The 57671-nt window shown below is 32.8% G+C and carries 49 protein-coding genes and 1 pseudogene (1 of these 50 running past the window's edge); 18 read left to right on the top strand and 32 right to left on the bottom strand.

The annotated features are described in order from the left end of the window. The 10 genes from brxC to FYJ83_RS09715 all read right to left on the bottom strand — a co-directional run. Positions 1-2030 carry the 5' portion of a BREX system P-loop protein BrxC gene (gene brxC, locus FYJ83_RS09760; protein WP_154440136.1) on the bottom strand. 1558 nt of this gene lie to the left of the window's left edge, so the window shows 2030 of its 3588 coding nt (coding positions 1-2030); the start codon lies at positions 2028-2030; its stop codon lies off the left edge, out of view. Between the two features lie 17 nt (positions 2031-2047). After that, the gene (locus FYJ83_RS09755) at positions 2048-2626 is read right to left on the bottom strand and encodes a DUF1788 domain-containing protein (RefSeq protein WP_154440135.1); all 579 of its coding nucleotides are present in this window, start codon (positions 2624-2626) and stop codon (positions 2048-2050) included. After that, positions 2627-3223: a DUF1819 family protein gene (locus FYJ83_RS09750; protein WP_154440134.1), complete on the bottom strand. Its 597-nt coding sequence runs from the start codon at positions 3221-3223 to the stop codon at positions 2627-2629. A 530-nt stretch (positions 3224-3753) separates the two neighbouring features. Beyond that, entirely contained in the window at positions 3754-5691 is a 1938-nt protein-coding gene (locus FYJ83_RS09745; RefSeq protein ID WP_154440133.1) for a vWA domain-containing protein, read from the bottom strand. 10 nt (positions 5692-5701) lie between these two features. Beyond that, complete coding sequence (locus FYJ83_RS09740) at positions 5702-6931, bottom strand: hypothetical protein (RefSeq protein WP_154440132.1); 1230 nt, start codon at positions 6929-6931, stop codon at positions 5702-5704. Continuing rightward, entirely contained in the window at positions 6928-9039 is a 2112-nt protein-coding gene (locus tag FYJ83_RS09735; RefSeq protein WP_326828333.1) for a hypothetical protein, read from the bottom strand. Before FYJ83_RS09735 ends, FYJ83_RS09740 begins: the two co-directional genes overlap by 4 nt. 93 nt (positions 9040-9132) lie before the next feature. Beyond that, positions 9133-10926, bottom strand: coding sequence for an oleate hydratase (locus tag FYJ83_RS09730; RefSeq protein ID WP_154440131.1), 1794 nt, complete (start codon positions 10924-10926; stop codon positions 9133-9135). A 303-nt stretch (positions 10927-11229) separates the two neighbouring features. After that, entirely contained in the window at positions 11230-11799 is a 570-nt protein-coding gene (locus FYJ83_RS09725; protein ID WP_154440130.1) for a TetR/AcrR family transcriptional regulator C-terminal domain-containing protein, read from the bottom strand. Between the two features lie 231 nt (positions 11800-12030). Then, on the bottom strand, positions 12031-13179 hold the full coding sequence (locus FYJ83_RS09720) for a toxic anion resistance protein (protein WP_154440129.1): 1149 nt from the start codon (positions 13177-13179) through the stop codon (positions 12031-12033). 18 nt (positions 13180-13197) lie between these two features. Then, positions 13198-14493: a 5-bromo-4-chloroindolyl phosphate hydrolysis family protein gene (locus FYJ83_RS09715; RefSeq protein ID WP_154440128.1), complete on the bottom strand. Its 1296-nt coding sequence runs from the start codon at positions 14491-14493 to the stop codon at positions 13198-13200. A gap of 359 nt (positions 14494-14852) precedes the next feature. Here FYJ83_RS09715 and FYJ83_RS09710 point away from each other — a divergent pair, with 359 nt between their 5' ends. From FYJ83_RS09710 to FYJ83_RS09695, 4 genes are all read left to right on the top strand, one after another. Continuing rightward, a complete protein-coding gene (locus tag FYJ83_RS09710; RefSeq protein ID WP_154440127.1) occupies positions 14853-15233 on the top strand; it encodes a DUF4183 domain-containing protein in 381 nt (126 codons plus the stop codon). Positions 15234-15415: 182 nt separating this feature from the next. Further along, complete coding sequence (locus FYJ83_RS09705) at positions 15416-18448, top strand: DUF4183 domain-containing protein (protein ID WP_229768555.1); 3033 nt, start codon at positions 15416-15418, stop codon at positions 18446-18448. A gap of 103 nt (positions 18449-18551) precedes the next feature. Continuing rightward, positions 18552-18926, top strand: coding sequence for a hypothetical protein (locus FYJ83_RS09700; RefSeq protein ID WP_154440125.1), 375 nt, complete (start codon positions 18552-18554; stop codon positions 18924-18926). A gap of 18 nt (positions 18927-18944) precedes the next feature. Beyond that, positions 18945-19835, top strand: a complete 891-nt coding sequence (locus FYJ83_RS09695; RefSeq protein ID WP_229768554.1) for a hypothetical protein — start codon at positions 18945-18947, stop codon at positions 19833-19835. A gap of 120 nt (positions 19836-19955) precedes the next feature. Here FYJ83_RS09695 and FYJ83_RS20560 read toward each other — a convergent pair. The 7 genes and pseudogenes from FYJ83_RS20560 to FYJ83_RS09660 all read right to left on the bottom strand — a co-directional run. Beyond that, positions 19956-20087, bottom strand: a pseudogene (locus FYJ83_RS20560) (metal-dependent transcriptional regulator); the annotation flags it as partial. Between the two features lie 249 nt (positions 20088-20336). Beyond that, entirely contained in the window at positions 20337-22058 is a 1722-nt protein-coding gene (locus FYJ83_RS09685) for an ABC transporter ATP-binding protein (RefSeq protein WP_154440124.1), read from the bottom strand. Next, positions 22036-23793, bottom strand: a complete 1758-nt coding sequence (locus FYJ83_RS09680) for an ABC transporter ATP-binding protein (RefSeq protein ID WP_326828332.1) — start codon at positions 23791-23793, stop codon at positions 22036-22038. Before FYJ83_RS09680 ends, FYJ83_RS09685 begins: the two co-directional genes overlap by 23 nt. Next, on the bottom strand, positions 23793-24614 hold the full coding sequence (locus FYJ83_RS09675) for an ABC transporter ATP-binding protein (protein ID WP_326828331.1): 822 nt from the start codon (positions 24612-24614) through the stop codon (positions 23793-23795). The genes FYJ83_RS09680 and FYJ83_RS09675 overlap by 1 nt, the downstream gene beginning before the upstream one ends. Continuing rightward, positions 24614-25624, bottom strand: a complete 1011-nt coding sequence (locus tag FYJ83_RS09670; protein ID WP_154440123.1) for a FecCD family ABC transporter permease — start codon at positions 25622-25624, stop codon at positions 24614-24616. Before FYJ83_RS09670 ends, FYJ83_RS09675 begins: the two co-directional genes overlap by 1 nt. Next, positions 25621-26586: a FecCD family ABC transporter permease gene (locus FYJ83_RS09665; RefSeq protein ID WP_154440122.1), complete on the bottom strand. Its 966-nt coding sequence runs from the start codon at positions 26584-26586 to the stop codon at positions 25621-25623. Before FYJ83_RS09665 ends, FYJ83_RS09670 begins: the two co-directional genes overlap by 4 nt. Before the next feature lie 81 nt (positions 26587-26667). Beyond that, the gene (locus FYJ83_RS09660) at positions 26668-27615 is read right to left on the bottom strand and encodes an ABC transporter substrate-binding protein (protein ID WP_229768553.1); all 948 of its coding nucleotides are present in this window, start codon (positions 27613-27615) and stop codon (positions 26668-26670) included. A gap of 345 nt (positions 27616-27960) precedes the next feature. Between FYJ83_RS09660 and FYJ83_RS09655 the strand changes: the two genes are divergently transcribed. Beyond that, entirely contained in the window at positions 27961-28857 is an 897-nt protein-coding gene (locus tag FYJ83_RS09655) for a helix-turn-helix domain-containing protein (RefSeq protein WP_154440120.1), read from the top strand. An 89-nt stretch (positions 28858-28946) separates the two neighbouring features. Here the strand turns inward: FYJ83_RS09655 and FYJ83_RS09650 are convergent, their stop codons facing one another. The 7 genes from FYJ83_RS09650 to FYJ83_RS09620 form a co-directional block, all read right to left on the bottom strand. Then, entirely contained in the window at positions 28947-29720 is a 774-nt protein-coding gene (locus FYJ83_RS09650) for an ABC transporter ATP-binding protein (RefSeq protein WP_229768552.1), read from the bottom strand. A gap of 3 nt (positions 29721-29723) precedes the next feature. Next, positions 29724-30746 carry a FecCD family ABC transporter permease gene (locus FYJ83_RS09645; RefSeq protein ID WP_154440119.1) on the bottom strand — a complete coding sequence of 341 codons (1023 nt, stop codon included), beginning with the start codon at positions 30744-30746 and terminating at the stop codon, positions 29724-29726. A 2-nt stretch (positions 30747-30748) separates the two neighbouring features. Further along, positions 30749-31852, bottom strand: a complete 1104-nt coding sequence (locus FYJ83_RS09640; RefSeq protein WP_229768551.1) for an ABC transporter substrate-binding protein — start codon at positions 31850-31852, stop codon at positions 30749-30751. 64 nt (positions 31853-31916) lie between these two features. Then, entirely contained in the window at positions 31917-32369 is a 453-nt protein-coding gene (locus FYJ83_RS09635) for a MarR family winged helix-turn-helix transcriptional regulator (protein WP_154440108.1), read from the bottom strand. 123 nt (positions 32370-32492) lie between these two features. Continuing rightward, positions 32493-32729: a methyltransferase family protein gene (locus FYJ83_RS09630; RefSeq protein WP_154440117.1), complete on the bottom strand. Its 237-nt coding sequence runs from the start codon at positions 32727-32729 to the stop codon at positions 32493-32495. Positions 32730-32870: 141 nt separating this feature from the next. After that, complete coding sequence (locus FYJ83_RS09625; protein WP_154440116.1) at positions 32871-33245, bottom strand: metal-dependent transcriptional regulator; 375 nt, start codon at positions 33243-33245, stop codon at positions 32871-32873. Between the two features lie 119 nt (positions 33246-33364). Next, complete coding sequence (locus tag FYJ83_RS09620) at positions 33365-34336, bottom strand: helix-turn-helix domain-containing protein (protein ID WP_154440115.1); 972 nt, start codon at positions 34334-34336, stop codon at positions 33365-33367. Positions 34337-34485: 149 nt separating this feature from the next. On the opposite strand from FYJ83_RS09620, the gene FYJ83_RS09615 reads away from it, so the two are divergent. Genes FYJ83_RS09615 through FYJ83_RS09595 form a run of 5 tightly spaced genes read left to right on the top strand, consistent with a single transcriptional unit; the run spans position 34486 to position 40742 of the window. After that, on the top strand, positions 34486-35091 hold the full coding sequence (locus FYJ83_RS09615; protein ID WP_154440114.1) for an MptD family putative ECF transporter S component: 606 nt from the start codon (positions 34486-34488) through the stop codon (positions 35089-35091). Positions 35092-35096: 5 nt separating this feature from the next. Further along, positions 35097-35810, top strand: a complete 714-nt coding sequence (locus tag FYJ83_RS09610) for an energy-coupling factor transporter transmembrane component T (RefSeq protein ID WP_195837973.1) — start codon at positions 35097-35099, stop codon at positions 35808-35810. A 1-nt stretch (position 35811) separates the two neighbouring features. After that, positions 35812-37284 (top strand): ABC transporter ATP-binding protein, encoded by a 1473-nt coding sequence (locus FYJ83_RS09605; RefSeq protein ID WP_154440112.1) that lies wholly within the window; start codon positions 35812-35814, stop codon positions 37282-37284. A gap of 4 nt (positions 37285-37288) precedes the next feature. Further along, positions 37289-39055, top strand: a complete 1767-nt coding sequence (locus FYJ83_RS09600; protein ID WP_154440111.1) for an ABC transporter ATP-binding protein — start codon at positions 37289-37291, stop codon at positions 39053-39055. Next, a complete protein-coding gene (locus FYJ83_RS09595; RefSeq protein WP_154440110.1) occupies positions 39045-40742 on the top strand; it encodes an ABC transporter ATP-binding protein in 1698 nt (565 codons plus the stop codon). The genes FYJ83_RS09600 and FYJ83_RS09595 overlap by 11 nt, the downstream gene beginning before the upstream one ends. A gap of 272 nt (positions 40743-41014) precedes the next feature. Here the strand turns inward: FYJ83_RS09595 and FYJ83_RS09590 are convergent, their stop codons facing one another. The 4 genes from FYJ83_RS09590 to FYJ83_RS09575 form a co-directional block, all read right to left on the bottom strand. After that, positions 41015-41302, bottom strand: coding sequence for a DUF4491 family protein (locus FYJ83_RS09590; protein ID WP_154440109.1), 288 nt, complete (start codon positions 41300-41302; stop codon positions 41015-41017). Positions 41303-41443: 141 nt separating this feature from the next. Further along, entirely contained in the window at positions 41444-41896 is a 453-nt protein-coding gene (locus FYJ83_RS09585; RefSeq protein WP_154440108.1) for a MarR family winged helix-turn-helix transcriptional regulator, read from the bottom strand. 5 nt (positions 41897-41901) lie between these two features. Beyond that, positions 41902-42888 carry a class I SAM-dependent methyltransferase gene (locus tag FYJ83_RS09580; protein WP_154440107.1) on the bottom strand — a complete coding sequence of 329 codons (987 nt, stop codon included), beginning with the start codon at positions 42886-42888 and terminating at the stop codon, positions 41902-41904. 187 nt (positions 42889-43075) lie between these two features. After that, complete coding sequence (locus FYJ83_RS09575) at positions 43076-43936, bottom strand: LysR family transcriptional regulator (protein WP_154440106.1); 861 nt, start codon at positions 43934-43936, stop codon at positions 43076-43078. A 158-nt stretch (positions 43937-44094) separates the two neighbouring features. Between FYJ83_RS09575 and FYJ83_RS09570 the strand changes: the two genes are divergently transcribed. Next, a complete protein-coding gene (locus tag FYJ83_RS09570) occupies positions 44095-45450 on the top strand; it encodes an MATE family efflux transporter (RefSeq protein ID WP_154440105.1) in 1356 nt (451 codons plus the stop codon). Between the two features lie 145 nt (positions 45451-45595). Here the strand turns inward: FYJ83_RS09570 and FYJ83_RS09565 are convergent, their stop codons facing one another. Then, complete coding sequence (locus tag FYJ83_RS09565; protein WP_154440104.1) at positions 45596-47530, bottom strand: AraC family transcriptional regulator; 1935 nt, start codon at positions 47528-47530, stop codon at positions 45596-45598. A 123-nt stretch (positions 47531-47653) separates the two neighbouring features. Next, on the bottom strand, positions 47654-48622 hold the full coding sequence (locus tag FYJ83_RS09560) for a helix-turn-helix domain-containing protein (RefSeq protein ID WP_154440103.1): 969 nt from the start codon (positions 48620-48622) through the stop codon (positions 47654-47656). 337 nt (positions 48623-48959) lie between these two features. Between FYJ83_RS09560 and FYJ83_RS09555 the strand changes: the two genes are divergently transcribed. From FYJ83_RS09555 to FYJ83_RS09535, 5 genes are read left to right on the top strand one after another with little or no spacing between them, the layout of a single operon-like run. Then, positions 48960-49910 (top strand): ABC transporter substrate-binding protein, encoded by a 951-nt coding sequence (locus tag FYJ83_RS09555; RefSeq protein WP_154440102.1) that lies wholly within the window; start codon positions 48960-48962, stop codon positions 49908-49910. A gap of 24 nt (positions 49911-49934) precedes the next feature. Then, positions 49935-50963: a FecCD family ABC transporter permease gene (locus tag FYJ83_RS09550; protein WP_154440101.1), complete on the top strand. Its 1029-nt coding sequence runs from the start codon at positions 49935-49937 to the stop codon at positions 50961-50963. Beyond that, complete coding sequence (locus tag FYJ83_RS09545) at positions 50960-51973, top strand: FecCD family ABC transporter permease (RefSeq protein ID WP_216584683.1); 1014 nt, start codon at positions 50960-50962, stop codon at positions 51971-51973. The genes FYJ83_RS09550 and FYJ83_RS09545 overlap by 4 nt, the downstream gene beginning before the upstream one ends. 15 nt (positions 51974-51988) lie before the next feature. Next, entirely contained in the window at positions 51989-52819 is an 831-nt protein-coding gene (locus FYJ83_RS09540) for an ABC transporter ATP-binding protein (RefSeq protein ID WP_154440100.1), read from the top strand. After that, positions 52816-54540 (top strand): ABC transporter ATP-binding protein, encoded by a 1725-nt coding sequence (locus FYJ83_RS09535; RefSeq protein WP_154440099.1) that lies wholly within the window; start codon positions 52816-52818, stop codon positions 54538-54540. The genes FYJ83_RS09540 and FYJ83_RS09535 overlap by 4 nt, the downstream gene beginning before the upstream one ends. A 175-nt stretch (positions 54541-54715) precedes the next feature. Here FYJ83_RS09535 and FYJ83_RS09530 read toward each other — a convergent pair whose 3' ends face one another. Further along, positions 54716-54859: a hypothetical protein gene (locus tag FYJ83_RS09530; RefSeq protein ID WP_154440098.1), complete on the bottom strand. Its 144-nt coding sequence runs from the start codon at positions 54857-54859 to the stop codon at positions 54716-54718. A gap of 187 nt (positions 54860-55046) precedes the next feature. Next, positions 55047-55628: a GNAT family N-acetyltransferase gene (locus tag FYJ83_RS09525; RefSeq protein ID WP_154440097.1), complete on the bottom strand. Its 582-nt coding sequence runs from the start codon at positions 55626-55628 to the stop codon at positions 55047-55049. Between the two features lie 584 nt (positions 55629-56212). Between FYJ83_RS09525 and FYJ83_RS20555 the strand changes: the two genes are divergently transcribed. Together FYJ83_RS20555 and FYJ83_RS09515 are read left to right on the top strand one after the other, a co-directional pair. Beyond that, positions 56213-56407, top strand: a complete 195-nt coding sequence (locus FYJ83_RS20555; RefSeq protein WP_216585893.1) for an IS3 family transposase — start codon at positions 56213-56215, stop codon at positions 56405-56407. A 442-nt stretch (positions 56408-56849) separates the two neighbouring features. Beyond that, positions 56850-57518: a class I SAM-dependent methyltransferase gene (locus FYJ83_RS09515; RefSeq protein ID WP_154440096.1), complete on the top strand. Its 669-nt coding sequence runs from the start codon at positions 56850-56852 to the stop codon at positions 57516-57518. Positions 57519-57671 lie beyond the last annotated feature (153 nt).

The following is a 57671-nucleotide window of genomic DNA, read 5'->3' as shown; positions in this document are numbered from 1 at the left end:
ATTTCCTCTATTTCTAAAGTAGAAGTAGATCCTCCCTTTCTTAATAGATAGGTTTGTATCTTTAATATATCTTCCATTTCTTCTAAAAATGTGGTATCCATAGGAAGTTTTACAATTAAATTATTTTCTCTAGCAGACATCATCTTTAACTCTTGTTCTGTTAATTCAACTCCTGTATCATAGTAAGGAGTAATTATTTTCAGACCCATTTCAAATTTTTGAGATGATAGTAATCTATCATCTATAATCTTATTAAAGTCAAAATGATATCTGACGTTATATCTATACTTTTTTTCATTGTAGATACCATCAAAAATTTCTTCACCAATTTTTAAAATTGTATCGCCCATATCAATTACAATATGCTGTATCTCTTTATTTACATCCTGTTCTTCATGAGTAAGGAATATATATTCATTACCATTCTTTTGAATTAAGGTTTCTTTTAGTAATCTCTTTAAGGATTCTTCAATTTTCTTTTTAAGTTCTATCTTATCCTCATCAATATTATTAACCATTAATGTGGCTATATTTTCTATATTTGAAGGAATCTCCTTTACATATTTAATTAAAAATAGCAGTTTTAATACTTCTATGTCTTCTTTAATTAAACGCTCATTATCTTCTGCTTTTAGGATAACACTTCGAATATTAGAATCTAGGAATGCTTCTACAGTTTCATAAAATGCTGAAAAAGGTACAAGAACTCCTATATCTTCTTTCATATATTTAACTGCTGACTCTTGAAAAGCACTAAGTAAAGATCTCTCCCCTTCAGATAAATGTTTTCCACTTGCTCCATGAAGTCTGATACCAGTAAATACTGATTGTAATAGATTGAACTGATATGGGACAAATGGATATACTTCTGCAAAATCCTCTTCATTTTTATAGGTTTTCATCTCTGCAGTATCCGTAGAAAATGTAATTAGGTTTTTTAGTATAGATTCTTTGTCCTGATATTTTAGTCTTAAGGTATCTTTTGCTACATCAGTCTTTCTAAGTATTCTTTTCTTTATAACTTCGTCTACATTAGCAGATGATAAATTAAGTCTAGTATTAAATCTTCCTTGGATTTTTGAAAAGTCATTGCCTTTTATTTTGGTTATAGAATCTATGTCTTGTTGAGAAGTCACAATAACCCATGCCTTTCCTCCACAATAAGTGCCTAAATCTTCAACAACGGTTTGTAGATTTAACATTAATCCAACATCATCACCAATATATTGTCCGATTTCATCTACTAAAAATACTACATGATGGTTATTCCCTTTTGACTCTATGTATTCATTCACTCTCTGAGCAAATTTTTCTATACTTAGGGAATAATTTTCTTCTGCTTTATTGAACCAATTTCTTGCTGATTCTTCACTCATTTTTGTGGTAGTTGATAATGCACCTATAATATTATCTTCCTCAAAGTAGAAGTCTTCCCTAGCATCAATCCATTTACTTCCTGATAGTTCTTCGAACTTATTTTGGAAAGCTTCGTAAGTCCCATCCTTTACCATTTGTCTTTCTAGATCTGCTAGCCAAGGTAAAGATGCACAAAATCCTTGCATTTCATTAAATACCTTCATAAAAACTTGTACAATCGCATCTTTATTTGATTTGGAAGTAGAGTCTGCCTTAGAATCTATATTGAATAGAATAACATCTGTTTGTTCTCCCATATCACCAACCTTTTTCATATCTGCTAATGCTATTGAATCATCTATCTTATCATCAAAATAAGATGTTGCTCTTTTTCCATCTATCTCTTTGTTTTCCAATAGATAAGATGCTATCTTAAGCAAGTGACTCTTACCCGAACCAAAAAAACCTGAAATCCATATACCCATTTTATCAGTGTAGTCATTTAGTCCCTTTTTGTAAGCCTCAAAAAATGTATCTAAATGCTTGCTTAGTTCCCTGGTAACTACATACTCTTCTAGTTCTTGTTTTATATTAGTATCATCTTCTTGTCCAATTTTAATTACTCCCTTGATATCTCTATCAATTTCCTTGTAAAACATTTTTCTAATTTCCATATTTAAGCTCATCCCCTTTAGCTTTCAATCAGTTTAAATGCTCTATAGTAATTATCATCCTTTATTTCATCAAATAATTTTAACTCAAGACCATCATATACTCCTGGGAAAAACATAATCAACGGTACATCCTCTACTACTGAATGTAAGGTATTTAATACTGTATGAGAACGAATGATTGGCCAGACTTTTCCTACTCCTGTTAAAAATATAATATTACCTTCCTTTATCTTACCTCTAATATATTCAACAACTAAATCATTCTTTTGGGTCAATCTAAGGGTTTTTTTTATAGCGTTAATACTGTATTCTGTCCCTTTTTCTTCTTCCATTTCAAAAGTTTTAATCAAGTAGTTTTTGCTTTCTAATATTTCGAGCATAATTTCATACAAATCAAATTCTTTGATATATAATCCCGTGCCTCCAGTATTAATTTTATTTTTTAAGAATTTAATATGTTCTCTTACAATAAATTCGTCGGATGGCTCATAATCAAAAATATGAAATCCTATTTCATTTCCTAAGCCTTTATTTTCCCTGAAACTCTTTTCTTGTAATCTTGGAAGAATTTTATCTAATCTCTTGTAAATATCCATTTATATCTCTCCTAACATTGCTTCTAAATAAGATAAATCCCCTATATTTTTTAGATGTTCCATAACTTCCTCTTCTATAATTTGGAGAAGGATTTCAATTTCTTTTTTGCTGTTTCTAATAAATCCTGCTTCTGTTAATATCCTTTTGTATACCTGACCTAATTTATAAAATGTATAATCTTTCCATGATGCAATCTTTTCACTCTGCTCTGCTTTTCTTCTAAAAAATATATTGAAATCCTTATCAGTTAGGTTCATATCATTTAGCAAAATCTTCTCCTTATAAACTTCTCTCATAAACTCAAAGAATAATCTATCTGTTTTAAGAATACTATATAAAGCCAACTGCTTACTGGTCTGCAAACTACCATTTACGATTTTATCCATTGTAAAATCGTCTAATACACTAATTCTATTTGTCACTGTTGAAGCAATTTCTCTTTTTCGGGCTTCTGTATTTACTGAAAATATATTTTCTTCTATTGCTTTGTTTTTTATATGATCTATAGTAAATCCCTTAATTACCAACTCTATAGCCTTTTTCAATTCTAAATATAAATACGGTCTAGACTTCAATATTGAAGTATATTGTAACATAATTTACCATCACTCCTTTTAAATGGTCCACTTTATTCTTTATTATATCAGTTATATGATTATTTGTCTTAATTTTTGAAAGTTCTTTCTTGATAAAGTTACCTACCCATAAAACAAAAAAATGCCCATGATAAGGTCTACCAGGCTTACCATGGGATATATCTACAATTATACTTCATATCTTTTATTGCCTATTTCATACTTATGTCTATTTAATAGCTTAGTATTAGCTTTTAACATAGGTTTCTCTACTAAAACATTTATATCAATTACCTCACTAACAGTATTTTAATGCTCCAAATTATATAATACATCATCAAAATAATCATTAATCAGATTTACTCCATCATTATTCATAAATCTACCAATGAAGAGTCTGTTGCACCTTTAAATAACTTTTCTGCCGATATGATTTTTTCATCACTATCATATGCTATAATTCCAAAAACTTCTTGATGGTTTGGTATTAATACTAATGTACCTCAGTTATACTCATTATGTTTGGCAATACCACTCTAACACTTACCCAACTAATTATTAAAAATAGACTTCATGTTTTTTCCTACAGCTTTTAGCAGTTCTCTTGGCAACTTTTCTACTTCTTCACCGATTATTACTCCATGTGGTTCTTTATATCCTTCATTCCATACAAAATTAAATATCTTTTCATTTACTTGATTATTTTTCCCTATTTGAAATCCATATACTTCCACATTCTTAGATAATAATTCCTCCACAGCTTCCTTTGCTAATCCTGGAAAACTAGATGCACCGTCTGTAACTTGAAAGACTATCTTTATTTGATTTCCCTTTTTAAGTTCTCTTGCCTGTCTAGGTGTAATCCTATTGGATATTTCTTTTAGACAACTTCCATCATCAGTTGCTCCATCTGTTCCATCTAATCTTACAATGGAATGAATTATTTCACTTTTTTCCTTTTCCTGTATATTTTTATGATTAAATTCTTTAACAGTATAATATTTACTTCCAAAAAACCAAGTTTCACTTAAAACTTCAATTTTTTGATTCAACTGTTCTGAGTTATTTTTTAAATATCTATTGAAATCATCTATTGATAATAGTGTTACTGCCAATGCCTTCCTTGCTGCCTCAATTTTCCTAGGATCCATTGAGCCTGAATTATCTATAACAAAAGAAATCTCTATTCTTTCAGGCAATATATTTGTTTGAGATTCTAGAAGGTATCTATTGAAAATCGGGAGGTTTTTATAGTTTCCCTTTTTCTCTGCTTCAATAAAATCTGGATAAAAATTAATCAAATTACCTATATCCAGTTTTCCCTTTATTTCATGGTCTTTTTTTACACTTATTTCTTCCTTAGCATCTCCTATTAATTTTTTCCAAAATTGACGCATTTCTTCTCTTTCTTTTTTCATCTTATTTGAATAAAATTGAAATAACTGTTGATCCCCTTGGCTGATTCCATAGCATTCTAAATTCATTTTATTATTCATCATATTTTCTATGCTGGAAACCATCTGATCTTGCTGTTCCAACATTTCCTCTAAAATCCTTTCTACTTCTTCATAGGTAGATTCCAAAGACTCTTGTACTTCATCTATATCATCCTGTTTAAAGGGGTTTTCTCCTCCTTTTATACTTTCCTCTTTACCTTCCTTTGATTTATAAAATATCATTTCATCAATTTCTTGTTTCCATAATTCTTTAAAAACGGGAAATATAAAAGATTTAATAAATGGGTCCCTTTCCATAATTCCTTGCTCATTATTTATCTGTATCATTAACTGATAACGAACAAAGTCAAAAAAAGGTTCATTGAAAATCTTCCTATGAAATGGATTTTCGACACATTCTTCAAATTTAGGCTGAATTTTATATAGTTCAATAATTAAAAAACTGTTTATAAAAGCCCTATGTTTAGGCATTTCTGAAATCCATTCAACAGTCTTACCTATTTCCTTCATATATAAAATGATTTTTTCAAAATTTTCCTCATCTCTGTATATGGGACATAACTGTAAAACCCTCAAGAAAGACACATACTTATCCAAGGAATATAATAAATCAAGAACTTCTTTTCTTACATAATTTGAAATAATCTTAGACTCATATGCAGAGTCTTTTTCCAGTCCTTCTTTTTTTATTCTATCTAGAATATAATTTGTCATACTGTCAATTTCTTTCTGCCAATATTTTTTTCTATTTAAATACATTCTAGTTTCTTTTCTCCAATCAGGATATAAGGCTAATTCATAATAGATATGCCACATCATTTGATTTTCATCTAAATTTTTATCTAAAAATCTAGCTAAGGGCAAATACAAAATTCCTTTGGCAGAATCTAATCTAAATCTCTCTAGCTTTTCATCAGGAATATATATTAGACTAGAATCTTTTGTAAATGTAGCCAGTGATCGTTGTTGCTTTTGTAAAAATTCTTCGCAGTGTTTTGTAGATTCCTCAATTAAAGCTTGTTCATCAACCATAGTTTACCTCCTACTGATATAGAGCCATATTCCATAAATCCTGAGATGTATGAATTCCGTCAATGTTCAAAATGTTTAATTTACATCCTATATCCATAAGCAAATATTTTGAAATACTTAATTTAAATATATTTGTAAAGAACATATCTTTAATGGTCGCCTCTTCATTTAAATACCAATTCCCAAAATTCTCTTCAAATAAGTATATAATTCCATCTTCACTTAAAACTACAGCAGTACCTTTTTCAGATTGAAGGTCAAATAAATTTCCTGTTAAGTCATGATTTTCTAATATTGTATCTTCATATAAAGAAAATATTTTACATTGTCCTTTGTTTCCAATTACCATAAGAGATTTCTTACTACCTTTTTCATCCTCTAAATACTTGATTTTTCTTATTCTATTATGAAATACATCAGTTTCTCCTAAGACTCTAAGCTGACCACTTTCATATTTAACAAAATACATTATTCCATCTTTTGTTCCAACTACAAAATAGTCCTTACTTACTTTTTCCATAGCAGTCCAATTTGGAATAATACAAGATATATCTGTATGAATATTTAAGGAATATTCATCCTTTTTCTTCACTATTTCAAATAAAGTTAATGTATCTTCTTCATTACCTGTTACAAATAAATTATCTCCAATCTCTAAAGTTCTTCCAAATCCTTTAAAATCACAATCTTTTTGGATCTTTTTAACTTTAATCTCTTCGTTAATATCTGGCAGTTTATCAAAATCATCACTTGAAAGTATATAACATCCTCCTTTTACGCCTAAAAGGAGGATTTCTTTATTATTTAGTTTATATATAGATGAAATTCTTTCTTTTATTTCCTTTATAGGTAGACTCCATTCTACTGCTATTTCTTTTTCTTCAGATGTTTTTTTTGGAATATCTATATAAAAAAATTGTACTTTACTATTTATACTACTGGTAATAAAAAGATTTTTATTAATTCTTAATATATTTTGTGGAAAGCCATGAGAACTGAAAGACCCTAATTCTTTTATGGGAATTACCTTCATAGAAGTTTTTTTAATATTATCTACATAAGTTCGGTAATATGGAATTAAATCACTTAATAGACTATCCTCCATTTGTAAGAGTCTTTTTAATCTATCTTCAAAATCATTATCTAAAATACCTGTTTTTTTACATTCCTCCAGCTTATTTCTTAAATTTTTGACTTCATTCTTAAAAAACTCTTCATCTATAGACAAATTTACTTTCATTTTTTACCTCCATTATCCTCTAAATATTCCAGTAGGTTCTTTGAATGTTCTAAATGAAATAATTGCTGGTCTAATTCTTGATATTTTTTTACATCAATCTGTTTTAAATTATCTATATTATCTTCAAAGCTTTTTATTAACTCTTTTGGTAAAGTTTTTCTGATAGGTCCTTTGCCAAATATAAGGTAAATTACATCTAAATAGCTCAAGGTTTCTATTTTAGGGCGAATATAGTTGTATGGACTGGTACGAATTTCTTCATAGGTAGTTGTACCTCCTCCTATGGCTTTTGTTTTAACATTCCATCCTTCATTTATAGGAAAAAATCCAAAACGAACTGCTTGTGATAAAATATAGTTTTGGTCATCAGCATAAGTAATTGAACTTATAAATCCATCCCATAAAGCTTTGCTTAAATCCTTCTCTTCTCCTTGATTCCAATTATCTAAAACATGCAGAATATTACGAACAGATAATACAGATTCTCTTAACTCTAAATCTTCTATTCCAGAATCACTATGATCTTCATTGTCATTCCATTTGCCCATAAAGACGTTTTGTGTCACTTTACATAATTGAGAAAATCTAAATAATTCTTCTAATGTTCTTTTAGGATTTGGAATATGAATATTCCCATTTTTATCAGCTAATCCTGTAATTATTACTCTAAAAAGTTGGTTTATTTCTAGGAGTTCTTGGTCTTCTAAAGACCCAATTACACTTTGAGGTATATAATTGTATTCAATAGTTACAAATCGTGATTTAAAAGCTGGATTTAATTCATTTGTTCCTTCATAGTTAACCATTTGAGTTGATAGATTCCCTGTACCTATAAATCCAAAGCCATGTTTAATTACTACTGGACCAACTCCTGTAATATAAGCTGTACTTCCTGCATGACGCTGTAATATATCATTTAATCCGATTAAGTTTTGCATTGCAATTGTATTTAATTCATCTACAATTACAGTACGCCCTTCCTTTACTGCAATTAAAATTTCTCTTTCTATTTTTTTGATTTCAGTACCAAAAGCACTATTTCTTGCCACCAACAAATCAGAGAAACTTTTCCATATCTGAATTTTAAGCTGTAATTGCTCTTCGTCAGTCATCTTATCTAATCTTTCTTTATGCTTATCCATCCACTCATAAAAATCTTCTATAATCATATTGAGATAATCTGAAAAGGAGCCTTGAGAAAAACTATGGTTAAGAGATAAGGTTTTTTCTACAAACATATCTTCATAAGTTAAATTATGAGATCCGGATATGAATAATGGCTGTAATGCTTCTATTTCCTCTTTATTTCCATTTACTAAGATGTTCTTATAGTAATTTTTTCTTTCTTCATTGAACTCTCTAAACTTCTCAATGGCATCTTTTTCTGTTGCATTTGGATTTAGATAAAACCAATTCTCCATTTTATCCTCTAATTCACTTTGCACCTTATTCTCAATAGTAAAATCTAAAGCTGCTTCAGTTGCTAATTGTGTTTTTCCACTTCCTAAATGTCCCACAATATATACAGGAGTTCCTAAATTCAAAGATTCCATTACTTTTTGTTTTGCTTTGGCCACATATGGAACATTTACTAATCGCTGTTGTTGTTTGTTTTCTATATCTCCTATTAATTGATTTTTATAATAGTACTCCCACCCTTCTGGAGAAGTATCTAGTATGTTTTCCAACTCTTTTTCTAATCTTTTTATAGAATCAACTCGATACCTTGTAGCTGAGTTACTTCCATAATGACCAGAGCCATTTTTTTCTTTATTGACTCTTCTTTCCCAACGAAGAAAGAACTTTTCATATTCAATTAAATTTTGAATTTCCTCTATTTCCCTTGCTTTATTCCCTGTCTCTTCTTCTACATATTTTTTATATCTTTCATAATATACATTGTCCTTTTTAGAATCAAAGGAGATTTTATCATCGATTTCCTCCAGCCTTCTAAATGTTTTAAAAAATAATCCTTCTTCTTCTATCTTTTTATTATTTTCGTATTCCCATAATCTTAAAGCTTCCTTTCGCAAATCTTCTTCATACCAGTTTTCCATTTCACCTATGGTAGGAACATAATCTTTTTTAAGACTCTTCTCTTTATTCACAAAAGTTTCCTCCTTCAGTAGTAAATAAATATAAATTAAAATCCCGACTTTGAAAATTCGGGATTTTAATTAAATTATTAAGTTTAAATGTGATTAAAGAATTCCATATTCTTTCAATAACACTTCAATTTCTGTTCCTGCTATTTGTTGTGCAATCATCTGTTTAGTCATTGGTGATAGATTCACTTCTGGTTTCTCACCATCTAATAAACATTTACCTGCATTTAATAAATAACGTATATCATATCTTGAAGCATAAACTTCAGGAACTCCTTTTTCAACTCCAGTTAAAACATATACTGCCTCCATAGCTGTACGTCCTGAGTATTCAATAGTAAATACTGTATCACGTCCTGGATCATCTAGAGTTTCAGCAAATTGTCCAAGGAAAGCAAAGTTTACTGCATTCTTTGGTACAACATATGGACGATCTCCAAATTCACGAGGCATAAATTGAGATGTGATATATGGCATCATAACAGGAACTGCAGTACAAGATCCTGCTAGCTCTTCTATTTCCTCTGTAGGAACTCCTATATGATATAACCACTCTTTTGTGATTTCCTTACCAGTACAATCTCTCATAGGTTTCTTAATATAGTCTCCAGGAGTATCAGAGAATAAACCATATACCCAAACAACAACATCCTTTTCAGGCTGTCCATAATATTGTTCTTGACGATTTATTGTCCAGCTCATTAACCATGAAGAATCAAGGGCTGTTACTATACCACCTGTTACAGTACGTCCGCCATATGGAGAACGTTTTGTAATTTTTTCAATATATGCAGGAACACGTTCATCATGACAAGTTACTGTACAAGACTCCCAGTTAGACTTTTCTGGATCTGTACAGAATTTATCTGGCCTTCCAAATTCATCTGATTGAGCTGCTATATTTCTCCATAACTTCCAACATCCACCTATTTCTTTATTAAATGGAGCAGGAGTGTTATCATCACCATATCCAGATCCTTCAGTCATAGAACCATTGGTAATAAATACTAAATCATTTTCTGTTAAATCAATAGATACGTCTTTTCCATCTTTATCTTTTGCCACTATTTTCTTTGCAACTTTTTTATCCTCTGAAATTAGGAACTCCACATTATCAACGGTAATTCCATATTCAAATTTAGCACCATGGTCTTCTAAATATTTAACCATTGGTTTTACAAATGAAGTATATTGGTCATGACGTGAGAATTGTAAAGCCGAAAGATCTGGAAGTCCCCCAACATGATGAATAAAACGGTTCATATATAGTTTCATCTCTAAAGCACTATGCCAGTTTTCAAAAGCAAACATAGTTCTCCAATATGTCCAGAAATCACTATTTAATAGTTCATCAGAAAAAATATCCTCAATAGACTTATCTTGAAGACTATCATCTGACATCATGGTAAAAGTAGCTAATTCTTTTGCTAATTCTTGACCTAAATTGAATTTTCCATTGTCATATCGTACACCTTGATTTTTAGTAATACGACAATTGCTAGAATTTGGGTCATCATAATTTGTATAATAGAAGTGATCTAATACAGTCATATTAGGGTCTTCTGTAGATGGTAATGAACTAAATAGATTCCATAAAACTTCAAAATAATGTCCCATCTCACGTCCGCCACGTGCTACATAACCTGCATTTTGACGAACTGCTCCATCTAAAGAACCTCCTGGAATGTCTAATTGTTCTAAAAATGTGATCTTGCTGCCATCCATATGAGCATCACGAATTAAAAAACAACCAGCAGCCAATGCTCCAATTCCTGTACCAATTAAATAGGCTTTTTTGTCTTCAATTCCTTTAGGTTTTCTTGCATTTACTAAAGTATGATAAGTTCCATTTGTAAGTTTAAGTCTATCATCATATGTCTTTAATTTCATTGTATCTCCCTCTTTCTTAATTTTTTTGATATTCTTCTAAATCCTATTATCAATTTGCAGTTCTTCTCTGTTCACTCCATTAGCATGCCAATATGGTGTAATAAATAATAAGTCCTCCTTTTGAATTATGAATACTTATTATTTATAAAGTTTGTATAAATCTATAATATAGGTTTTTTATATCTTTTTCATTAGATAAACAAACCGCAGTGTTCGAAATTCGAACACTGCGGTTAATTTGTCTAATTTTTAGGCATTAAAGTTAAAATGTCTGATGTGGGAGGATTCTCTTATTATTTTTTACTAAACATCATTTAAACCAGCACTTCGTTTAAGTGATAACTCTATGTTTCCATCAAAGAGATACCCGATTCGTCTGATTATAATATCAGGGTCTCCCTTCATTCCAGAAGCAATCCAGCGTAGCACCATTTCAGTAAGGGCACACTGATAAAAAGAAGCAATCAGTTTTCTATCTTCCGAAGAAGCTGAGATACCATCACTTACTTTTTCAACATACCGCATCATGACATTCCCCGATACATTGTATATATAATTCACTAATTCTTCTCTCTGCATGGAATTATACACATGATAAACAGCTGCTCTGTTTTCTAAAGCAAATTTAGCAGCCACAATAAAGCTCTCCTCCCAGGAAACTGTATCATTATATTCATCAATTACTGTCTGAAGCTCCCTTTGGAATATCTCTGACAAAAGTGCATATACATCCGTGTAGTAGTAGTAAAAAGTATTTCTATTGATCTCACATGCTATAGCAATATCCTTAACTGTGATTTTATTAAGTGGACGCTCATTTAACATCTCTATAAATTTCTCTCGAATAATTTCTCTAGTATATTGCTTTACCAAGACAGTCACCCCTAGTTACTTAATTTTTCCTCCTAAAGATATATTTTATCCCATTTACCTTTTTGTATTATGTCTGAAATTATAACATAGTTGTATTTTATCTGCAATTATCCGTATTTAGTTATATATTCATGGATTTAACTTCTAGACTTCTTGGCTTATTTTCTACAATTTGTATACTACTTCAAAATCTTCAAAGACTACTGGCATATCATCATTAAACGCTATTTATTAACCTCTTATTTCTAAAAGTTTAGTTTTCAATTCTTCTTCAATTCTATTTAGCTCAATTTCTGCTTCTTTTCTCTTCTGACGACCTTCTACTTGAATACGCATAACTTCATCAAGAGTAGATATTAATGATTCATTGGTAATTCGAAGTGTCTCAATATCCACAATTCCTCTTTCTGATTCTTTCGCTGTTTCAATAGTTGCCATTTTAAGTGTTTCTGCATTTTTTCTCAATAGTTGATTGGTCATATCTGTAACTTCTTTTTGAGCCTTTGCAGCCTGAGATGAATGAGTAACTCCTAAAGCTAAAACCATCTGACTTTTCCATAGTGGAATTGTATTTACAATAGTTGATTGAATCTTTTCAGCCATTATAGTATCATTTCCCTGAACTAGGCGAATTTGTGGTGCCATTTGAATTGAAATCATTCTAGTTAATTCTAAATCATGAATTTTTTTCTCAAAACGGTTACAAAGAGCAGTTAAATCATTAACAGCCTGTGCATCTTCTGGCAGACCACTGATAGTTGATTTCTCTATTAGAGCAGGTAATTCCTCAGCCTGAACTTTAGCAAGTTTCTTTTTACCTGCTAAAATATACATGGAAAGCTCTTTAAAATAAATCTTATTAAGTTCATACATTTTGTCAAGCATTGCTATATCTTTCAATAACTGTATTTGATTTTTTTCTAAAGCTTCACAAATTTTGTTTATATTAACTTCTGCTTTATCATATTTTGCTTTCATTGCTGTAAGTTTGTTAGACGACTTTTTAAAAAATCCTAAAAATCCCTTCTCCTCTTCTTCTACCTCAAAACTTTTTAATTCTGTTACAACACCAGAAAGCATCTCTCCAATTTCTCCTAAGTCCTTGGTTCTTACATTATTTAAGGCAGTCTCCGAAAAATCTGCTATCTTTTTTTGAGCTCCTACTCCATATTGTAAAACCTGATTGGATTTATTTAAATCAATCTGATTTGCAAAATCATCCACCATTTTTTTCTCCTCTGGAGAAAGCATACTTTCATCAAGCACTGGTTTTTGAATTTGCACATCCTCTTTAATTAATATATCTTTACTTAGTCCTCCTTCAGTAGAACTATCATCATCAAAAGGTTCAAAAGTCAATGTTGGAATCTCATTATTCATTTTTTATCCTCCATAGTTTTATTTTCTAACTTTCATATTTTTCTCTGTTAGTCCTTCTTGTGCAAACATGGTTTGCAGTACAGATATATCCGTGGATATATCCATTGCCACATCTTCAAACAAACTATCTAATAAATTTTCAAAGGCAAGATTAATAGTATCCATTGTATCCTCTATTTCTTTCTTGGCACTTGAAATATTTTCTCCCTCTATAGGCTGATAATCTAATTTTCTATAGGCATCTACTAGTTTTAATGTTGTTGGCAAAAAGTACTCTGTAAATTTCTTTATTTCAGAAAACTTTTCAGGATGAATTTCTACATAATCATAAATTCTTCCAGTTATGTTTTCTAATCTATCTAATTTTTGTGAGATTTCCTCTCCTGGAATTGCAATATTGGCATCTTTGATTTCTGCAACAAATTTGCGCCCTTCATCTATTGCTTTTCTAATCTCTGGTTTTAATTCATCTTTTGTATTACTTTCTTCCTGTTTCAAGCTTTCGTCCGTTGTCTTATATAGTTGTTTTTCCTGATCTTCTAAATTCTTTATTTCTATATTTTTCTGTAACTGAAGATATTGTTCATAACATTCGTTATTTAACATAAAGCAAGTATTTTTATCATCTATATGTCCCTCTGGAAACATACCTATGGTAATCATCTTACGTAAGTCTTTGACTACAGCTTTGTTACTTAATCCTGTTGCTGAGGAAAGTTCATTAATTAAACAATAGTTGCGTCCTCGTAACTGTATTATATATCTTTGAAATCTTTTCAGCCTTTTACGAATTCTTCCTCCATTCATAAACAAGATTGCACTTAAAGCAAATAATGGAAAAATTCCGATGGCACCATTGAGAAATCCCCTCTCTCCATTAAACATAAATGTTAATATCAACCCAAGTACTGGTACTCCAAATATAATACTTCCGATGGATCCAAATACAGTAAACAATATATTTGACACTTGTCCCATTGGAACAGTAAACTTAGTGGGTTTCAAAGCTGATTTACTATTACGATTTCCTTGCCACTGAACATTATTATTACTATTCATGATACTGCCATTATATTTTTTTTCTTTCCTAATAGTATAAGAGTAATTATCTTTAGTCTGTCCATTATAATTTTGATTACTCCAACTTTTACTTTTATCCTGCTTCCAATCAATAGACTTTCTAACTTCATCAAGTGCACCTTTAACAATATTTTCAATGTCTTTATTTAGTCTATTAAAATCTTTGTTATTTAGTGCATTCTGTACTATATTTTTAATTTCGTCTCCTAAGTTTGAATTACTCCGTCTATTCATATTCCCTTCCCTCCATTCCTTTTCTCATTTGCTTAATACCTCTCTTTATTATCTTTCTTTTTCTTATATTATAAACCATAAGGATATTATAATCTAATAAATATTCACTACTTCTCCTATCCTTTTAAATTATAATTAATTCTTCTATTATTATATCATGAATAATCTAGATATTACAGAGTTTAGAAGTAGAGTATCTATATAATAAGAATAAAATTTATCCATTATACTTAGATTTTTACATTTCAGATAATGAAATATACTCTATGAAAAGAACAGATATTAGTAACAAATTAACAACTTGTCTAATATACTAAAATGTAAGCAGATTTAAAATATAATAGAGGAGAGAATAATCAATGGCTACTAAATTATTCAAACTTGTAATAGATGCTGTTACTACAACTGATACTGATATAAATCCAGAAATTGATAAATACTTTTATGAGCTAAGAGAAGACGAAAGAACTGCTGATACAGTTACTATTCCAGCTACTCAATTTACAGATGATACTGGTAATGTAATGACAGGTAATCTTACTACTGCAACTGCAGACAATGGATATTATATGCTATTTATAAATGGCGTATTACAGCAATCCAGTCTATATACAGTTAGTGGTGATGGATCTCAAGTTGTTATTACTGATGCAGCTACAATTCCTGTAGGTGCACCAATTACCTTAGTTGTAACTAACTTCGCTCCAGTATCCGATTCTGACACTACAGTAACAACTTAATCATCATACTGAGGATGTGCCATAACTTGCACATCCTTTATCTTTAAAATTTTATACCTATAATAAGGAACTCATTTCTTATTACATACATAGAATAATAAGAACGGCTTCTAATTAGGATACCCATTTTCCAAACTCATTGATGGAAAGCTAAAAATATATTTATCTTTGGAGTGATGATCATGTTTAAAGCAGATGTTTATCAATATAATGCCCTATCTGATGGTATAAAGAAAATTTATACTAATAATGATGAGTTAGTGGAATATGGAGACAAGGGTATCCTTGACCCTAATGAGGTCTCTTATTATAGCTTGTTTATCAATGGATTATTGCAGCCAAGGATTAACTATGAAATTGAAAAAGGTCTTCTCACTCTTAAAACTGAAGATGTTCCTTTAAAGGACTCTACTATAATTATTACTTTTGTTACCTTTAGAGATAAGATGTCTACTAATCTTAATTCTGCCATAACTGAAGGTGTCTTACCTTCAGGACATATATCTATAGGTCCTGTAACAGATATGGATATTAGTATTGAAAATACTGTAGACTCTTATTTAAAACTAGAAAAAGCTATTATATCTGGACCTAAGTCTGTACCCACAGGTCTTACAACTATTTGGGAATTCAGATTGACAATAGTTAATATAAGCAATATGCCTATTAACAATATTGTTGTAACAGATAATATTCTTCTAGACTATATATTAAATATAGAAAGTTTCTTCCCGTCTCATGGTAATATCCTTATAGAAAATAAGGTTATTACTTGGAATATAGATGCTTTAAATATAGATGAATCTGCTACTGCAATTTTTAAGGTAGAAGGTTTCTTCAATGCTGATGGTACCCGTTTCATCAGTAGCAGTCTCGCAACTGGAAATGCTATTTTAGGTCCCATAACAACGGATATTGTCGGTGGAAGCTCAATATATGTTAGTAAAGGATTAGATATTAGCACAACAATTACATCAGGTCCTACAAAAGTAAATATTAAAGAAACTAACACATGGAGAGTAGAAATAAAACTATCTAATCTTAGTGATGATAATATATTTAATGTTCTGGTAACAGATACATTACTTATTGATACTATTCATAATGTTAAAATCATAAATATATCCCATGGAACTGCCTATTTAAAGAATAACGAAGTTCTTTGGGAAATTGATATACTAAAAAAATCAGAAAGCTCTATTCTTGTAATGGATATAACTGGTTCATTTGCTATAGATGGATTTAGAAGCTTAGATACTGTTATAGGAGTTGGGAATATAAATTCCCATAAAATATATACAAATCCTTCACGGGATTTTCAAATCATCGTGTATCCAGTTACAAATCCAGTGAAAAAACAATTGTTGCTACAAAATATTCTATTAAATAAACCATTAATCGGATTTTTAGGCAATTTTAGAAAGTGGAAATTTTCTCTTAAAATTACTAATCTAACAAATGATATTTTGGAAAATATTGTTGTAATAGACTATATTCTGCTTGATAAAATTAACTATATCTACACCTTATTTGTAGATTCTGGTCAAATTTCCATATCTCATAACTCTATTATATGGAATATTGAAAAACTCTCTCCTGGGGAAACCTTAACTGCTATTTTTGAAATCGAAGGCTTTTTTAATACTACTGGATTACATTCTCTTAGTAGGGCTATTGCTTCAGGTTTAAGTCCAAATTCCTGCATATTATCAGATATATCTTCAGGAGCATCTATTAAAGTTATTGACTATATCAATGATTTAGAAAATACCTGTGCCATTGTCCACAAAGTTTTTTCTCAATATAAACAAAGAGTTTGCTTTGAAAATATTGAGATAGGTATCAATGACAGCAGTTTCAAAAACATTTTATTTAAATCAGGATTTATTATAGAAGACAGTCTAATAATTACTAATTTAGTAAATAAACCAAACTTTAAAAGAGTTAGATTTCTCTTAAAAATCCCATTTGAGATAATCACTACAAACAATACTATAATTAAAGGCTATCTTCCTAATATATCTAAAGATATTGTCATGTTTATGCCAGAATCAAGAGATGAGTTTACATTTGATATTATGGTGGAAACCAGCTCCAAACTTTTAAAAGAACCTGTTAAGTTAGATAATCAATTAAACTTTCCAGTAGGTGTATTTATTATTATTAAGGCAGTAGGAAAGGTACAGATATTAATCCCTAGCTTTAAATCGCTTCCTGAACCTTGCATCTGCCAAGAATTCAATGAGGATTATGTTTGTAGTATTTTTAAATTTAAGAATTTCCCTAATTTTTTACCATTACAAAATAAGCCCTTTGTTCAAAGCAAGCAAATAGAAATCAGTAAAAATAATCAATGTCCCAATATATTCGGCAATCTAACTATTGAAAAATATATTACATCAGGACCCGTAGCAGTCAACTCCAATACTGTAAATACTTGGAGAATAGAAATTAAAATAGTCAATAATGGATATGGTCCAGTTAGTAATGTTTTTGTGACTGATACTTTACTACTAGATGATTTAGTTGATTTTAATATTATCAGCCTTACTCAAGGCACTATATCACAGGAGAACAAACAAATTATATGGGATGTTGGAACCTTAAATTCTAATGGTAATGTTGTAATGATTGCAGAAATCACCGGTTCTCTCAGTAACAAAGGAAGTGGGATTCTTAAAGGAGAAAGGTATCAATATAATACGGTTTCCGATGGAATTAAAAAAGAATTTACAAACTATGATGAACTAATAATCTATGGTAACAGTGGCATACCTAATCCAGATGAAGTCTCCTTCTATAATCTTTATATTAATGGAGTATTACAGCCAGAAACCAATTATATAGTAGAAACAGGTCTTTTAACTTTAACATTACTAGAACCTCCTGAAAATGGAGTGCCTATTATTCTTGAATATTTAATAATAAATGATGCAAATGAGCAACTTTTAAAAGCAGAACTTTATCAGTATAACACCATTTCCAACGGAGAGAAAATTTATACAAATGAAGATGAATTAACTATATATGGAAACAAAGGAATTCTTGACCCCCAGCACACTTCTTATGAAAATCTTTTTATAAACGGAGTCATCCAACCAAGTATCAATTATATAATTAAAAAGGGTCTTCTTGTATTAGAAGTAGAATATCCCCCTATTAAAGGAGTTCCTATTTCTATACAATTTATTTCTTTATTTTTATCAAAGGATTAAATGTAACCTTTATTGAAACCCATTGAGGGAAGGTTTCTTATATAAAACTATTAAATAAGGCTTTTCTATTGTTATAAAAATATATGGTATGGGAGTTTTTTTAATGGATAATAATACTAAACTAATGAGCATAGTTTTTAATTTAGAGGAGAATCCCTTGTTTACAAGAGAGTATCCCTCTGATATTATCATGTTTCAAACTTTTTCTTCAATTCAAACCAATACACCGATTTGGACACCTGCCTCTGATAAAAGTATATTTCTTACAGCATTGCAGGTTTCTGCTTCTGTTCCGCTGGTTATTAAATTAAATAGAGAGAATAATGCAACCTTTATGTCTATCATCCTTACCAGTACCCTTGCCACCTATAGTGAAAGCTTTCCCTCTCCTATTAAATTTAATCCAGATGAAGTTATATCCATTTCAACAAATGCTGTAGGCACAGTAAATATCACCCTTTTAGGCTATGAATTTTGAGGCAAAGGAGAGAGCTATATGATGAAAAAAAGCATTCAAAATAGTGGTATTCTACAGGATAATCAGCAGCCTTTCTTAGCATTAGAAGAAAATTCCAATATAGTTAAATATAATAGTTTTGGAATTTTAACTGAAAAACAAAATCTGTGGACACCAGAAGCACAAAAAAGCATTTTCCTCACTGCAGTACAAGTGTCAGCTCCACTGCCAGTGTCTATTATTTTGAGCGATAATGACAATGATTTTCTTACCATAAGAATAACTGAACCCCTTAGCAGTATGAGCCAACGCTTTCCTTCCCCTTATAAACTTGGAACGAATAACTCTATTATGGTAAGTACATCTGATGAGAATATGGAATGCAACACCTTTGGTGCTGCCAATGCTACTCAAGCTGCTTTTAATGGTAGAAGTGATTTCAGTAATATCAATAATGCAATAGGACTTCATAACGGAAGTCTTGCTATCCTAAACTCAGCCTTACTTAATCAAAGTAGCGGAAGAATTATTTTAGGATATACTATGTTACCATCAGAATATGAATTCTTAGAAATCAAACAAGTTATTATTAAATATTATTGTCGCCTTAGTCTAACTCTTGCAGTAGGAGTTAGTTCAATGATACTCTATTGGCGGCCTAATTCTCAGGGAAATTGGATTCAATTACAAAGAATAGACCTTTCTCTAATAGGAACTGTTAACTATTTAACTACTCCTATAGAATATGATATAACAGACACAGTATTGGGATCCTCCAACCCTTGGGAAGTAATCAATGGTCTCCAAACATCCTTTGTTGGAATTCATACTGGATTAGGTCTTGGAAATGTAGTACAACTAGATGCAATAGAGATTGAAATCTGCATGACAGGAAAAAATCAAATTACACTTTTTGGATATGAATCTTAATTTTAAAATCTTGGCTAAATTGGGGATTGAAATTAGAAATGGAAAAAATAAAAAGCCATAGAAATATTATCAAATATTTCTATGGCTTTTTATCTCTTTATGAAATGTATTATTATTCATTTAGTTATCTTCTAGAAATTTTTTTAGCCCTCTAAATGTTTCATCACTAATAACGTGTTCAATTCTGCAGGCATCCTCTTCAGCTATTTCAGGAGATACCTTGATTATATCTGTTAAAAATGTTGTTAATACCTTATGTTTGTTAGTGCTGAATCACCGCTAGAATGAGATAGATTAATATTTATGCTGAAAGATACCACCTCCGAATCAAAAATAAACACTAGTTAGTATATACTACCTACTATGTAGTACTAAATTTAAAACTATTTTATAATAATAAAGTATACTATTCATTGTGGGCATACTTTATTATTCTTAGAATGTTGGCTACTTTAAAATACCACTGGACCATAAGGTGAATTAGCTTCTATATTAACTCTTTTAATATATATATTCTTCTGTCAATCTAGACTTATGAATCATATTCCTATATAAATTGGATATCTCCAGCACTTCCTTATGTGTTCCTACGGCATCCACTTTTCCCGAATTCATTACAATAATCTTGTCTGCATTTTCAATTGATTTAAGTCTATGGGAAGTGATTACAACTGTTTTATTTTTGATTAACCTATTCAAACTCTCTTGAATTTTCATCTCATTTTCCACATCTAAGGATGAGGAAATCTCATCTAATAGAATTATTGGTGCGTCCTTTAGGAAAGCTCTGGCAATGGAAATTCTTTGTCTTTCACCACCTGATAATTTGCTTCCATTTTCTCCTATTAAAGTATCATAACCATCAGATAATTTTAGGATAAATTCCTCACAGTGAGCTAATCTTGCGGCTTCTTTTACCTGTTCATCAGTTGCATCTTTGTTTCCAATTCTGATGTTTTCCATTACTGATGAATTAAATAGCGTAACATCTTGAAATACAATAGAAATCTTTTCATATAAACTTTCTGTGTTAATTTTCTTAACATCTTTACCGTCTATTAAAATACTTCCCGTATCATAATCGTATAACCTAGCCATTAGTCTTAGAATAGTGGTCTTTCCACAACCCGATGGTCCAACTAGTGCAGTTACTTTTCCTTGTTCTGCTATAAAAGAAACATCATCTATAATACGCTTTTTATCAGTATATGAAAAGTTCACATCTCTAAACTCAATATTAAAGGAGTTTAGATCAATTGTTACTCCTTCTTGAATTGAAGTCTCTCTAAGTTCTTTGATTCTAGAAATTCTTGCATCTAGATACAGTATTTCAGCCATATTTTGATGAAGATTATCCATTGCTGACATTATCTTAGTAGCAACCAACAAATAAGCTATAAAATAAACGATAGATATTTCATTATTTATAATCAAAGTAGCTCCTGTAATAATTGTAGTTCCCAAGGATACCTTCACTAATGCTGAGGCTAGATTAATTGGAATAGCCTGCTTGAATTCAGTTCTTATATGAAGCTTCTCTCCTTCTTCTACAGATTTTTTTAAGTCTTTCAGCACATCATCCTTTAATGAATATGACCTTATCTCTTGATGCATTTCTATTGCTTCTTGAAATTTATCAGAATTCTCCCTGAGTTTATAATAATACTCTGCTGAAGCTTCAATTTGTGCTCTTTTAGATACATATGCTGAAATTATACTTGCAAATAATGGTACTAATACCCCTAAGCCCAACTTAATATTATTTGACAGAAGAAATACTGCAGAAATTATAAAATATACACAAAAACCTAAGGCCTGAGGTATTGCATGACTTAATGCATGTTCAATATCAGCTGCATCTTGCATTATGGTCTGAGACAAATCCGATACATTGTGTTTTGAGAAATATGATAGTGGTAAATTCTTCAATATATTTGCTATATCAATCCTTAAATTAGCTGCTTCTTTGTATGTTTGGTTATATAAATTAACATAATTAACATCTAAGACTATATGCATTATTACCCCAGTAATAATAATCGTAATTACATAAAAAACAGCACTTTTGAGTTCTCCATTTAGTATCTCATTTACAAACATCAAAATAATAATTACTGGTGAAGCATAAGCAACATATGAGAAAAAAGAAGTTATAGATGCCTTAATTAATCCTTTTGCTCCTGTTTCACTTAGGGAAAATCTATCTTGAAGCCATTTCATCATAAATCCTCCATTCATTGGTCTTAGAAAATAGTTCTTGAAGATATCTATATCTTGAATCTATACTCATCAATTCTTTATCAGTTCCTCGTTCAATTATTTTCCCATCATCTAATACCAAGATTTCATCTACATTTCTGATGGAAGATAGTCTATGGGCAATCATAATGACAGTCTTTCCTTCCATCAAATTAGAAAACGCTCTTTGAATTTCATATTCATTTTCTGGATCTGCTGCAGCAGATGCCTCATCTAGAATAATGATATTCGCATCTTTAAGTATTGCCCTTGCAATAGCTATCCTTTGTTTTTCTCCACCTGATAGGTGGACTCCTTCTGATCCGATTATGGTATTTTCCCTAGTTTCAAATTTATCCAATATATCATTACAATTAGCAAGTTTAAGGGCTCTCATAACTTCAGAATAACTGGCATTTTGGTTTCCAACCTTCACATTTTCATAGATACTCGTCTTGAACAATTGTGCATTTTGAAATACATTTGTGATATTCTCACATATGGCCTTTTCAGAATAATCAGTGATGTTTTCCCCACCGATAAGGACTTCTCCATCATCAATCTTATAAAATCCACTTATAAGTTTTGCAATGGTGCTTTTGCCGCTTCCAGAAGAACCTACAAAGGCGTAGGTCTTACCCCCTTCTAGCTTTAAGCTGAGATTCTCTAGTACGTAGTCTTCTTCATATTTAAAAGAAACATTTTTAAATTCAATATTGAAATTCTTAAATTCCCCTCTGCTGCCATGTAATATCTTTTTTCTATTCATTTCATTAAACATTTCTTCTAATTTATCTACAACATCTTTTGCTTGCATATTATACATACCTACATACATAACCTTCATTAGAGATGCAAATAGAATACTAACAAATACTGCAAAAAATATTATTTCAGCTAATATTGTCATAGCACTTGTCCCACGATTTATAAAGAAAATCGCAAAAGGAATAGTAAATGTTATACACAGATTAAACAAAGTCTGAAATGAAACATATGGAAATCTACAACTCATAGAATAGTTCAAAGCAAATTCTGAATAATCATTGATAGAGTTATATAAGGATTTTAAAGTATATACTGTACCATTAAACACTTTCAATACTTGAATACCTCTAACATATTCCACGCTTTCAGCATTCATTTTTTCTAATGCTGTAGTGTAATATTTTATAAATTGTGGATCTCCGTACATTCCCTTAAACTGCAATACTCCTAAAATTGTAATAACAAGTAATAGTATTACCAATTTATAATCAATAACAATTAATGTGATAAACATCAATATAGGAACAAGTATAGCTACTGTAGTATCGGGAATGAGGTGTGCGACCACCATATGAGTCCTGCTTGCATTATCATCAATTATTTTTCTAATTTTACCTGACGAATTCATATCAAAAAAGTTCCAAGATGCATTCATAAGATACTCAGCCCCTACTTTTCTTAAATTAGTTTCCAATCTAAATCCCAACAAATGAGACATCCATAATGCTACAAGATATACTACCACATATGCTATAAGCAGAGCTACTATTGTAACTGCATAATCCATAGCCTTTCCTAAACTCTGGACTACAAAGAATTCCCTTAAAAAATTCCATAAATAATAATACGGGACAATGGTCAATACCGCTGTAGCTACAGAGAAAGCCACCGAAAGGAGTAAGTAATTCATTTTTTCTGGAATGTATTTGAATAATCTCTTATAGGTATTCACTAAGTTTTTCTCTCCTTTCCCTTATCTAATACTTGACCACCTATACCATAGGGAAGACATACTGGTACATCTAAAATAGGATGGCGGATTACCTCTGCCTCTACATTAAAAACCTCTCGAAGGGTTTGAGGTATAATTACATCTTCTGGGGAACCAGTGCTATGTACTTTCCCCTCTTTAATAGCTATAAGATAATCAGAGAACATTATGGCATGATTTAAATCATGGAGAACCATAACAATAGTCACTCCCTGCTCTATATTTAATTGCTGTAATAGATACAATGTTTCCAATTGATGAGAGATATCCAAATAAGTAGTAGGCTCATCAAGAAATAGAATATTAGTTTTCTGTGCCAATGCCATGGCAATCCAGGCACGCTGTCTCTGCCCTCCTGAAAGTTGATCCATCTCCCTATCAGCAAGCTCTTTCATATTTGTACAAGCTAACGCCCATTTAATAATTTTCTTATCTTCTAAGCTAAGCCCTGACATCTTACTTCGGTATGGAAATCTTCCGTACTCTACTAAGTCAGCCACAGTAATACCAGAGGGGGTTTGTGTCCCTTGAGGAAGAAGAGCCAGATTTTGTGCTACTAACTTAGTTGGCATACTATGAATTGACTTTCCCCCTAAACATACTACGCCTTCAGTAGGAGCAATTAATCGGGACATGGTTTTAAGAATAGTAGATTTTCCCGAGCCATTGGAGCCAATCAGCGTTGTAATTTTCCCCTTAGGAATCTCTATATTAAAATCAGCAAAAACTAAAATTCCACTATATCCAGCAGATAGTTTGCTGGCTTTTATGCAACATTCCACTATATTTCACCTCCTATTTGCTTTCGAAGCAAATACAAAAAATATGGCGCAGCCAAAACAGAAATAACAATTCCAACTGGTATTTCAATTGGCTGAAATAGAGAACGTCCAATAGTATCAGCCATGAGTAGTAGCAAACCTCCTATTAGCATCGAAGCAGGAATAAGCATACGATGTCTTGCTCCTATATACCTTCTTGCAATATGAGGTCCTACTAAACCAATAAAGCTAATCCCCCCAGTGACAGAAACACAGCTTGCAGCCAAAGCAACGGAAACAATCAACAAGATTCTTCTTTCCCTCTCTACCTTAACACCCAATGCTAAGGAAGCTTCCTCACTCAGGAGAAGTAAATCCAAAACATTAACCTTAGTAAAAAGAATTGGAATAAGGACTGAAAGATAAGGAATCAGCGCTTTGACTTGATACCAACTGGTTCCCCATATATTTCCTGACAACCATCTAGCCACCAATTGATAGCTGCTGTTATCCATATCGGAAGCCATAATAGTCATAATTGCAGTAAAACCTGCTGAAACTCCAATCCCTCCTAGTAAAAAGTAAGAAGGTCTTACTTTCCCGTTTCGATTGGAAAAAACGTATAAAATCCATGCTACTAAAAGCCCTCCAATCATGGCAAAAATAGGTTGATATACCATAGTACTGATATGCAAAGAAGGAAAAAGAGTTAGAAATAGCATAACCATAAACCCTGCTCCAGCATTTATTCCTAAAATCCCTGGATCAGCCAGCTGGTTTCCTGTCACGGCCTGCAGTATGCATCCTGATAATGCTAACCCCATTCCACATAGGAAAGCCAGGATAATACGAGGAAGGCGAATCTGCAAAAGCACGGTAGATGAGTCCACCCCTTGCGAGTTAAGTAAACTCTCAATGACATATCCATAAGGAATTTTGGAATATCCCATATTCACGGATAAAAGTATGACAATAAAAACTAACATTAAAAGAAACCATAGCACTAGCCACTGTCTGCCTCGCTTCATCATATAATCCCTCCTTTCTTCCTATAGGTCAACCCTAGAAAGATGGGAACACCTATTGCTGAAACCAGTGCCCCTACAGGAGTGTCAAAAGGAGCATTAATAGTACGAGCCACTATATCAGCAAGCACCAATAATACTGCACCTAACAGAGCACACACAGGCAAAAGCCTTCTATAATCTGTCCCAACAATAAAACGCACTGAATGTGGCACAATTAATCCTATAAAGGAAATTCCCCCTACCAAAGAAACACTGGCACCTGCCATTATCAAAACCGTAGCCATACCTATTACACGAACTAATTGTACATTTATTCCAAGACCCACAGCACTTTCCTCACCTAAAGCCAATATTGATAATTGGTAAGAAAGGAACTGACTTAAAAGTGCAGCTCCAACAATCCAAGGAATTGTTATAATAAGCTGTTGCCACGTAATTCCTGACAAGCTTCCGGCAGTCCAAAAGGATAAAGATTTTGAAAGACCAAAAACCAGAGAAACCCCCTGACTCAAGGCAGTTAACAGAGCTGAAACAGCTGAACCTGCTAAAATCAACTGAATTGAGCCAGATTTTCCCTTACCCATGCCTAAACCATATACCATCAGTGCTGCAAGGACTGCACCTAGAAATGCTGCAAACATCATACTAAGAGCCGATATTGATGGAAAAAATACAGCAGTAAGGGAAACGAGAAAACCTGCTCCTGCATTTATTCCCAATAGACCAGCATCAGCTAATGGATTCCTTGTCATCCCCTGCATAACAGCACCTGCAAGAGCAAAGGCCGCCCCAGTAAAGCAGCCAGCCAATGCTCTGGGCATACGCATTTCCAGCATTACCCTTCCTATTTCAGAAGGACTGCCTCTATAAGCAAGAGTATGTAACAGTATGTTAAGATTTCCTCCAGCAACTCCAACACTTACAGATAGCAGAATGGATATCAGTAATATGAAAACCAATATCAATAGAAATAATGAATATCCTGTTCTCGTGCGTATCCACTCTATTGGTACTGTTGATACTTTTCTAGATTTTTTTGTTTTCTATTATTCCACATTTGTATGATTAATGATGGCATTAGCCATTTTCTCCATATAAATTAGTTTACCATTAGGTGTATAAGCCATGTCATACTGTTCATTGTTCAAACCATAGTATATATTCCCATTTCTCACAGCTTTCTGGTTTTGCCAAGTGGGACTATTCACCGTATCTCCAACCTTCCCATCATCACTGAAGAAAAAAATATGGTCTGCATCAATTTTTGAGAAATATTCTGCATCCACCACTTCTCCCCAAACACCTTCAGGGGTGCCGGCAGAAGCAGGAAGCTTCATTGCATCAAATATGAGTTCTCCCGGACCACCTGTTCTATAAACATAATAGGACCCGAAATGGACTGAATTAGCTTCTATGACTGCAAAAGTTTCATCTCCTACTACTTCCTTTACCATTTTGGCAAATTCTATAGCCTTTTCATCATAATTTTCAAGCCAGTTGTCTACAATTTCCTCTTTACCAAACCACTCTCCCAACTGCTTAAATCGCCCCTTCCAGTTAACGAAGCTCATATCATCACTAAGCATAACTGTAGGTGAAATAGCTTTCAGCTGTTCATATACCTTTTCATGGCGAATGTTCATGATAATCAGGTCTGGTTTAAGCTCTGCAATTTTCTCAAGATTGAGATCTCCTGATGCTCCAGAATAATTTCCTACTGTTTCTACCTTATTTTCCATAAAATATTTCTGAAGGTAGTCTGGCACCGTTACACTATCAAACATGCTGGTATTTGCTGAGGCAATAAATGGCATTTCCAAAATAATAAGCTCATCTGCTGATCCCGAAACATCCACTATACGCTCTGGATTAGCAGGGATTTCAACATCACCCTTCATATCCTTTACTATAATAGTCTCTCTACCTTGGTTGACAGGATCTGTAGGTTTGCCTGATGTCTGTGAATTATTATTCTCTGTAGAGCATGCTGTCATTAAAATCACCAAAATAAGACAAATTGGTATAATAAATTTTTTATTCATTTAAATCCTCCTCTTTGTTATCATATCTTAGTTAGTCTAGGCTAACATTAATTAGTATATTAAAAAAACATCTTTCTTTCTGCCCCTAGAGGGATTTTCTTTATCTCTAGACGGAATTCTACTATTATAAAAGCTTTAAATTTTTATACAGATTACCATCAGTCACAATCAAATTTGACTTTACTAGCATAAAATCTAACTCTTGACTAGTTAGCAATGACTAACTATAATGGAAATAGATAGTGTGTCGTCTATTTTACTTTTTAGTAGATGATGAAAAGATGTAGGAGTGATAAAATGTCGTATTTACCCTTAAAATTTGAATCTTCCAATATATTTGCAAGAAAAATCATTACTGTAAGACCAGATGTAAATATCATGATTTCCTCAGGCATATTACCAGATAAAGCAGAGAGAAAATCCGGAACTACATCGCCTATATTTGAATTAAGTTATAGCAGAAAAAATCATATTTTTGGAGAAGTAAATAACACCCCTGTTGAACTTCGACCAGGTTATTCATCTTTAGGTTTTCTAGGACAAACTAATTGTCATTCTAAGTATGATAGGGATGAGGAAATAAATTTATACTCTATTTGGGTTAGCTCCAGTGCCTTTGACCACTTCTGTGAGTCGGTTTGCGGCAAAAACAATATCGGTTTTAGCTCATTTCAAAAGGGTACATACTATTGCTACGATTTCAAAAGTGATGTACGAGAGGAAAGCATTTTAAAAAAGCTAGATTTATGTTTTGCTAATGGATCAGACAATCTCAACAAACTGTTACTTGAAAGCTATATTTTAGAGCTGATGTCCATAAATATCAAAAGATTACTTTGTGAAGATTGTTCTAAGAATCTCCCTAATCAACTGTCAAAAACTGATATGGAGTGTTTGATGTATGCCCGTGAAATTTTATTAAATAGATTAGAATATCCTCCCACATTACTAGAATTATCCCGCATAATTCACATGAATGATTGTAAGTTAAAACGTTCATTTAAACAATACTTTGGAAAAACAGTATATGAGTTCATCCGTGAACAACGGTTTGAAAAAGCTTTCTCTCTACTTGAAGGTGGAAAACATAATGTGAGCGAAACAGCTTTTGCTATAGGATATTCAAATGTAAGCCATTTTTCAAAAACATTCAAAGAAAGATTTGGAATTACTCCACGGGATTTATGCAAATAGGAAAATCTCAACTATATGTAAAGTAAAGGGTAGCTTTGAAATAAAACTAAAGCTACCCTTTTGACCATGCAGTTCAAATGAAATATATGCTATACCTCATCTAAGAAAACGAAAGTGGGAATCTGTATACCTTCGTAAGTAGTATATAGTGTTTGAGAACGAACGGAAAAATACTTTTTGATATTTGTGTCTATCATTACCTCCTGTACAGCTCCTTCTTGGTAATCATTATCCCCTAATAAAAAACACTTGTTAGCTATCCTAATTGCATGATTGGGATAGTGGGTATTGATGATGCAGGATATATTTTGCTCAGAAACAACATTCTTTATCAGCTTCAATAACCTTAATTGATTGCGAAAATCTAAATGGGCTTCTGGCTCATCTAATATCAGAAGCTGTGGTGAATTTACCAATGCCCTTGCGACAAAAACAAGCTGTAATTGTCCACCACTTAATTCATTACAGGGTTTATCTCTCAAATCCTTAATACCTATACGCTCTAAAATATCATCCGCTTTTTGATAATCTTTATTCTGTGGAACTGCAAAATATGAATTGTGTCCTACTTTTCCAAATACAACCATATCCCGAACAGAATATGAAAATGAGGATTTATGTGCTTGTGGAACATATCCAATCTCAGCAATGGGTTTGTTGTTGCCGCTTTTTTGCCCGGCAACGATAGAATAACCGCTTTTCCATTTCAATATCCCAGCAATACATTTAATCAATGTTGTTTTTCCAACTCCATTACGACCCATGACAGCCATGATTTCACCTGGGTCCATTTTAAAATTGACGTTTTCCAATATAGGTGTCTTTTGATTATAATAAAATGTTCCATCTTTGACCTCTAACAATATCTACATTCCTCCTTTGGATTGCCTATAAATTACTGCAAAGAAAGGGGCTCCAATTAATGCAGTTAAAATTCCAATAGGTATTTCTGCTAGTGTTAGATTCCTTGCTATGCTGTCAACCAGTATCATAAATATCGCACCCATTAAACAAGATACCGGAAGTAGTCTGCCATGATTACCACCTACAATTCGTCTGCATATATGAGGAATAACAAGACCGATCCAACCAATTATGCCTGATACCGTCACACAAGCTGCAGTTACCAATGTGGAGAAAAAAATTATATTCCAGCGTGTACGGTTTGGATTGATACCCATTGTATAAGCATCCTCATCTCCAAGGGATAATAAGTTGATTTTCCAGCGTAGAGCCAACAAGCCTATAATACCTATTGATGCGGGAATAATTGAAATCTTTATATGGGTGTATGTGGTATTAGAGAAACTCCCCATAAGCCAAAATGTTATTGCAGGTAGTTTATCTCCAGTATCAGCCACATATTTTACAAGTGATGTAAGTGCATTGAAAATTGATGATACTATAATACCAGATAATATAAGGGATAACGTTTCTGTACGACCTTGTCCACCTGCAAGAAAGAACACCAGTAGGATACTGGAAATACCAAAAACAAAAGGAAGTAAAGACGAAATCACACTGTCGTCAGAAAAAAGTAGTATTCCTAAAGCCGCACCAAATCCAGCACCTGCACATACTCCCAATAAGTCAGGGCTTACCAACGGGTTTTGAAATGTCCCCTGTAAGGCGGCACCAGATATTGATAATCCGGCACCCACCAATCCAGCTAATAATATTCTCGGCAGACGTACATTGATTAATACATGATCCATAATTTTAAGCGTATCGTCATAGGTTCCATTTATTCGATTTTTAATTACATTACCAATATCTACTAAGCTAATTTTATATCTTCCAAAAACCATAGAACCAACTATTACCAGTACCAGCAAAATGCAAAGAAAAGTTATAATTATTAAATATTGATTTCTGACAGTTCTATCCATAGCTATTTAATGTCCCTTAAATTCAAAATCATGTCCATATTTTCCTCTGTCAAAGTGACATTATGTAGTCTTCTATAATATCCAGATAATTCACTACGAAACTCTTCTTCGCCATATAGTTCAGGATATGCCTTCGAAATCAACCATAAAGGCATTAATGGAGAATCTGCACAAGGTGCACCCCATGAATAAGCTGTCTGCGGAATATCATAGATAGCTTGATTTTCCCAAGCCTCTAAAAGTGACCAATCTTGTCCTTCTATGCTATTGTTCAAATACCTCTGTGCTGGTACATTGTGGAATACAAAAATAATATCTGGATCCCACTCATAAATTTGTTCCATATCCACCTCGGCGGTTCCCTCTATACTGGTTGCTACATTTACTATACCAGCCTTTTCAAAAAAACTTTCTGCATAAGAATCAAAGGAGCTGCTGCCAGCCGCAACTAAACTACCACCAACATTGCTAAACACCCACAAACCGCGTTTTGGTTCTTTAGTCTGTCCTACCAAGATTTCTTCAACTTTTGTGTCAAAATACTCCCATTCTGTTTCAAGGCTTTCACCGCCATCCGTTTCAAATATCTCTCGTAATAAATTATCCCAAGCAACCGTTACATCTTTAGGGTCGATTAATTTAGGAGAAAAGAAATTGATAATAGGAAGTCCAATATTTTCAAGACCTTTCCTCTGATTTTCACCATAATAAAGAATAATATCCGGATTTAGTGCCAAAAGTGCTTCAGTATTGATAGAAAAATCATCCCCTACAAAAGTTGTTTCAATATCTTTATAATTGGGAAATAACTTTTTCATAACATCTTCGTTAGAATATACAAAAGCTTTTGGGCTAAGGCCTACAATCATATCTGTATCAGGTATAACTTCAAGCAAAACTGAAGTAACTGGCGGTGTAATAACAACAACATGCTCAATTTCCGATACTGGAGGAATTTCTACTTCATTGCCTCCCAAGTCTATTATTGTCCTTGTGTGAGATTGTGTATCTTCATCTGATTTATTGTTCGTGGCTTTCGCAATTGTTTCAGTTTGATTGATTTCTTGCTGTGTATCACTGCCACATCCAGTCAACGAGTATAACATTACAATAGCCAGCAGTAAAATAATAATTTGTCTTTTCATTTCCCCCTCCTATTTTATACATATTTTACGCATGATTTTGAATTAAATTATTTGCATGTTCTAAAAATCCCTTAATTGCCTCTAATTGATCACTAGGTAATCCTTCTACATAGTCAAATAAGGCTTTATCATGCAGATTGTGATATTTTTCATGATACTCATAGGCTAGTTGCCCCTTTTCTGTCAAAAATAATTTATGACGTTTTCTATCTTCATCATCCTGCTCTTTTATTACAAATTCCCGCTCCTCTAATTTAAGTAGCGTTTTATGAACAACAGCACGGGTAATACCAAAACGTCTGGCAATCTCTGAACTAAAAATACCTGGATAATCACCAATCATCTTTATAATATGGATTTCACCTCGATAAAAGATCATGTCCTCGCTTCCAAAATCCAATACATTTGTTCTGCTATTTGCAATATTCTCTGTAAGGGTAATAAAAGCATTTATAACCTCATTTCCTAATCCTTCCATACATACTACACCATCACTTTCTTATAAAGATAACCTTGAAATCTCTCAGATTGGATTGAATGAACAAGTTGAAGTCTTCCCTTGTTCAGTGCAGTTTCAACTCGATTTCTTGTTGGAGAAGGCTTAATCCCATTCATAACTATTATTATCCTTATCAATATAATTGCATGATGAAAGCGCAAGTAAAAACAACTCTACATTTTGTTCATCATATCCTGTTTCATTAGCAATTTCTGCTACCGTTGTTGGTTTATCCAAGTAAGAAAAAATATCTAATTTTATGGATTCAAACAAAAGCTGTGCAGCTTGATATTGATTAAGAACTTGATAATAGATATTTAGGGTAATCTGTGCATGCAATTTAACACCTTCTTTCCTAAGTTAGTTCTCGCTAACTATATTTGTATACATAGCATACAATAAAAACAATCGTATGTCAAGCATACAATTGTTTTATAAAATTACTACCTATTCTCTAATAAAATAAAAATAGTATCTTATCTATAAATTATCACTATTATCTTCCAAAATTCTTTTTAAACCTTGGAAAGTTTCATCACTGATTACATGTTCTATTTTACATGCATCTTCTTCTGCAATTTCATGCGATACTTTAACTATGGTGGTAAAGAATTCTGTTAAAACTTTGTGTTTTTCATAGATATCTTTAGCAACCCTAGTACCCTTCTCTGTTAATTCAATATAACCACTGTCATCTACTAATATATAGCCATCATCCTTTAAAATTCCTATTGCACGACTTACACTAGGTTTACTAAAGTTTAATTCCCTTGCTATATCTATAGATCTAACTTGACCATTACGCTTCCTTAAAACTAAAATGGTCTCTAAATACATTTCTCCTGATTCATACATATTTTTTACCTCCATACTACTTTTATACAATAATCATATCAAAGATTTATAAAAAAGACTAGGTACAATATCAGTGTATCAATTCCATATATTGTGTAGTTTCAACAAAATATAATACCTTATCTGTTTCCTGATGCAATTATTCTATACTCATTTGGCAGTATTCCCGTACTCTTACGAAATAATTCTGAAAATCTACTGGCACTATTATAGCCTACGGTCTGTGCTATTTGATTTATAGTTAAATCTGTACAGCTTAGAAGATATTCTGCCTTACTCATACGCCGATGCTGAATATATTTAGTAATAGTACATCCATGAAGTAGTTTAAAAGAAGTTTTCAGCTTTGTTGTTCCCATACAGGCAATTTTTGAAAGTTGATCTAATGTAATATCAAAAGCATAATGGTCGTCTATATATGCAGTAACAGATAAGAGAAGCTCCTTGTCCTTTGCAGATAAAGTAATTTGCTTTTGACTATCCTGTTTTCTTTGACGTTCTACCACAAGTGCTACTGCCTCAGTCACCTTTGCATCATAAAATAGTTTTGCTGCAATGCCCTCTCCTCGATAATTTTTTATCTGCATAAGAAGCATTACCATTTCAGGGAAATCATCTGTTTCATCTATGCTCTGAAAGGCATCATATGGACTTTTATATTCTCCAAGATAATGTTTTTCCAGATATTCCTCATAATATGAAGGAAAGATTTCTATTCCTGTACTGTAAATGGGGATTCGTTTATGTATATTAGCCTTAAAGGGCTTATCCCCACCAATAAAGGTCTTCACACAATTTGCTTCCAGTCTATTATATGGTATCAGTTCTTCCCCTGAAATAGATTCATAATATGTTATACTTAAACATCTGGGGACACTCATCTCAACAATCTTATCCTCATGAAAAGAAAAATCATGAATCTTTATACAATATAAATTTTTCTGCTCATATATCCAGTATTGCCCTGTTCCTATAGAATCTGACAGCTCCCAACATTTCCCCATAACACAAAAATCACCTTTGTTTTCAACAGGTAAAAAACCTCTATTTGTAAGTAAAGGGTCATAATATTCATTTATTATATTTTTCATTTCTATTATTCCTCCTATCACGATTGGACGAAAATATATCACGAAAAGACTAATACATTCTATAACTATTGTATAATAGCTTCCTTTGAATTACAATGATTTTTAGTTAGTCATGACTAACTAAAAATTTCAAGCAAAGGAGTTATTTTATGAATCACAAATCAATTAAAAAAAGCCTTACAGTAAAAGATCTTGTAACCTGTGGTATTTTTACTGCACTATTTTTCGTTTTTACTATGGTAGGAGGCATGTTCTTTGCTCCTAATCCTATACTGACATTCTTGATGCCCAGTGCTTTAGCATTGCTTACAGGTCCCATATATTTACTACTTCTAGGAAAGGTTCCAAAACACGGACCTACTATAATTCTTGGAACTATTATGGGCTTCATGATATTTATTACAGGAATGTATTGGATGTGGGCAGTATTTTATATTCTTCTGGGGATTGCAGCAGATTTAATTGCAGGGGCAGGAAGGTTTAAAAGCAATAAGTTGAACATATTGAGCTTCCTCATATTCTCTATGAATCCCATTGGATCTTATATGATGCTATGGATAAATCGGGAATCGTATTTTTCCTATATGCTGGGTAAAGGTACTGAACAATCCTATGTGGAGATTATGGGTGCCACTGCACAGGGATGGATGCTCCCTGCTATGATTATTTCCATTATCATTTGTGGACTTATTAGCTGCTTGGTAGGTAAAAAACTTCTCAAGAAACAATTTAAAAAAGCAGGTATGATTGCATGAAATCTATGCTGAAAATAGGAGCTAAAAATAAAGGACTTTTACACCTTGATCCACGCACAATGTTATTACTCCTTGTTATGGGCAATCTGGCAGTATTTATTATGCCTTCCGTTAAAGGGGAAATTTTACTTACAGTTATGATATTAATTCTTGGATTATTATGTGGTGTTTATGGTTTTTCATTTAAACTTGCTTTAATATATTTTGCATTTTTAGGAATTGATTATATATGTATGACTGTATTTAATTCCCATCTTTCAAATTATATTGCATTATTTGTAAGGTTTATAAGGAAGGTACTGCCCTGCGGGATGCTGGGAGGAATACTTATAGGTACGACTCGTGTCAATGAATTTATGGCGGCTCTCTCTAGAATGAATATACCAAAATCTGTTTTAATACCTTTAACGGTAATGCTTCGTTACTTTCCTGCAATTGGTGAAGATACAAAGAAAATAAAAAATGCCATGAAAATGCGTAATGTTACACCAGGATTTTTGGGATTTATAAAGAACCCTGCTCGTACAATAGAGTGCATATATGTGCCTATTATGATGTCTGCATCTCGCCGTGCAGATGAACTTTCTGCTGCCTCTGTAAGTCGTGGAATAGAGAACCCACTAAAGAGAACAAGCATACAAGAAATTCGTTTTCGTACTGTAGATGCAATTTGCGTCCTTGCTGCTCTATTATATTTAATATTTATTTGGAGGATCTAAAATGATTAAACTTAAAGATGTATCTTTCACCTATCAAGGCTCTGATGGTAATAATTTATACGATATAAACCTTCATATTAAAAAAGGTGAATGTGTTTTAATAAGTGGTAAAAGCGGATGTGGGAAGACCACAATTCTTAGGCTTATAAACGGGCTTATACCTAATTTCTATATGGGAAAGCTATCAGGTAGTATAATGGCTTGCAATATGGATATATCTGTATCACCTTCATATAAAATAGCTGAAAAAATAGGTATGGTTTATCAAAATCCAAGGAGTCAATTTTTTAATATCGATACGGACAGTGAAATTGCCTTTGGAATAGAAAATTTATCTTATCCTAGAAATGAGCTTTTGAGACGTGTAGATAAGACAATCAAAGATATTGGATTACAGAATATTATGGGACGCGGAATATTTGAATTATCTGGTGGTGAAAAGCAAAAGGTTGCCTTTGGCTCTATATATGCTATGGAACCTGAAATCTATCTCTTAGACGAGCCATCGGCAAATTTAGATACCAAATGTACAGAACAGCTGCGTCAGCGACTTAAACTTCTAAAAAAGCAGGGGAAAACCATAGTCATAACGGAGCATCGGTTATATTATCTGCAAGATATTGTAGATCGTGTTGTTTATATGAATAAAGGAAAAATTGAAAACTGCTTTACATCTAAGGAATTTTTTTCTCAAAGTGAGGAAAAAAGAAAAAGATTAGGGCTTCGGGGTTTTGATTTTTCACTGATAGATATACAGAATAATTTATTATCTAAAGAAACTATATTTGAACTTCAAAATATCAGTACAGGATATGGAAAAAAAGTAGTTATTCAAGATATGACAATTGGAGCATCACAAGGAGAAATCATTGGAATTACAGGACATAACGGTGCAGGTAAATCCACATTGGCAGAAACTATCTGTGGTCTAAGAAAACCTATTTCTGGACAACTTATGTGGAAGGGAAAACCTATTAGTGAAAAACAACTGCTAAAGCTATCTTATATGGTTATGCAGGATGTAGATTACCAGCTTTTTGCAGATAGTGTAGAAAATGAGTGTACCTATGGGATGGATAATGTGGAAATAGAAAAGGTATTAAATACCCTTAAAACCTTAAATCTATTGGAATTTAGAGAAAAACATCCTGGAACTCTATCAGGAGGACAAAAGCAGCGCCTTGCTGTGGCAGTCAGTATGATCTGTCAAAAGAAAATTCTTATCTTTGATGAACCTACCAGTGGACTTGACCTTGAAGGTATGATAAAAGTAACAGATCTTTTAAAAAAGTTGGCTGAGATGGGTAAGGTTATTTTCGTCATTACCCATGATTATGAATTTATTACAGAGGTATGTACTAGGGTTGTTCGTATTGATGAAGGAACCCTATCTTTTGATCTACCTTTAAATATAAACAATAAAAATGAAATTGCAAGACATTTTATTTGCAATTCTTTAGAAAGTGAGGCTTAAAACTATGAAAAATAACAAACAGAATCCTATTTCTTTATTGATGAAATGGTCTGGTAAAAATAAAGTGTATTTGTTTGCAGCAGTTTTATCTTCCTTCCTAAGCGGACTTTGTACCATAATTCCATACTATGGAATTTATCGCTTAATAGAAGCAGTATATATGAATACCTGTACAGCAGAGACACTTGTCCATTATGGAGTAATCATTACTGTAGGTATTGCTGGACGATTTATGCTATTTGGCATATCTGGTATATTATCCCACCGTGGAGCCTATAATGCTTTATTCAGAGTAAGGTGTATGGTGTCAGAACATATGGCTAAAATGCCCTTAGGTGTACTAAATGAGAGGAATACAGGAGAGATTAAGACTATACTTAATGAAAATATAGAAAAATTAGAGCTGTTTCTAGCCCATAATCTTCCAGAGTTTATATTCTATATTACTGGTCCTATTGCTATTTTCATCTACTTATGTACTATAAACCTGCCTCTTGCACTTATGAGCCTTGTACCAATGGTACTTGCCTTTGTAATTATGGGTGTAATGTTTAGTAATGCTTCGTCTCTTATGGATAAAGGGAATAAAGCCATTGCTTCTTTAAATGCTGCAGTTATTGAGTACATAGGAGGTATGAAGCTGGTTAAGGCATATAATATGGGAAGCAGTTCATTTAAGAAATATTCAAAAGCCGTATCAGATGAACATGAGGTATGGACTATAATGTCTAAGAAAATGGGACCGCCTTATGCCTCCTTTGTTGTTATTCTGGAGTGTGGAATTCTTTTTATGGTACCTATGGGTGGATTTTGGTTCTTGAAAGGTTCTATTAGTGCAAGTGTATTTATACTCTTTGCCTTTGTAGGCTCACTTTATTTAACGGAAATCAGACCTTTACAAGAGCTTGGTTCCAGTTTTGCACAGGTGTTAAATGCAGTTCATCAGGTAGATAAGATTTTGAAGGAGCCTATATTTTCAGGAGGAAGCTCATTTCCCAAAAAACATAATATTGAAATCAGAAATGTATCATTTTCCTACGATGGAGAGACAGATGTACTTCAAAATTGCAGTATAGAAATTGCAGATGGAGAAAGTCTTGCAGTTGTAGGTCCTTCAGGTGCAGGAAAAACCTCTCTTGTTCAGCTTATTGCTCGTTTTTATGATGTGACAAAGGGTGATATTTTTATAGGGGGTAAGAATATAAAGGATATTGATTATGAAGAGCTTCTCCAGAAAATATCAATTGTATTTCAAAAAAGCTTTTTAACTAGGGGAAGTGTTTTGGAAAATATTCGCATGGGAGAAAAGGCAAGTATTGAGGAGGTACGAGAGGCAGCAAGAAAGGCACAGATTGATGATTTTATCATGAGTCTGCCTATAGGCTATGATACTCTTGTTGGAAGCTATGGTTCCCGTTTTTCTGGTGGTGAAAAACAGCGTATTGCCATAGCAAGAGCAATCCTTAAAAATGCACCTATTCTTATTTTAGATGAGGCAACTTCTGCAGCCGATCCAGAAAATCAAGCAGAAATAGATATGGCAATAAAAAATCTATGTAAAGGGAAAACGGTCATTATCATTGCCCATCGCTTGAGTATTGTAAAGGACTGCCATAGAGTAGCTATAGTTGACAACCATACAGTTTCTTCCATAGGTACCCATGATGAGGTACTTAAAAATAGTGAATACTATTCTAAGGCATGGAAAGATTATAATGCTGCAAGAAATATTTCTTACACAATGAAGGGAGGCAAAGCCCATGCAAACTAAGGCAGTAATGAAGAAGAACCCAAGTTTCAGATTATCTATTTTGCTGAATCTTATAGAAGGACTGATTTCTGGCTGTAATTTTATTGCTATTTATGGAGCTATACAACTTCTCTGGTCAGATAGTATGGATTTCAAATCAATACTTATTCTAACAGCTTTTGTAGCTGGAATATTTATTCTTCGTTTGATTATTTATAGTGTTGGTTACACAAAGGGACAAATAGGTGGTGCTATGGTAAGTAAAAATATTCGACTATTTTTAGGAGATAAATTAAAAAGAATACCTCTTTCACGATTTACAAAAACTCAGACAGGAACCTATATCAATGGTACAACTGCCGATGTAAACAACTATGAAAATATTCTTACCCATAAAATAGGTGATATTTTGAAGAATATTGTACTTATGCTTATGGTTATTGTATATATAAGTACCAAGCATCTGCCCTCAGGCATGGTTTTACTGGCTGCATTTTTATTGCTTATTCCTGCATTGGCTTTGTCATTTTTATGTGTCCGTATCTATGGGAATAAAAAGAACATTATTTCTGTTGAAAACGTCAGCAGTATTACAGAATATATTACAGGAATACAAACCATGCGTGCTTATGGCTTTGGAGGAGAGAAAAATAAAACAGTTACTAATGCTATGAAGGATTACAGTGATATTAGCTTTGTATATGAATTAGTTGTAATTCCCATAGGTGTAGGATTTAATATCCTTCAATGGCTTACATTTCCTTTAGTTATTTTGCTTTCGGGAAGAGCTTGTCTTCAGGGAGTTATTCCAGTTGCCGACTTTGTGATGCTTTCTCTTATTCCCCTGTTTATATGTAGACTGAATGGTACATTGTTTATCGATTTGACTTCCTATAAAAATCTTATGATTTCAAAAAAACGTATTGCAGATATTATTGAAGAGAAGGAAGAAATTGCAAATAATAATGACTTTTCTCCTACATCCTATGAAATAGAGTTTGATGGTGTTAATTTTTCCTATGTAGAGGGAGAGTCTGTATTAAAAAATATTAGCTTTGTGGCAAAGGACAAAAAGCTTACTGCAATTGTTGGAGCATCAGGATCGGGAAAATCTACAATTTTGAATTTGCTTTCCAAATACTATACTCCTCACAATGGAAGTATAAAAATTGGAGGTCTGCCAATAGATAGCATAGCTTCTGAAAAAGTACTTTCTTATATATCACAAGTAGACCAAGATGTATTTTTGTTTAATGATTCAGTTAAAAATAATATACGATATGCAAGACCAACAGCAACTGATGATGAAATAATAGAAGCTTGCAAACTTGCAAACTGTCATGACTTTATTATGAATATGCCTCAAGGATATGATACACCTGTGGGGGAAAACGGTAATCGCCTTTCAGGGGGAGAGCGTCAGCGTCTTTCCATAAGTAGAGCAATACTCAAGAATAGCCCCATAATTTTACTTGATGAGGCCACAGCATCTCTTGATATTGAAAATGAGCTTGCTGTAAAACAAGCAATAGTAAACCTTTTAAATGCGGAAAGAACTGTAATTATGATTGCTCACACCCTTTCAGTAATCAAAAATGCAGATAACATTATTGTAATTGATAATGGTCAAGTAGTAGAGCAGGGAACTCATGAAGAACTACTGGAAAACAAGGAAAAATACTATTCCATGTGGAATGTGGGGGAATAAAAACACGAGAAAGTATTGAGATAAGATGACTTCATGGAAATTAGTAGATTTCCATGAAGTCACCTTTAACTCAAAGCCCCTTCAACTTTGTTATTTTACCTATTACTTATCTATCAACACCATCATCTCATAAAGATTTAAATGATAATATCTCAAACTTTAATCCCAGCACCTCTACTTTTACGGTATCGAATAAGATGTCATTAGTAGTTTGTAGGATTCCAACTATTCTGCCATGGAAACAAAAGTAACCGTGCCTAATGTTTCGGGGATCATTTAATCTTTTTAGGATTACTTGGAAACCATCCCTTTTCTACCCTCTTTACCTGTTCAAAAATTTCATGAATGCTCCATAGTAGGGAAAATCCAAGTACAGCTAAAAGAGATGATATAATTGTATTCTCTGAAAATAGGGAAAAACAAATGAAAACTAACCCTCCTATTAAAAATAAAGGCCAGGCTTTTACACCGATATAATATTCAGTTTTTATTACAACTGGATGCAAAATCCCAATTATTAAAAATGCTCCTACACCTATGATTACTCCATCAAAAGACATATATATGCTCCTTTCATAGTACCTACTACTGATTCTCACCTCCAGATAACTCCTCTTTTTTCCACCTCTTTAATTTTATTATCAAGTCCTTTAAAGTATGCCTGACTTTAAATCTCGTACAGTCCCTTTTTTATACATATTTTACGCATGATTTTGAATTAAATTATTTGCATGTTCTAAAAATCCCTTAATTGCCTCTAATTGATCACTAGGTAATCCTTCTACATAGTCAAATAAGGCTTTATCATGCAGATTGTGATATTTTTCATGATACTCATAGGCTAGTTGCCCCTTTTCTGTCAAAAATAATTTATGACGTTTTCTATCTTCATCATCCTGCTCTTTTATTACAAATTCCCGCTCCTCTAATTTAAGTAGCGTTTTATGAACAACAGCACGGGTAATACCAAAACGTCTGGCAATCTCTGAACTAAAAATACCTGGATAATCACCAATCATCTTTATAATATGGATTTCACCTCGATAAAAGATCATGTCCTCGCTTCCAAAATCCAATACATTTGTTCTGCTATTTGCAATATTCTCTGTAAGGGTAATAAAAGCATTTATAACCTCATTTCCTAATCCTTCCATACATACTACACCATCGCCTTCTTATAAAGATAACCTTGAAATCTCCCAGATTGGATTGAATGAACAAGTTGAAGTCGTCCCTTGTTCAATGCAGTTTCAACTCGATTTCTTGTTGGAGGAGGCTTAATCCCATTCATATAGCCTGAAAGCCAACCTAATATATTATCCTGAGTATAACCTTCTTTATCTGAATATCGTCCTATTAAAAGGAGATATCCGTTATCCAGTAGAGCGTCTGAGATTTTTGATATAAAACTATCTAAATCACCTGTGGCAAAGTCCAATATACCAGAAGCTATAACCATATCATAAGAGTTTCCAATCTCATCAGTATTGAAATCCCCCACCAAAATTGAAACTCTGTCCTCCATATTGTGTTGGCTAATAATCTTCTCAGTTGTAACTGCTACATTGGGAAATTCGAATACATAAGCTTTGCTGTTGAGATAGTTTTTAGCAAATTCAATTGCCAGTATTCCAGAACCTCCGCCTAAATCAAGTATTTTATACTTCTTGTTCATGTCCGTAAAAATAGTCTTAATTTCTGAAACAAAACTATCTACTCGACCGGTAGCGTACATTTCAGGAACAGTAACTTCTGCTAAAGTTGCAAAATCATATCCAATTCCAGCTTGTTTTTCAGAACCATACTTAACTTTGTTTCCAATATCATAAAGCGAAGTCATGGTTTCACGAAATAGAATTGTTTCCCCCATATAATAGGGACTTTTCTTTGATAAATATTCTGCTCCAATCTTTGTATTACAATAACTGTTGTTCTCTTTACCAATATAGTTACATGATAGAAGTGCAAGTAAAAGCAATTCTACATTTTGTTCATCATATCCTGTTTCATTAGCAATTTCTACTGCTGTTGTTGGTTTATCCAAGTAAGAAAAAATATCTAATTTTATGGATTCAAACAAAAGCTGTGCAGCTTGATATTGATTAAGAACTTGATAATAGATATTTGGAGTAATCTCTGTACCCAATTCAACACCCTCTTTCCTTTATTAGCTTTCGCTAATTATATTTGTATACATAGCATACAATTAAATTAATAATATGTCAACCATACAATTATCTTATATTAAACCACTAACTATTCTTTAATAAAATTGTTAACTCAAATACAATGATTTATTCTTCCATATCTCCTAGATGTGAATCCATCTTAAATTATACAAAAGATAATAGTTTATTTTTCAGTGTTTCTATTCGGTCCAAATAAGGATGATCCTTAGGATATACAAAATAATACTCAAGTGGTGGTAATTCATAATCTTCAATTGTTATAGGATAAAGCTCCCCCTTTTCAACTAAAGGTCTTGCGTAGGTGAAAGGCAGGAATGTATATGCTCCATGCTGAATCACCAACGGCACAACTCTAGATGCAATATCAATAGAAAGCCTATATGTATTCTGTTGGTAAAGTAAATCCTCAACATGACTTGCGAAAAGACTTGAATGAAATATATCAAGTGATTTCAACTGTCCAAAGGATATGCCATCTTCATATTTCCTCTTCCTATCAGCTCCAACAAGTACCAACTCATCGGTACACAAAAGAATTGAATCAAATCGACTATAATAACTCGGATGGTGTGCAATTCCACAGTCATATTTACCCGTTACCACACCTTGAATTACTTCATGTGAATGTTTTAGAAACAACCTTAATGTATAAGGAAGTCTCTGGTGTATGCTCTCACTGATAATGCTTTGAAGGTAAGAATCATAGTAAGCGTGAACAGCACTAACCATAAAGTAAGGTGCTTTCATTTTGACCTGGTTTAAAAGCAACTGGGCAGTAGTCTCTACAGTTAGCATTTCTTCAGCATATGCTATCAATTGCTTACCTGATTCGGTCAGTTCCAATGTACCATTTCCTCGAATAAAGAGTTGACAATCAAAAATCTTTTCAAGCTCCATAATGCGATTACTCACTGTAGACTGTGACAAGTGTGATATTTGTGCAGTATGTGTAAAATTTTTTGTCTGTACTACAGACAAAAAAGTTCTCAAGAATTCAGTATTCATTTTTACCTCCTATCGAAATTTTCGATTCCCATCATTAATTTATAGCGTTTGCACAATAGAATATCCATATATTATACTTTAATTAATCCTGACAATTGAAAATCATTATCACTATTATATCACAAATTGTCAGTGTAAATTATAGGAGATGATATGAAATGAAAGTAAAAAATTCAATTACAGAAGGTCCATTGGTGAGCGCTCTTTTCATATATTTTATACCCATATTTTTTGGAAGCCTCATACAACAATCCTACAGTTTTGCTGATGCTTTAATAATTGGACGATACGCTGGTATATCAAGTCTGGCAGCCATCGACGCGACATACGGATATGTAAAACTTCTTATCAACGTTTTTATCACACTTTCCCTTGGTGGAACCGTCTTAATCTCTCAATATTATGGTGCAAAAAAGTTTAAAGAAGTGGATGACACTGTGCATACTTTGATGCTGTTCGCTATTATCGGAGGCTTTATTATCTCTGGTGTGGGTTATATCTGTTCTCCCTATTTTGTATCATTGATGAATGTACCTGAAGATATTTATGAATTTGCCACTTCCTACTTGAGCATCTACTTATTAGGTACTATGTTCGTCTTTGTACTCAATATAGGTTCTGGTATACTTAGAGCAGTTGGAGATACTAAATTTCCCTTCTACCTGCTTCTAATTTCATCAATCATGAACATTTTTTTAGATTTATTATTCATTATAGGATTTGGATGGGGTATTCAAGGGGCGGCCTATTCAACTATATTCGCTCAGGGCTTTTCAAGTATCATGATTCTCCTACGCCTTTCCAGTGGAAAGAGTCCTGTTCAGCTATCTCTCAAGGGTCTGGGCATCAAAATGACTATTCTACTACCTATGCTAAAGCTTGGCATTCCTCTTGGTATACAGTCAGCACTCTATTCCATTTCTAACATCTATATGCAGAGAGGAATTAATTCTTTTGGTACAACTAGCATTGCAGCTTGGGCAATTAATGGTAAACTTGACTTTATAATCTGGTTGATTATCGACACCATTGGGATTACAACAACTACTTTCGTTGCACAAAATTATGGTGCAAACCAAAGTAAGCGAATGAAATCTTCAACAAGGTTGAGTATGTTCATGGGGATTACCATGGTAGGGTTACTGAGTATTGGCATCTATTATAGTGTCGAATATTTATCCAGTATGTTCACAGCCGATAATCATGTGATTGACTTGAGTGTACAGATGTTTCGTATGATTTCTCCCTTTTATGTAATTTTTATTATTAGCGAAGTGCTTTCTGGAGCAATCAAGGGAATCGGTGATACATTTAAACCCATGGTTCTGACTTTGATTGGAACATGTGGATTTAGAATAATATGGATTGTCTATATACTGCCTAAGTCATCTACAGTCATGATGGCCATACTTGGTTATCCCGTGTCGTGGATTATTTCAACAGTAATGTTCTCCATCCTATACTTTTTCACCAGTAGGGGACTTGCTAATTTCGAAGTGGAATCAACTTCATAAATATTATTCTCTCTTTAAAACTATAAAAGGTTTTCTAAAGACTGTTTCTCTTTAAAAAACCTTTTATTTTTCATGTAATTAATTCTTAACAATTAAACATTTATATATTTTAATTTTATTTAAAAACTTTCTACTCTACCATAAATTAGTCTTCTCCTGTAATTGAGAGTAAATTATCTACTATAAAATCTAATTGTCTACTTTGGGAATATAAATCATTATAATAGAAAAAAGCAAAATCTAAGGCAATGGTTCTGCCGTCAGCATAGGCTGGTATGGAATTCCATATAGTGGTTTGTTCAAATAGCTTTGGATCCCAATCAAAAACAATATAATCACCTACATATTGAGGTAAAACCTCTAAGGACAGATTTCTATGTTGATCTCCTCCTATAATTTCACTTTGAATAACATCAGGAGCCCTAAAACCAAGATCGTTATATATAATATCGCCTCCTCGTCCCCATTTATCTCCTGCTACTGCAACATCTATAGGATCACCAAAAAAAATACTAATTGTTTTATCCAGTATACCTTGCTTCTCTAAAACTACTTTAGATTCTTCTACTTTTTTATAATATTCTCTGATGGCACTTTCAGCTTCTGTCTGCCTGTTCAATACCTCCCCAAGAAAAGTTACTCGTTCTTCCATAGACATTTCAGTAAAAGGAATGAAAACAGTAGGCGCAATTTTAGAGGATGCTTCAAATTCATCCTTTACTACTGAAATAATTAAATCAGGTTCTAACTCCATAACTTCTTCTGGGTCCCACTTCTCGATTAATGTTGCATCATGAATAACATCACCAAATGCACTTCCTCCAAAAGCAGAACGTACGCCTACTGGTAAAACCCCTAATGCTATAACATCTCCAATTACATAATCTACAACAACTCTTTTAGGATTTACCGGAACTTCTACTTCGCCCATAGATGTACTAACAATTCTTGTTCCTTCCTCTGTATCGATTACCTGCTCTTGTTTTGTAATTAATCCTTCCTTATCTTGATTAGATGTGTTTGCAGGAACATTGGTACAGGCAGTTAACAAAAATATAAGACTTAAAGCTACCCCAATTACTGCTTTGCTTTTTATTTGTTTAAACATAGAGAATTCTCCTTCCATATTGTGTTTGCTTACGCTAACTAAGCTTTTTTCATTATATGGGATGGACAATATATTCTCCATTGATAAATTTCCCATTGTCCATGTAGTATTTTGTCTAAAATCACTAGGAGTTTGTCCAAATCTCTTTTTAAATTCTTTGCTCATATAAAATTCATCATAAAACCCTGTTGAGTTTGCTATTTCTCTAAAGGTAACATTACTGTTTTGAAGATAACTTTGTACAGCATTTAACCTTATTTCTTTTAAATATGCCTGTGGGCTACAAGAAAAACGTTTCTTAAACAAACGATTTAATTGACTTATACTAATACCAAATGAATCTGACAATAACCCTATAGAAATAGCTTCGCTAAAATGTTTGTCCATATATCTTTGCACCATGGACACAACATCTGGCTTAAAATTATCAGCCTTTTCGTTTAACAGTTCATTATAAATCTGATAAACTAATTGGTAGAATTCTGTCTTACCATAAAATAACCCTAAAGGACAAGGATTTATCCAAGCTTCATACATTTTACGAAACTGTCCTCCAAAAAATATCGGATTAGCTGGAGAATAACCATACTGTTGATTAAATAGATTAGTTTTCTCTAACAGTCTAATAAATTCTCTTTTATAAAAAGGTGGTTCTCCTGCTTTATATAGTATTATGTAGTATTCAAGCCAATTACATTTAGGATATATAGAAAGTTCCGTTCCTTTTCCAGCATGAAAAACTCCAAAACGTTCCACTGTATAAGAAATGTCGTTTAAAATTATCTCTGCCTTGCCCCCGTTGGTATAAAGAAACATACTGGTAGGTATGAGATAATTCTTAATGGCTTCCTCTGAACTTATAAGCTTATGACGTATATCAACTAAAGTAATTGCTGATTGCTCCCAAAGTCGTAAATCATCTGCAAAGTTTTCTTTGCTGAATTTTATTTTTTCTTCCTTATTATTCTCCATAAAAACAGCTCCTAAATAACAATTTATCAAATATAGTTAGTCTGTGCTAACTTGATTTATTATACCATATCTAATAAAATTTGCATATTTAAGGAGCCTATTCCTGAAAATTATATTAAGATTTTATAAGTTAAATGATTTTCTAAATTCACTAGGGGTTATGCCATGTACTGCTTTAAATGCAGCTGAAAATTTGGACGCATTTTCATAACCACAAAGTTCGGAAATATCTCGTATACTTAAATGATCAGCTGATAGAAGCTGCATTCCCCTTTTCATTATTTCAATACGAATATATTTATATAGAGGAATTCCATAAATATTTTTAAAAGACTCCCTAAGTCTACTTTCGCTCATTTCTGCAGCTTTACATAACTGGTTTATACTAGGAATATTTAATATATCTTTATCAATTAATTCTTTGACTTTATATATCTTTTGCTCGTTTTCCCAAGTGACATAATTACGTCTACTGGATCTTCTTTTTGGAATCTCAGGAAAGTTCCTTGCAATTGAAGATAAAAGATGTAAAACCATGCCTTCGTATGCCAATAGTGATATATCAGAATTTCTAACAGCCCATCTTATCTGCTCTAAAATTAACATTATATTAGGTGTGTTTAAATGTTGTGTTTCCCATAGCTTAGCATCTTCCACTCCAATTTTAGGAGCATCTTCACGACTTTTTATAAAAGATTGTATGAACTCATCATATACCAAAACACTTGTAAAACAATAATGTTCATTTTTAGAAAATGTAAAACTAAATGGTTTCTGAGGATTAATTATTATATGAGTAATTGGAGAAAGTTTTCGGGCTTGTTTCCCTTGTTGTGTATATATTATTTCTCCACAATCTACACAAAAAATCCATAAACATGCTTTATCAGTATTGATTTTATGTGTTATCTTTTTATCTGGTGTAAACCATGCGCTTGCAACAAATAATCCCTCTGAGGGATTCATTTCCGATATCCATCCGTTGGACCAATGAGGAGGAAAATCATACTTTCTTCCCTTGCCATAAGGACTGTTTGCAAAATTGTAGTTATTTGTCATATGACCCCAAGATAGTTTTTCGTACTCATTCATATCCTTTAGCCTCCAAATCCTTCATAATTAAAATTATATCTTTACTTTCTGAATATATTAGTACTCCATTTTGAGTAAGTTATACTCCTATATTTTGTAGAACTATATTAAGCTTTTTCTCATACTCATTATAATAGCTCATATATATACATATAATTTGAATCCTAATATCTCTCAACATATGATATAGCCTTTCTTGCAGCATTGACAGTGAAAAAGATAAATGTTATCATTTTCATGAGTTAGCCTTGGCTTACTTAATTATATCAAAAATATGACATAAGCGCTTATGTTATTTTTAAGATTCATAATAAATATATATAAAGGAGAATTCTATATGAAAAAACTTATAACCTTATGTTTAGCCATATTTTCAACCCTAATATTTGTTGTGGGATGCTCAAATACTAATAATGAGTCCCCAGCATCTAGTAAAAACCTTGAGGAAAATACTACTCGTGTTGTTAATACTGTAATGGGAGATATTGAAGTTCCTGCTAACCCTGAAAGAGTTGTTGTAAACTGGTATATTGGAGACGCTTTTGCCCTTGGACTAAATGTTGTGGGTCATTATGCGTGGGATCAAGAAACCATGCCTTTCTACGATAAATTTGCCAGTTCTACAAAAATTGAAAGTTGGGAACGTGAAGATGTTATGACCCTTGAACCAGATTTAATCATTACTTACAGTGAAGACGATTTCGAAAAATTCAATAAAATAGCTCCAGTACTGGTTATACCAGAATCTGGTATAAGCTCCATTAAACGAGTTAAAATCATTGGTGAAGCTACAGGAAAAAGTGCTGAAGCAGAGGCTGCAGTGAAAAAGTTTGAGACAAAGCTAGAAGATGCGAAAAAAACTTTTAACAGTGGTGATTTTGAAGGAAAAACTTTTAGTATCATGGAGGATTGGGGCCCTTCTGGAGATTGGAGTGGAGTGTATTATGAAACAGGTTCTAGAGGTGGAACTCTAGTTTATGAATATCTTGGACTTAAATATCCTGATAAATTGGCAGCGCTTATTCAAAAAACAGGGGAAGGTCGTGGTCATTTAAGTTATGAAGTTGCCCATGAGTATTTTGGAGACTACATACTATGGTGCCGACAAGAAGGAAAGGAATCTGAATATGCCAAAACAGACATATGGAAAAGTATTCCTGCTGTTGCTGAAGGTCGTTTAGTCGAAATACCAGGAAAATATCAAGGACTATTTTTTTACTCAGATGTTATGAGCTTGACTGCACAGCTTGACTATATGGTTGATGCACTTAATTCATTAACAAAGTAATTTACAACTGAAAGGAATATACACATGGATAACTTACAGCTTAAAAAACATCGATATGGCATGGCTAGTTTCACAATGTACATGTTTATAGGCCTTGGGCTTCTTATTCTTATGTCAGTAGCATCTATTTCTTTTGGTGCTGCTGATATGAGTTTGTCTACTGCCTGGGGAGCTATTTTTAAATTTAATCCAGATTTAACTGAACACCAAATTATTCAAACTTTGCGTATTCCCAGAACTGCTGCCAATATTATTGTTGGTTGTAGCCTTGCTATATGTGGTGCTATAATGCAGGGAACTACACGAAATCCACTTGCAGATTCTGGTTTAATGGGTATTAGCAGCGGAGCCACTTTCGCCATTGCCCTTTGTATGGCTTTTTTACCCAGTAGTTCCTATGGACAAATGATGCTTTTTGCCTTTGTTGGAGCTGCTATTGCTACTTTTATGACTTATTTCATTGCTTCTTTCGGTAAAGGAGGTATGACACCTCAAAGACTTGTTTTATCTGGAGTTTCTATTTCAATGCTTTTTGGTGCCTTTAGTCAGTATTTATCTATTAAATACAGGTTAGGTCAGTCTCTTGCTTATTGGACTGCTGGTGGTACTGCTGGTGCTAAATGGAGTGAACTTATAATTGTTCTTCCTTTTTTTGTTTTAGGTGTTATTATTTCTATTGCCCTTTCTCCTTCTATTACTATGCTTAATCTAGGTGATGATGTGGCAATAGGATTAGGTCTTAAAACTAAAACCGTTAAAGCTATATCTACAATTGTTATATTGATTTTAACAGGACTTTCTGTCATTGTAGTTGGACCCGTTGGATTTGTAGGTCTTATTGTTCCTCATATAACGAGATATTTGGTTGGAGTTGATTATAGGTATATTATACCTACGGCAGGCCTGTATGGTTCTTTATTTACTGTAACTGCGGATTTAGTAGGAAGGCTTATTAATAAGCCCTACGAGACTCCTATTGGTATTATTTTTGCTATAATAGGTGTTCCCTATTTTCTTTATATTTCAAGAAAACAGAGGAGGGAGTTTGAGTGATAAAACAACGTTATTCTGTTTCTCGCGGCATTATTATTAACATTATTATGTTATTTATTCTTTTTATTATAGCGGTAATAAGTATTAATTCTGGCAAGATGAATCTTTCTCCTTCAGAAGTTTTTAATGTAATCATGGGTAACGGTACTGCTAGAGAGAACCTCATTATTTTTGAGTTTCGTCTTCCTCGTATTATTCTATCTATTTTAGTTGGTATCGGTATGGGAACGTCTGGATGTATTATGCAGAGTTTACTTAGAAATGATATGGCTAGTCCCGGTACTCTTGGTATAAGTTCTGGTTCTGGACTTTTTGTTTTAATGTTTGTTGTTATGTTTAATACTCAAGGAATATCTTCTGCTATTGCTCTTCCCCTTCTAGCTTTTGTAGGAGGTATGACTGCTGCTGCATTGATTTTCCTTTTATCTTATAGGCGTGGAAGAGATATTTCTCATACTGGTCTTATCTTAACTGGAGTTGCTCTTAGTAGTGGTTACGGTGCTCTTACTACTTTGCTTACTCTAAAGCTTGACGACCATCAAATGGATTTTATACAGCGTTGGAGTGCTGGAAGTCTCTGGGGCGATAACTGGAATTACCTTTCTATTCTTGCTCCATGGGTAATTGTTCTTTTTATATATACTTTTTATAAATCAAGAATTTTAAATACCTTAAATCTAGGAAATCAAACTGCAACCGGATTAGGAGTATCTGTAAAACCAGAATTCTTAGGCTTATCTATTGCTGCTGTAGCTCTATCTTCTGGCAGTGTTGCTTTAGGTGGAAATTTCTTTTTCGTAGGTATGATTTCTCCCCATATGGCAAAAAAGCTTGTAGGCCCTAACCATAAACTTTTATTGCCTGCAGCATCTCTATCTGCAGCTATAATTATTTTATTGGCAGACACTATTACTAGAACCATAAGTCTAGGTACGGATGTTCCTACTGGAATTATTATTACTGTTTTAAGTACGCCTTATTTCTTGTATTTATTGGCTAAGGCAAATTAAGGAGGTTTTATTTATATGAATAGTATTAAAGCTGAAAAGCTAGACATTGCTTATGATGATACATTAATTGTTAAGTCTTTAAATATGGGGATTCCCAAAGGAAAAATAACTTCTATTATAGGGGCTAATGGGTGTGGTAAATCTACTATTTTAAAAGCCATTGGACGTATTCTAAAACCAAAAAGTGGACTAGTATATCTTAGTGGAGAAGATATCAGTAAATTATCTACTAAGGATATTGCTAAAAAAATGGCTATTTTACCCCAAACCCCAACTGCTCCCAATGGTTTAACTGTAGGTGAATTAGTAGCATATGGACGCTTCCCTCATCAGAGAGGTTTTGGTAATCTTACACCAGAAGATAAGAAAATAATTAGCTGGGCTCTTTCAGTAACAAAGCTTACTGAGTTTGAAAACAGAGAGGTTGATACTTTATCTGGTGGACAAAGACAAAGAGTATGGATTGCTATGGCATTAGCCCAGCAGACAGATTTAATATTGTTAGATGAACCGACTACTTATCTTGACTTGGCTCATCAATTAGAAGTTTTAAAGCTCTTATTTGATTTGAATCGCAATCAAGGTTGTACTATAGTCATGGTATTACATGATTTAAATCTTGCATCAAGGTTTTCTGATTATATGATAGCTATACATAAAGGAACTATCATAGAGCATGGCTCTCCTCAAAAAGTTATGACTAGGGAAGTCCTTAAAAAAACTTTTCATATCGATGCAGAAATTGTAAATGAGCCTAAAAGTGGGAGACCTGTTTGTCTTACTTATGATATTTTAAAAACTGTACCAATTATACCAAACTCTGAAATGAGGGCATTTGCACTATGAAAGTTATGCTAAGAGTATTTTTAGAAGCAAAGAAATATTGGTTTTATCTAATAATGGCTTTAGTAGCATTAATTATTTCTACTATAGCAGGCTTCTATGCTCCTTGGGCTCTAAGGGAGCTTACAAGTATTGCCATGGAAGGACATCCTGATTTTGCCTCTAAGGCCTTTAGTATAGGACTATTGCTGCTTTTAACTACAGCATTACAATCTGGTGGGGCATCTATTTCAGGATACTTAAATCATCATGCTGCTCTCCATTATGTGGCTGACCTAAGAACTGAACTATATACCAAACTTCAACATATGGGGCTTAAGTTTTTTAATAAAAATCGAACAGGTGATTTAACCAGCAGAGTAATTAATGATTCAATGGAAGCAGAAATTTTATTAGCTCATGTAATTCCTGACCTTGTTGTAAATATATTAACCTTCATAGGTGTTGGTATTCTCCTATTTACAATTAATGTGAAACTAGCATTACTGAGCCTGGTTACCATACCATTTCTTATAGCAATTACTCTATGGCAAAGTAAATATCTATCACCAATATGGAATCAAAACTCCAAAGTAAGAGGTGAGCTTTCAGGTACAGTACAGGATAATTTTTCGGGAATACGAGAAATACAAATATTTAACCAACAGGATACAGAAAAAAGAAAGATTTCCTCCCTTTCTCTTAAGCATACTAAGGCATATTTAAAAGCTAGTTTCTTTTTTGAAACTACTTATCCTCTTTTGGCATTTTTTACTGCTTTAGGCTCTGTTGCTGTCATAATCTACGGAGGCCTTCTTGTTGAAAGACAAGAAGCTACCATAGGGGATATTGTAGCCTTTATAATGTACCTTAATATGTTCTATGAACCTGTTAAAAGTTTTTCTAGTATAGCAGAAATGGCTGGAAATGCAGTGGCTGGTTGCAGACGTGTATTTGAAGTAATGGATGAAAGTCCAGATGTAAAAGAAGTACCTAATGCCAAAAAATTATCACAAGTTCATGGTAAAATCGAATTTAGAAATCTTTCTTTTAACTATACACCTGAAATAACTGTACTAGAAAATATCAATCTTATAATAGAGCCTGGACAAACTGTAGCTCTTGTTGGCACTACAGGAGTTGGAAAAACTACTATTGCAAGCCTTCTTAACCGATTTTATGACCCACATAAGGGAAGTATCTTTATTGACGAAATCGATATTAAAAATGTTACCTTAAAAAGTCTTAGAGATAATATAAGTATGGTATTGCAGGATACATTTCTTTTCAATGGTACAGTATATGAAAATATAGTTTATGGATGGAAAGATGCAAGCAAAGAGCAAGTAATACAAGCTACAAAAGCTGCAAATGCACATGAATTTATTCAAGAACTTGAAAATGGATACGATACAATAATAGGTGAACGTGGGATACGTCTATCAGGTGGACAAAAGCAAAGACTATCAATAGCACGTGCTATCTTACGTAATTCTCCTATCCTTATTTTAGACGAAGCTACCTCTGCCCTAGATACAAAAACAGAAAGAGAGATTCAGGCTGCTCTAGACAGAATATCAAAAGATCGTACTACTATTGTAATTGCACATAGACTATCTACCATAAGAAATGCAGATAAAATTGTAGTACTAGATGGAACAGGAATTGCAGAAATAGGAACCCATGATGAGTTGATTCGTTACCATGGTATATATTCTTCTCTTTACAATTCGCAGGCATCATAATCCAAGGGATTAATAATTATCTATGTAAAATTAATGGTGGCCAAAATGGTCGCCATTTCTTGATCTCTCTACAGATTAACAACATGACTTCTCAAATATCTGGTTCTTTATCACTATATATTTTGTATTGTCACATCCTTTCAATACCTAAAAAATAGACATCTCATTTTATCATTTACATATCATAATCATTATTTCTTAATACCATTTCAATCATGGATATTTCCCTCTCAGAACTTAAGTTGAATTTTTTCGCAATTAATAATATCAGAAGATAGCTGGATATTGCTTTTTCTATTTCTGCTTTACTGAATTCCATTATGATCCATCCTGTTCAAAAGGGTATGTTTCTTAATTCCAGGAATATAAAAAGAAGCTAATTAATTAGCTTCAACCATCATACTATTATTTCTAAATTCAGCACAATCTACATCTTTGGTATATTTTAATAATGTGCGACCTGTCAATTAAAATCTGCACCCCTTCTCCTGCAGTATGTTATTTTACTAATCCAAATTATAAAACCAAATAAGCTGTACTTCATTTCTATATTCCTGCTCATTGTAATAAGCATACTCGTCTATTGCGGATAGGACAGCACCTTGTTTATGATAAAATCTTATAGCTGGAACGTTGTTATTTTGGCACTCAATTTTGATTTGCGTAAATCCTTGCTCACGTGCCCAATTTGCAGCCATATCAAACAAAACCTGACCAACACCTTGATTCTTGTATTCATCATCGACCCGAATATCCCATAGCACAGCTAGGTCATCTCTACCTGAAAGCATGTTAACCCCTTCCGTACGTGAAACGACTGTTGCACCTCCAACAGGTCGCTTTTCATCAAAAGCCATAAAGAAAGTCCAATTTGAAATATCCCATTGCCTTCCCCACCTTGTTACACTCTTGTCTTCGTCAACGCAGAAATCCTTAACATACGGTTGGATAGGTGTTTCAATAAGATGAAACCCTCCTAGACCACGCTCAATTTTATCAACACGATAATAACTATAAACATGAACACGCATGGGAACCATATCGTATTGTTGAAGAAATTTTTGGTCAACTATCTTGTACACTATCATATCATTGCCCCCTTAATATGAATTTCATTCTTGCTTAATTCACACTCTCTACATCAATATAACCACATCTCAAACCCTAATTCCATCGTCAAAATTTGAATAAAGTTTTGCTTTCTCTCTCTTTTTGCCTATTTTATTCCTCAAATTCAGGTCAAAATTTCTGAATTAATAATATGAAATATACATAAAAAGTTTAAGTAATAAATTGAAATTAATATAGGAAAAAATAAAGAATAAAAAGATGAACTGTTTCCAGTCTTTTATATTGTATTTACCCAAAAGACTTTGTGCTAATCTTATACTTTCTTCAGTAATAGCAACAGACTGGGAACAATACCTGCTCTACCTTGGTTCTATTTGCTCTATAATAATCAATAAATTTGTCATAGTTAAGAAGTAATTCAAATGAAATTATGGACAAAACCATAACCGTGGAGGTGGACTTAGCATAATAAAGTAGACACAAAAATAAGAGAAAAATTTGAATATACTAAAAATGTTTGCAAAACACTGGACGTTTCAAGAGCTGGATATTATAAATATTAAAATCTTAAACCATTCAAAGGTGACCTGGAAAATGAAAAATTGAAAGAAATAATCAAAAAAATTTTGATGAAAATAAAGGTAAATATGGATCTATTCGTATAGTAAAAGTACTAGGGCAACGTGGAATTCATATAAACCATAATCGAATATCTAGATTAATGCGTAAAATGAATCTATGTCCTAAAGGAACCCCCTATCTTGCAATATTTATTGATATGTTTTCTCAAAGGTAGTTGGCTGGTGGATGGTAAATAGAATGAAAGATACCCTTGTAATTAAAGCATTTACTCAAGCTTATGGAAAAGAACAGTGTAATTGCAGGTTAATAGTTTATACCAAACCTTTTGAAAACGTTGATAACTCCATACAACAAAACTCTTTCCATCTAACTTTCTTAAACCACCATTGTAATATTTATAAAAACTTTATATAATTTATATTATACTAATATGAACAACTAAAATTAACATGATTATACTATATTAAGCAACCTTTAAAGCTATATTTGTTTTTTTGTTAGGATTTATAAAACTTTATTTCAGCATAATTCATTGATAATAAGCTAAACCATAGAAGCTACAGATTGTTATCTCTGAGATAGTCACAGTTCATTTTTAACTCAAAGAATTATATCTATCTAGCTCTAATTTACCATGATGAGAAAGGATAAGAAATATGGACAATTACTATGCCGAAAAATTAAATTCCAAAAAGTTGTTTCAAGTGTACAATACCCAAATTCCACGTGTCAAGCAGTATTTACAATCAGAAATAGATTTTGTCAAGAAAAATCTATCAAACACACAAAGTGTTTTGGAGCTTGGAGCCGGATACGGTCGAATTATTAGGGAATTGGCTCCCTACTGCAAATCTATTGTCGGGATAGATATCTCAGTGGAAAGCGTTGAATTAGGCAAGGAGTATCTCAAAGGCTATCCCAACGCGAGTATAGTTGCAATGAATGTTCACCAGATAAATTTCCCTAAATCTTTTGATGTTATTTTGTGCCTGCAAAATGGATTGTCTGCCATGGGTGCTGATTCCACTGTCATTCACAAAATTCTTGATAAAGTGGCACCAGGTGGAGTAGCTTATTTCAGCAGTTACAGTACTAGATTTTGGGATTTTCGTCTAAAATGGTTTGAGGAGCAGACCTCCAAAGGGCTTTTGGGGGAAATTGACTATACCCAAACCAAAAATGATGTGATTATCTGCAAAGATGGCTTTAAAGCAACTATCCATTCCACAGAGGATTTTGAGAAAATTGGCAAAAATCTGGGATACCCATATGAGGTGCAAGAGGTGGATGAGTCTAGCGTGTTTCTAATCGTCCATAAAATCTAACTAAATTGCAAACCGTTAGAAACACATGTTTATGTTAATCTAAAAGTAGACCACCATAATAATTGAAAACTGGTCCACCTTAAAATATAATACCCCTTGAAGATATCTTTTGAGGGGGGACAAGAGGTGATAAAGCTGGATCAGAAAGCAGAA

This window comes from Tissierella pigra, assembly GCF_009695605.1.
Taxonomy (GTDB): domain Bacteria; phylum Bacillota; class Clostridia; order Tissierellales; family Tissierellaceae; genus Tissierella; species Tissierella pigra.
Note: the sequence above shows the minus strand (reverse complement) of the source record. Positions and strands in the feature narration are given on the sequence as shown.

Coding starts and splice junctions, on each gene's coding strand:
- FYJ83_RS09515 (WP_154440096.1), top strand. CDS start 56,850: ATGGACAATTACTATGCCGAAAAATTAAATTCCAAAAAGTTGTTTCAA.
- FYJ83_RS09660 (WP_229768553.1), bottom strand. CDS start 27,615: ATGACAGCATGCTCTACAGAGAATAATAATTCACAGACATCAGGCAAA.
- FYJ83_RS09550 (WP_154440101.1), top strand. CDS start 49,935: ATGGATAACTTACAGCTTAAAAAACATCGATATGGCATGGCTAGTTTC.
- FYJ83_RS09530 (WP_154440098.1), bottom strand. CDS start 54,859: ATGGAATTCAGTAAAGCAGAAATAGAAAAAGCAATATCCAGCTATCTT.
- FYJ83_RS09720 (WP_154440129.1), bottom strand. CDS start 13,179: ATGAATAATGAGATTCCAACATTGACTTTTGAACCTTTTGATGATGAT.
- FYJ83_RS09625 (WP_154440116.1), bottom strand. CDS start 33,245: ATGTATGAATCAGGAGAAATGTATTTAGAGACCATTTTAGTTTTAAGG.
- FYJ83_RS09585 (WP_154440108.1), bottom strand. CDS start 41,896: ATGGAAGGATTAGGAAATGAGGTTATAAATGCTTTTATTACCCTTACA.
- FYJ83_RS09615 (WP_154440114.1), top strand. CDS start 34,486: ATGAATCACAAATCAATTAAAAAAAGCCTTACAGTAAAAGATCTTGTA.
- FYJ83_RS09695 (WP_229768554.1), top strand. CDS start 18,945: ATGATGAAAAAAAGCATTCAAAATAGTGGTATTCTACAGGATAATCAG.
- FYJ83_RS09700 (WP_154440125.1), top strand. CDS start 18,552: ATGGATAATAATACTAAACTAATGAGCATAGTTTTTAATTTAGAGGAG.
- FYJ83_RS09570 (WP_154440105.1), top strand. CDS start 44,095: ATGAAAGTAAAAAATTCAATTACAGAAGGTCCATTGGTGAGCGCTCTT.
- FYJ83_RS09535 (WP_154440099.1), top strand. CDS start 52,816: ATGAAAGTTATGCTAAGAGTATTTTTAGAAGCAAAGAAATATTGGTTT.
- FYJ83_RS09745 (WP_154440133.1), bottom strand. CDS start 5,691: ATGGTTGATGAACAAGCTTTAATTGAGGAATCTACAAAACACTGCGAA.
- FYJ83_RS09610 (WP_195837973.1), top strand. CDS start 35,097: ATGCTGAAAATAGGAGCTAAAAATAAAGGACTTTTACACCTTGATCCA.
- FYJ83_RS09635 (WP_154440108.1), bottom strand. CDS start 32,369: ATGGAAGGATTAGGAAATGAGGTTATAAATGCTTTTATTACCCTTACA.
- FYJ83_RS09560 (WP_154440103.1), bottom strand. CDS start 48,622: ATGAATGAGTACGAAAAACTATCTTGGGGTCATATGACAAATAACTAC.
- FYJ83_RS09755 (WP_154440135.1), bottom strand. CDS start 2,626: ATGGATATTTACAAGAGATTAGATAAAATTCTTCCAAGATTACAAGAA.
- FYJ83_RS09740 (WP_154440132.1), bottom strand. CDS start 6,931: ATGAAAGTAAATTTGTCTATAGATGAAGAGTTTTTTAAGAATGAAGTC.
- FYJ83_RS09705 (WP_229768555.1), top strand. CDS start 15,416: ATGTTTAAAGCAGATGTTTATCAATATAATGCCCTATCTGATGGTATA.
- FYJ83_RS09685 (WP_154440124.1), bottom strand. CDS start 22,058: ATGATGAAATGGCTTCAAGATAGATTTTCCCTAAGTGAAACAGGAGCA.
- FYJ83_RS09555 (WP_154440102.1), top strand. CDS start 48,960: ATGAAAAAACTTATAACCTTATGTTTAGCCATATTTTCAACCCTAATA.
- FYJ83_RS09645 (WP_154440119.1), bottom strand. CDS start 30,746: ATGGATAGAACTGTCAGAAATCAATATTTAATAATTATAACTTTTCTT.
- FYJ83_RS09525 (WP_154440097.1), bottom strand. CDS start 55,628: ATGATAGTGTACAAGATAGTTGACCAAAAATTTCTTCAACAATACGAT.
- FYJ83_RS09715 (WP_154440128.1), bottom strand. CDS start 14,493: ATGAATAGACGGAGTAATTCAAACTTAGGAGACGAAATTAAAAATATA.
- FYJ83_RS09540 (WP_154440100.1), top strand. CDS start 51,989: ATGAATAGTATTAAAGCTGAAAAGCTAGACATTGCTTATGATGATACA.
- FYJ83_RS09750 (WP_154440134.1), bottom strand. CDS start 3,223: ATGTTACAATATACTTCAATATTGAAGTCTAGACCGTATTTATATTTA.
- FYJ83_RS09605 (WP_154440112.1), top strand. CDS start 35,812: ATGATTAAACTTAAAGATGTATCTTTCACCTATCAAGGCTCTGATGGT.
- FYJ83_RS09710 (WP_154440127.1), top strand. CDS start 14,853: ATGGCTACTAAATTATTCAAACTTGTAATAGATGCTGTTACTACAACT.
- FYJ83_RS09590 (WP_154440109.1), bottom strand. CDS start 41,302: ATGTCTTTTGATGGAGTAATCATAGGTGTAGGAGCATTTTTAATAATT.
- FYJ83_RS09565 (WP_154440104.1), bottom strand. CDS start 47,530: ATGGAGAATAATAAGGAAGAAAAAATAAAATTCAGCAAAGAAAACTTT.
- FYJ83_RS09620 (WP_154440115.1), bottom strand. CDS start 34,336: ATGAAAAATATAATAAATGAATATTATGACCCTTTACTTACAAATAGA.
- FYJ83_RS09730 (WP_154440131.1), bottom strand. CDS start 10,926: ATGAAATTAAAGACATATGATGATAGACTTAAACTTACAAATGGAACT.
- FYJ83_RS09655 (WP_154440120.1), top strand. CDS start 27,961: ATGTCGTATTTACCCTTAAAATTTGAATCTTCCAATATATTTGCAAGA.
- FYJ83_RS09600 (WP_154440111.1), top strand. CDS start 37,289: ATGAAAAATAACAAACAGAATCCTATTTCTTTATTGATGAAATGGTCT.
- FYJ83_RS09640 (WP_229768551.1), bottom strand. CDS start 31,852: ATGTTATACTCGTTGACTGGATGTGGCAGTGATACACAGCAAGAAATC.
- FYJ83_RS09595 (WP_154440110.1), top strand. CDS start 39,045: ATGCAAACTAAGGCAGTAATGAAGAAGAACCCAAGTTTCAGATTATCT.
- FYJ83_RS09575 (WP_154440106.1), bottom strand. CDS start 43,936: ATGAATACTGAATTCTTGAGAACTTTTTTGTCTGTAGTACAGACAAAA.
- FYJ83_RS09670 (WP_154440123.1), bottom strand. CDS start 25,624: ATGATGAAGCGAGGCAGACAGTGGCTAGTGCTATGGTTTCTTTTAATG.